Origin of the sequence: Bacillus nakamurai, assembly GCF_001584325.1 — a bacterium.
Taxonomy (GTDB): Bacteria; Bacillota; Bacilli; order Bacillales; family Bacillaceae; genus Bacillus; species Bacillus nakamurai.
Genome location: NZ_LSAZ01000027.1, coordinates 1 through 57671 on the forward strand (window position 1 = coordinate 1; position 57671 = coordinate 57671).

Annotated in this window: 59 protein-coding genes and 2 pseudogenes (1 of these 61 running past the window's edge); 45 read left to right on the forward strand and 16 right to left on the reverse strand. The window is 45.1% G+C overall.

Annotated elements, in window-relative coordinates:
• Positions 1 to 46 precede the first annotated feature (46 nt).
• Both AXI59_RS12900 and AXI59_RS12905 read right to left on the reverse strand, forming a co-directional pair.
• On the reverse strand, positions 47 to 1273 hold the full coding sequence (locus AXI59_RS12900) for an LCP family protein (protein WP_061528442.1): 1227 nt from the start codon (positions 1271 to 1273) through the stop codon (positions 47 to 49).
• 4 nt (positions 1274 to 1277) lie between these two features.
• A complete protein-coding gene (locus AXI59_RS12905; protein ID WP_061522651.1) occupies positions 1278 to 1925 on the reverse strand; it encodes a YigZ family protein in 648 nt (215 codons plus the stop codon).
• A gap of 220 nt (positions 1926 to 2145) precedes the next feature.
• Here AXI59_RS12905 and degS point away from each other — a divergent pair, with 220 nt between their 5' ends.
• The 26 genes from degS (at position 2146) to ftsX (ending at position 24577) form a co-directional block, all read left to right on the forward strand.
• Entirely contained in the window at positions 2146 to 3309 is a 1164-nt protein-coding gene (degS, locus tag AXI59_RS12910) for a two-component sensor histidine kinase DegS (RefSeq protein WP_061522652.1), read from the forward strand.
• 76 nt (positions 3310 to 3385) lie between these two features.
• The gene (degU, locus tag AXI59_RS12915; RefSeq protein ID WP_003219701.1) at positions 3386 to 4075 is read left to right on the forward strand and encodes a two-component system response regulator DegU; all 690 of its coding nucleotides are present in this window, start codon (positions 3386 to 3388) and stop codon (positions 4073 to 4075) included.
• A gap of 95 nt (positions 4076 to 4170) precedes the next feature.
• On the forward strand, positions 4171 to 5019 hold the full coding sequence (locus AXI59_RS12920) for a DegV family protein (RefSeq protein ID WP_061528443.1): 849 nt from the start codon (positions 4171 to 4173) through the stop codon (positions 5017 to 5019).
• A 107-nt stretch (positions 5020 to 5126) separates the two neighbouring features.
• A complete protein-coding gene (locus AXI59_RS12925; protein WP_061522654.1) occupies positions 5127 to 6506 on the forward strand; it encodes an ATP-dependent helicase ComFA in 1380 nt (459 codons plus the stop codon).
• Positions 6507 to 6564: 58 nt separating this feature from the next.
• Positions 6565 to 6849 (forward strand): late competence protein ComFB, encoded by a 285-nt coding sequence (gene comFB / locus AXI59_RS12930; RefSeq protein ID WP_061522655.1) that lies wholly within the window; start codon positions 6565 to 6567, stop codon positions 6847 to 6849.
• A gap of 4 nt (positions 6850 to 6853) precedes the next feature.
• Positions 6854 to 7543: an amidophosphoribosyltransferase gene (locus tag AXI59_RS12935; RefSeq protein ID WP_061522720.1), complete on the forward strand. Its 690-nt coding sequence runs from the start codon at positions 6854 to 6856 to the stop codon at positions 7541 to 7543.
• Between the two features lie 73 nt (positions 7544 to 7616).
• A complete protein-coding gene (locus tag AXI59_RS12940; RefSeq protein ID WP_061528444.1) occupies positions 7617 to 8036 on the forward strand; it encodes a TIGR03826 family flagellar region protein in 420 nt (139 codons plus the stop codon).
• A gap of 69 nt (positions 8037 to 8105) precedes the next feature.
• Positions 8106 to 8372: a flagellar biosynthesis anti-sigma factor FlgM gene (flgM, locus tag AXI59_RS12945; protein ID WP_061522657.1), complete on the forward strand. Its 267-nt coding sequence runs from the start codon at positions 8106 to 8108 to the stop codon at positions 8370 to 8372.
• Between the two features lie 14 nt (positions 8373 to 8386).
• Entirely contained in the window at positions 8387 to 8869 is a 483-nt protein-coding gene (locus tag AXI59_RS12950) for a flagellar protein FlgN (protein ID WP_061528445.1), read from the forward strand.
• 15 nt (positions 8870 to 8884) lie between these two features.
• A complete protein-coding gene (gene flgK / locus AXI59_RS12955; protein ID WP_061528446.1) occupies positions 8885 to 10402 on the forward strand; it encodes a flagellar hook-associated protein FlgK in 1518 nt (505 codons plus the stop codon).
• A gap of 11 nt (positions 10403 to 10413) precedes the next feature.
• Entirely contained in the window at positions 10414 to 11331 is a 918-nt protein-coding gene (gene flgL / locus AXI59_RS12960) for a flagellar hook-associated protein FlgL (RefSeq protein ID WP_061522660.1), read from the forward strand.
• A gap of 100 nt (positions 11332 to 11431) precedes the next feature.
• Positions 11432 to 12001 carry a DUF6470 family protein gene (locus tag AXI59_RS12965; RefSeq protein ID WP_061528447.1) on the forward strand — a complete coding sequence of 190 codons (570 nt, stop codon included), beginning with the start codon at positions 11432 to 11434 and terminating at the stop codon, positions 11999 to 12001.
• A gap of 33 nt (positions 12002 to 12034) precedes the next feature.
• Positions 12035 to 12466: a flagellar assembly protein FliW gene (gene fliW / locus AXI59_RS12970; protein WP_061528448.1), complete on the forward strand. Its 432-nt coding sequence runs from the start codon at positions 12035 to 12037 to the stop codon at positions 12464 to 12466.
• Positions 12460 to 12684 carry a carbon storage regulator CsrA gene (gene csrA / locus AXI59_RS12975; protein WP_061522663.1) on the forward strand — a complete coding sequence of 75 codons (225 nt, stop codon included), beginning with the start codon at positions 12460 to 12462 and terminating at the stop codon, positions 12682 to 12684. The genes fliW and csrA overlap by 7 nt, the downstream gene beginning before the upstream one ends.
• A gap of 142 nt (positions 12685 to 12826) precedes the next feature.
• On the forward strand, positions 12827 to 13828 hold the full coding sequence (locus AXI59_RS12980) for a flagellin N-terminal helical domain-containing protein (RefSeq protein ID WP_061528449.1): 1002 nt from the start codon (positions 12827 to 12829) through the stop codon (positions 13826 to 13828).
• A 256-nt stretch (positions 13829 to 14084) separates the two neighbouring features.
• A complete protein-coding gene (locus tag AXI59_RS12985; protein WP_061528450.1) occupies positions 14085 to 15605 on the forward strand; it encodes a flagellar hook-associated protein 2 in 1521 nt (506 codons plus the stop codon).
• A 19-nt stretch (positions 15606 to 15624) separates the two neighbouring features.
• Positions 15625 to 16026 carry a flagellar export chaperone FliS gene (fliS, locus tag AXI59_RS12990; protein ID WP_061528451.1) on the forward strand — a complete coding sequence of 134 codons (402 nt, stop codon included), beginning with the start codon at positions 15625 to 15627 and terminating at the stop codon, positions 16024 to 16026.
• Positions 16026 to 16370, forward strand: coding sequence for a flagellar protein FliT (gene fliT / locus AXI59_RS12995; protein ID WP_061522667.1), 345 nt, complete (start codon positions 16026 to 16028; stop codon positions 16368 to 16370). Before fliS ends, fliT begins: the two co-directional genes overlap by 1 nt.
• A gap of 9 nt (positions 16371 to 16379) precedes the next feature.
• Positions 16380 to 16757 carry a DUF8042 domain-containing protein gene (locus AXI59_RS13000; protein WP_061522668.1) on the forward strand — a complete coding sequence of 126 codons (378 nt, stop codon included), beginning with the start codon at positions 16380 to 16382 and terminating at the stop codon, positions 16755 to 16757.
• A 195-nt stretch (positions 16758 to 16952) separates the two neighbouring features.
• A complete protein-coding gene (gene hpf / locus AXI59_RS13005) occupies positions 16953 to 17519 on the forward strand; it encodes a ribosome hibernation-promoting factor, HPF/YfiA family (RefSeq protein ID WP_061522669.1) in 567 nt (188 codons plus the stop codon).
• A 166-nt stretch (positions 17520 to 17685) separates the two neighbouring features.
• Entirely contained in the window at positions 17686 to 20211 is a 2526-nt protein-coding gene (secA, locus tag AXI59_RS13010; RefSeq protein WP_061528452.1) for a preprotein translocase subunit SecA, read from the forward strand.
• A 77-nt stretch (positions 20212 to 20288) separates the two neighbouring features.
• Positions 20289 to 21390, forward strand: a protein-coding gene (gene prfB / locus AXI59_RS13015; RefSeq protein WP_156476285.1) for a peptide chain release factor 2 whose coding sequence is annotated in 2 segments (ribosomal slippage) — positions 20289 to 20360 and positions 20362 to 21390 — 1101 coding nt in all. Because the reading frame shifts where the segments join, the coding sequence is not laid out codon by codon here.
• A gap of 171 nt (positions 21391 to 21561) precedes the next feature.
• Entirely contained in the window at positions 21562 to 22410 is an 849-nt protein-coding gene (locus AXI59_RS13020; protein WP_061522672.1) for a YitT family protein, read from the forward strand.
• Positions 22411 to 22448: 38 nt separating this feature from the next.
• Positions 22449 to 22787 (forward strand): cytochrome c551, encoded by a 339-nt coding sequence (cccB, locus tag AXI59_RS13025; RefSeq protein ID WP_061522673.1) that lies wholly within the window; start codon positions 22449 to 22451, stop codon positions 22785 to 22787.
• A gap of 220 nt (positions 22788 to 23007) precedes the next feature.
• Positions 23008 to 23694, forward strand: coding sequence for a cell division ATP-binding protein FtsE (gene ftsE / locus AXI59_RS13030; protein ID WP_061522674.1), 687 nt, complete (start codon positions 23008 to 23010; stop codon positions 23692 to 23694).
• Complete coding sequence (gene ftsX / locus AXI59_RS13035) at positions 23687 to 24577, forward strand: permease-like cell division protein FtsX (protein ID WP_061528489.1); 891 nt, start codon at positions 23687 to 23689, stop codon at positions 24575 to 24577. Before ftsE ends, ftsX begins: the two co-directional genes overlap by 8 nt.
• A 46-nt stretch (positions 24578 to 24623) precedes the next feature.
• Here ftsX and AXI59_RS13040 read toward each other — a convergent pair whose 3' ends face one another.
• Positions 24624 to 26027, reverse strand: coding sequence for a right-handed parallel beta-helix repeat-containing protein (locus tag AXI59_RS13040; protein ID WP_167348378.1), 1404 nt, complete (start codon positions 26025 to 26027; stop codon positions 24624 to 24626).
• A 175-nt stretch (positions 26028 to 26202) separates the two neighbouring features.
• On the opposite strand from AXI59_RS13040, the gene ctpB reads away from it, so the two are divergent.
• The 3 genes from ctpB to minJ all read left to right on the forward strand — a co-directional run bounded on the left by ctpB (position 26203) and on the right by minJ (position 29597).
• Positions 26203 to 27600, forward strand: a complete 1398-nt coding sequence (ctpB, locus tag AXI59_RS13045; protein WP_061528455.1) for a carboxy-terminal processing protease CtpB — start codon at positions 26203 to 26205, stop codon at positions 27598 to 27600.
• Between the two features lie 377 nt (positions 27601 to 27977).
• The gene (gene swrA, locus AXI59_RS13050) at positions 27978 to 28331 is read left to right on the forward strand and encodes a swarming motility protein SwrAA (RefSeq protein ID WP_156476286.1); all 354 of its coding nucleotides are present in this window, start codon (positions 27978 to 27980) and stop codon (positions 28329 to 28331) included.
• A 75-nt stretch (positions 28332 to 28406) separates the two neighbouring features.
• On the forward strand, positions 28407 to 29597 hold the full coding sequence (gene minJ, locus AXI59_RS13055) for a cell division topological determinant MinJ (RefSeq protein WP_061528456.1): 1191 nt from the start codon (positions 28407 to 28409) through the stop codon (positions 29595 to 29597).
• 49 nt (positions 29598 to 29646) lie between these two features.
• Here the strand turns inward: minJ and AXI59_RS13060 are convergent, their stop codons facing one another.
• The 5 genes from AXI59_RS13060 to AXI59_RS13080 all read right to left on the reverse strand — a co-directional run bounded on the left by AXI59_RS13060 (position 29647) and on the right by AXI59_RS13080 (position 35048).
• On the reverse strand, positions 29647 to 30210 hold the full coding sequence (locus AXI59_RS13060; RefSeq protein ID WP_240491522.1) for a YncE family protein: 564 nt from the start codon (positions 30208 to 30210) through the stop codon (positions 29647 to 29649).
• Positions 30204 to 30524, reverse strand: a complete 321-nt coding sequence (locus tag AXI59_RS19820; protein ID WP_420806855.1) for a BslA/BslB family hydrophobin — start codon at positions 30522 to 30524, stop codon at positions 30204 to 30206. The genes AXI59_RS13060 and AXI59_RS19820 overlap by 7 nt, the downstream gene beginning before the upstream one ends.
• A gap of 21 nt (positions 30525 to 30545) precedes the next feature.
• Complete coding sequence (locus AXI59_RS13070) at positions 30546 to 31880, reverse strand: MFS transporter (protein WP_061528458.1); 1335 nt, start codon at positions 31878 to 31880, stop codon at positions 30546 to 30548.
• Between the two features lie 24 nt (positions 31881 to 31904).
• Positions 31905 to 32474, reverse strand: a complete 570-nt coding sequence (locus tag AXI59_RS13075) for a TetR/AcrR family transcriptional regulator (protein WP_061528459.1) — start codon at positions 32472 to 32474, stop codon at positions 31905 to 31907.
• Between the two features lie 72 nt (positions 32475 to 32546).
• On the reverse strand, positions 32547 to 35048 hold the full coding sequence (locus AXI59_RS13080) for a PEP/pyruvate-binding domain-containing protein (protein WP_061528460.1): 2502 nt from the start codon (positions 35046 to 35048) through the stop codon (positions 32547 to 32549).
• A 298-nt stretch (positions 35049 to 35346) separates the two neighbouring features.
• Here AXI59_RS13080 and AXI59_RS13085 point away from each other — a divergent pair, with 298 nt between their 5' ends.
• The 3 genes from AXI59_RS13085 to uvrA all read left to right on the forward strand — a co-directional run bounded on the left by AXI59_RS13085 (position 35347) and on the right by uvrA (position 40625).
• Complete coding sequence (locus AXI59_RS13085; RefSeq protein ID WP_003151438.1) at positions 35347 to 35583, forward strand: CsbA family protein; 237 nt, start codon at positions 35347 to 35349, stop codon at positions 35581 to 35583.
• A 175-nt stretch (positions 35584 to 35758) separates the two neighbouring features.
• A complete protein-coding gene (gene uvrB, locus AXI59_RS13090) occupies positions 35759 to 37744 on the forward strand; it encodes an excinuclease ABC subunit UvrB (protein WP_061522684.1) in 1986 nt (661 codons plus the stop codon).
• A 7-nt stretch (positions 37745 to 37751) separates the two neighbouring features.
• Positions 37752 to 40625 carry an excinuclease ABC subunit UvrA gene (gene uvrA, locus AXI59_RS13095; RefSeq protein WP_061528461.1) on the forward strand — a complete coding sequence of 958 codons (2874 nt, stop codon included), beginning with the start codon at positions 37752 to 37754 and terminating at the stop codon, positions 40623 to 40625.
• Between the two features lie 46 nt (positions 40626 to 40671).
• Here uvrA and AXI59_RS13100 read toward each other — a convergent pair whose 3' ends face one another.
• Complete coding sequence (locus AXI59_RS13100; RefSeq protein WP_061522686.1) at positions 40672 to 40911, reverse strand: hypothetical protein; 240 nt, start codon at positions 40909 to 40911, stop codon at positions 40672 to 40674.
• A gap of 199 nt (positions 40912 to 41110) precedes the next feature.
• Between AXI59_RS13100 and AXI59_RS13105 the strand changes: the two genes are divergently transcribed.
• From AXI59_RS13105 to AXI59_RS13125, 5 genes are all read left to right on the forward strand, one after another.
• Entirely contained in the window at positions 41111 to 41437 is a 327-nt protein-coding gene (locus AXI59_RS13105; RefSeq protein ID WP_061522687.1) for a magnetosome magnetite crystal formation protein family, read from the forward strand.
• A gap of 24 nt (positions 41438 to 41461) precedes the next feature.
• Positions 41462 to 42559 carry a DUF4097 family beta strand repeat-containing protein gene (locus AXI59_RS13110; RefSeq protein WP_061522688.1) on the forward strand — a complete coding sequence of 366 codons (1098 nt, stop codon included), beginning with the start codon at positions 41462 to 41464 and terminating at the stop codon, positions 42557 to 42559.
• Between the two features lie 4 nt (positions 42560 to 42563).
• Positions 42564 to 42758, forward strand: coding sequence for a PspC domain-containing protein (locus AXI59_RS13115; protein ID WP_061522689.1), 195 nt, complete (start codon positions 42564 to 42566; stop codon positions 42756 to 42758).
• Entirely contained in the window at positions 42759 to 43118 is a 360-nt protein-coding gene (locus AXI59_RS13120; protein WP_061522690.1) for a phage holin family protein, read from the forward strand.
• A gap of 90 nt (positions 43119 to 43208) precedes the next feature.
• Positions 43209 to 47078, forward strand: coding sequence for a lamin tail domain-containing metallophosphoesterase family protein (locus AXI59_RS13125; RefSeq protein WP_061528462.1), 3870 nt, complete (start codon positions 43209 to 43211; stop codon positions 47076 to 47078).
• A 360-nt stretch (positions 47079 to 47438) separates the two neighbouring features.
• Here the strand turns inward: AXI59_RS13125 and AXI59_RS13130 are convergent, their stop codons facing one another.
• The 3 genes from AXI59_RS13130 to sufU all read right to left on the reverse strand — a co-directional run bounded on the left by AXI59_RS13130 (position 47439) and on the right by sufU (position 49113).
• A complete protein-coding gene (locus tag AXI59_RS13130; protein WP_338022812.1) occupies positions 47439 to 47798 on the reverse strand; it encodes a Fur family transcriptional regulator in 360 nt (119 codons plus the stop codon).
• 101 nt (positions 47799 to 47899) lie between these two features.
• Entirely contained in the window at positions 47900 to 48658 is a 759-nt protein-coding gene (locus tag AXI59_RS13135; RefSeq protein WP_061528463.1) for a GTP cyclohydrolase II, read from the reverse strand.
• Between the two features lie 17 nt (positions 48659 to 48675).
• Positions 48676 to 49113, reverse strand: a complete 438-nt coding sequence (sufU, locus tag AXI59_RS13140; protein ID WP_082791775.1) for a Fe-S cluster assembly sulfur transfer protein SufU — start codon at positions 49111 to 49113, stop codon at positions 48676 to 48678.
• A gap of 242 nt (positions 49114 to 49355) precedes the next feature.
• On the opposite strand from sufU, the pseudogene AXI59_RS20495 reads away from it, so the two are divergent.
• From AXI59_RS20495 to AXI59_RS13155, 3 genes and pseudogenes are all read left to right on the forward strand, one after another.
• Positions 49356 to 49496: pseudogene (locus AXI59_RS20495) on the forward strand (hypothetical protein); the annotation flags it as partial.
• Positions 49496 to 49732, forward strand: a pseudogene (gene yidD, locus AXI59_RS13150) (membrane protein insertion efficiency factor YidD); the annotation flags it as partial. The pseudogenes AXI59_RS20495 and yidD, both read left to right, overlap by 1 nt.
• 45 nt (positions 49733 to 49777) lie before the next feature.
• Positions 49778 to 50539 (forward strand): MBL fold metallo-hydrolase, encoded by a 762-nt coding sequence (locus AXI59_RS13155; RefSeq protein ID WP_231878457.1) that lies wholly within the window; start codon positions 49778 to 49780, stop codon positions 50537 to 50539.
• 186 nt (positions 50540 to 50725) lie between these two features.
• Here AXI59_RS13155 and AXI59_RS13160 read toward each other — a convergent pair whose 3' ends face one another.
• Genes AXI59_RS13160 through nagA form a run of 3 tightly spaced genes read right to left on the reverse strand, consistent with a single transcriptional unit; the run spans position 50726 to position 53385 of the window.
• A complete protein-coding gene (locus AXI59_RS13160; protein ID WP_061528465.1) occupies positions 50726 to 51457 on the reverse strand; it encodes a GntR family transcriptional regulator in 732 nt (243 codons plus the stop codon).
• A gap of 21 nt (positions 51458 to 51478) precedes the next feature.
• A complete protein-coding gene (gene nagB / locus AXI59_RS13165) occupies positions 51479 to 52198 on the reverse strand; it encodes a glucosamine-6-phosphate deaminase (RefSeq protein WP_061522696.1) in 720 nt (239 codons plus the stop codon).
• On the reverse strand, positions 52195 to 53385 hold the full coding sequence (gene nagA, locus AXI59_RS13170) for an N-acetylglucosamine-6-phosphate deacetylase (protein WP_061528491.1): 1191 nt from the start codon (positions 53383 to 53385) through the stop codon (positions 52195 to 52197). The genes nagB and nagA overlap by 4 nt, the downstream gene beginning before the upstream one ends.
• A 169-nt stretch (positions 53386 to 53554) precedes the next feature.
• Between nagA and hprK the strand changes: the two genes are divergently transcribed.
• From hprK to AXI59_RS13190, 4 genes are read left to right on the forward strand one after another with little or no spacing between them, the layout of a single operon-like run.
• Positions 53555 to 54487 carry an HPr(Ser) kinase/phosphatase gene (hprK, locus tag AXI59_RS13175; RefSeq protein WP_061522697.1) on the forward strand — a complete coding sequence of 311 codons (933 nt, stop codon included), beginning with the start codon at positions 53555 to 53557 and terminating at the stop codon, positions 54485 to 54487.
• Between the two features lie 14 nt (positions 54488 to 54501).
• Complete coding sequence (gene lgt, locus AXI59_RS13180; protein WP_061522698.1) at positions 54502 to 55317, forward strand: prolipoprotein diacylglyceryl transferase; 816 nt, start codon at positions 54502 to 54504, stop codon at positions 55315 to 55317.
• Positions 55318 to 55343: 26 nt separating this feature from the next.
• The gene (ppaX, locus tag AXI59_RS13185) at positions 55344 to 55994 is read left to right on the forward strand and encodes a pyrophosphatase PpaX (protein ID WP_061528492.1); all 651 of its coding nucleotides are present in this window, start codon (positions 55344 to 55346) and stop codon (positions 55992 to 55994) included.
• Positions 55995 to 55997: 3 nt separating this feature from the next.
• Positions 55998 to 56516: an acyltransferase gene (locus AXI59_RS13190; RefSeq protein WP_061528466.1), complete on the forward strand. Its 519-nt coding sequence runs from the start codon at positions 55998 to 56000 to the stop codon at positions 56514 to 56516.
• 19 nt (positions 56517 to 56535) lie between these two features.
• Here the strand turns inward: AXI59_RS13190 and AXI59_RS13195 are convergent, their stop codons facing one another.
• Positions 56536 to 57267: a C39 family peptidase gene (locus AXI59_RS13195; RefSeq protein ID WP_061528467.1), complete on the reverse strand. Its 732-nt coding sequence runs from the start codon at positions 57265 to 57267 to the stop codon at positions 56536 to 56538.
• 235 nt (positions 57268 to 57502) lie between these two features.
• Here AXI59_RS13195 and AXI59_RS13200 point away from each other — a divergent pair, with 235 nt between their 5' ends.
• A protein-coding gene (locus AXI59_RS13200) for an ATP phosphoribosyltransferase regulatory subunit (protein ID WP_061528468.1) crosses the window boundary here: on the forward strand, positions 57503 to 57671 show its 5' portion. 1004 nt of this gene lie beyond the right edge of the window; only the first 169 of its 1173 coding nucleotides appear in the window; its start codon is at positions 57503 to 57505; its stop codon lies off the right edge, out of view.

Consider the following 57671-nt stretch of genomic DNA (forward strand, 5'->3'; position numbering starts at 1 on the left):
CAAAAACGGGGGTCAGTCCAATACAAAGGATCGGGCTTCATATTTATCAGTAGGAAGAACCAGAAGTGCTGTTTGGATTTGTATCGCCAGCGCCGTCAGTTGTCTGTGAACTGCCGGTGCTGGCAGTGCCTGTACTGCCTGAAGTCGAACCAGTGGTGCCGTCAGTGCCTGTACTGCCTGAAGTCGAACCAGTGGTGCCGTCAGTGCCCGTACTGCCTGAAGTCGAATCAGTCGTATTGTCTGTGCTCGGGCTTCCTGTCGGATAATCTAAATGTTTCTGCAATGTCTCACGTACTTTTGCGAGGTTGGCTGCATCCGGTTCAAAATAGTAAGTTCCGCCCGTTGATGCGGTTCCGCCGCCGCCTAGATATAAATCTGACCCTGTAATGGTCAGCGTATCAATCTTTTTGCTGGTAAAGCCGCTGTAAATTTGCTGCAGGGCCAAACCTTCAGTGATACGAATATTCGTTTGTACGTTGTTGCTTGCTTTTTCAGCGATCTTATCAATCTTAGCAATATTGCTTGCTTTAGACATTTGATCGATCAGTGCGTTTAAGATTTGCTTCTGACGGTCATTACGGCCGAAGTCCCCTCGTTTATCCTGCTTTCTCATCCGCGCGTAAGCAAGGGCCTGCTCGCCATTCAAATGCATGTTGCCTTTCTTAAAGTAGATCCGTTTCTTTTTACTGACGTCACTCATCTCATCAAAATCAAACGGAACTTTTACATCGATTCCGCCGACCTCGTCGATGACATCCTTAAATCCGTTAAAATCGACCGTGACATACTTGTCAATCGGGATGCCTAGAAAGTCTTCGACGGTTGATACGGTCTCATCCGCACCGCCTTTAGAAAAAGCGGCATTGATTTTGGTCTTCTTACCAGTTGTATCCCCGGCAAGCGTCACACGCGTATCCCGCGGAATACTCAGCATTTTCATTGTTTTATTTCTCGGATCAAGGGTAACGACAATAAGAGAATCTGACCGGCCGCCTTTACCGCTTGTCGCATAATTTTCAATACCCATAAACAAAATGGAGAACGGTTTTTTCTTCATGTCGATGACTTCGTCCCTGAGCTTTGACTTATCTCCGCGGGAGAGGGCATCGTAGGAATGATCGGCCGCATTAATCGTTTTGTATACTTTATATCCGCCTACCCCGGCAGCGACTAACAAAACTAGGGTGAGCAGCAGCATAATTCTTTTAAATATAATCTTTCGTTTGCTTTTCTTCTTTTTCTTTCGAACACGTACTCTTACACGTTCAGCCATGACATTAGTCTCCTTTAGGATTGACGTCTGTTTCTAAATACGTCAGGTCTCCCTCTTTATTATCACTCTTGCCGTTCGTTAACTCTGTTATCCACTCGATAAATGCTTCTTTGTCTTTTTCTTCAACGTACGTTTCGAATTCGACATTTTCAGCATAATGGATGTCCTTCAGTAAAAAAACTGATTCTCTCAGTTCGTTCTCTATCTTTCCAAGCCATGTATAATCAGCCGATGTATGCATGACCCGCATCAGCTTCCGCTCCACGACTCCTATATGATTTAATCCTTCAGACACTGACTTTCCGTAAGCGCGAATCAATCCGCCGGCACCAAGCTTAATTCCGCCGAAATAACGGGTAACCACTGCGCAGGTATCTTTCAGCCCCCGTTTTTTCAGCACTTCCAGCATGGGAACGCCGGCTGTGCCGCTTGGTTCTCCGTCGTCATTCGCCTTTTGTATATGATCTGTTTCTCCGATCAAATAAGCTGAGCAGTTATGAGTCGCATTCCAGTGCTGTTTTTTTATCCTTTGAATAAACTCCTGCGCTTCCGTTTCAGAAGCAACACGGCTTAAATGGCAGATAAATCGTGATTTTTCAATCACAATCTCATGTTCACCCGCCTCTTTAACAGTTAAATAGCTGTGCAGCATGATTGCAGACCCTCCTGACAAGCATAAAAGACTTGTTTCTACAAATTCGAACAGACTTTAGAATTTTTGCGCATATTTTGGTATCATGAAAGAGTAAGAAAGTATATAAAAATGTTTTTTTCTAGAATATACGCATTCTTTCATTATAATTCGACATAAATTGCAGTTCAATTACATTTATAATAAAAATACATAACAACACCGTTACGGAGGGAGACTGATGAACAAATCGAAGATGGACTCCAAGGTTTTGGACTCTATACTCATGAAAATGCTGAAAACCGTGGACGGGAGCAAGGACGAGGTTTTTCAAATCGGAGAACAGTCGCGTCAGCAATACGAGCAATTGGTCGAGGAACTGAAACAGATCAAACAGCAAGTATACGAAGTCATTGAGCTTGGCGATAAACTTGAAGTTCATACCCGGCATGCGAGAAACCGCTTGTCAGAGGTCAGCAGAAACTTCCATAAATTCAGCGAAGAAGAAATTCGCAATGCCTATGAAAAAGCGCATAAGCTGCAAGTGGAACTGACGATGATCCAGCAGCGTGAAAAACAGCTGCGGGAGCGGAGGGATGATTTAGAACGCCGGCTTTTGGGCCTTCAGGAAATCATTGAACGGTCGGAATCATTGGTCAGCCAAATAACCGTCGTTCTCAATTACTTAAATCAAGATCTCCGCCAAGTGGGGCTGCTGCTTGCCGATGCGCAGGCTAAACAAGATTTCGGTTTAAGAATTATAGAAGCCCAAGAGGAAGAAAGAAAAAGAGTATCGAGAGAAATTCATGACGGACCGGCGCAAATGCTGGCAAATGTCATGATGAGATCTGAATTAATAGAACGGATTTTCCGCGACCGCGGTACAGAGGACGGCTTTCAGGAAATCAGAAATCTGCGTCAGAATGTGCGGAATGCCCTTTACGAAGTCAGAAGGATTATATATGATTTAAGACCGATGGCTCTTGATGATCTGGGGCTGATTCCGACACTGAGAAAATATCTTTATACAACTGAAGAATACAACGGAAAGGTGAAAATACATTTTCAATGTATTGGAGATACGGAAAGCAAGCGGCTTGCCCCTCAGTTTGAGGTGGCTCTTTTCAGGCTCGCCCAGGAAGCTGTCACAAATGCGTTAAAGCATTCGGAATCGGAAGAGATTACAGTTAAAGTAGAAGTGACCGCGGATTTTGTTATCCTCATTATAAAGGATAACGGAAAAGGTTTTGATGTTAAGGAAGCAAAACAGAAAAAGAACAAGTCCTTCGGTTTGCTGGGAATGAAAGAAAGAGTAGATTTGCTTGAAGGGACAATAACGATAGACTCTAAAATAGGTCTTGGGACATTTATCATGATTAAGGTTCCTTTATCTCTTGGCCTATAAACTGTTAAATAGAGCCAAAAGACATATTGACCGAACAGCGGCGTATATAGAACAATAGGATGAGGAGGCGTAGCGTGTGACTAAAGTAAACATTGTTATTATCGACGACCATCAATTATTTCGTGAGGGTGTAAAGCGAATACTGGATTTTGAACCTACCTTTGAAGTGGTAGCAGAAGGTGACGATGGAGATGAGGCGGCTCGTATTGTTGAGCACTATCATCCCGATGTAGTCATAATGGATATTAATATGCCGAATGTAAATGGAGTAGAGGCCACTAAACAGCTGGTTGAGCTGTATCCTGAGTCTAAGGTAATCATCCTCTCCATTCATGATGATGAAAATTATGTAACACATGCTTTAAAAACGGGTGCAAGAGGTTATCTGCTGAAAGAAATGGATGCGGATACGTTAATTGAAGCAGTCAAAGTGGTAGCCGAGGGCGGTTCTTACCTTCACCCGAAAGTAACCCACAATCTTGTCAATGAATTCCGCCGTCTTGCAACAAGCGGAGTTTCTGCTCATCCTCAGCATGAGGTTTATCCGGAAATTCGGAGACCATTACATATATTAACAAGACGGGAATGTGAAGTGCTGCAAATGCTTGCAGACGGAAAAAGCAACCGCGGAATCGGTGAGTCGCTGTTTATCAGTGAAAAAACAGTGAAAAACCACGTAAGTAATATTTTGCAAAAAATGAATGTAAATGACCGGACACAAGCCGTAGTCGTAGCCATTAAAAATGGCTGGGTAGAAATGCGTTAGACATGTATGAGGACTTGCCTATTATGGCAAGTCTTTTTTTATTGCTTAATATCAATTAAAATACTGATTAAGTACTTTATAAGGCAGGTATAGTGATGAATATTGCAGTTGTAACAGACAGTACAGCATATATTCCGAAAGAGATGAGGGAGGAGAATCATATTCACATGATCCCTCTTCAAGTGGTTTTCGGAGAGAAAACGTACCGTGAAGAAACGGAACTGGACTGGAGAAGCTTTTATAAAGAAGTAAAAAATCATGATGAACTTCCGACTACGTCCCAGCCTTCTTTTGGCGAATTAATCGCATTGTACGAAGAACTCGGCAAATCATACGATGCAGTCATCAGCATTCATCTCTCGAGCGGAATCAGCGGAACCTATAACAGTGCAGCCTCGGCTAATGCGATGGTTGACCATATCGAAGTTTATCCTTTTGACTCGGAAATCAGCTGTTTGGCACAGGGCTTCTATGCACTAAAAGCGGCACAGCTTATTAAGGACGGCGCTGATTCACCGGAAGCGATCATAAAAGAATTGGAAGAGATGAAAAAAACTGTACGGGCCTATTTTATGGTCGATGACTTAGCACATCTTCAGCGGGGCGGGCGTTTAAGCAGCGCGCAGGCTTTTATCGGCGGTCTGTTAAAGGTAAAGCCTATTCTTCATTTTGACAATAAGGTAATTGTGCCTTTTGAGAAGATTCGGACACGCAAAAAAGCGATTTCTAGAATTTTTGAGCTTTTAGACGAAGATGCCAGTAAAGGAATCCCGATGCAGGCTGCTGTCATCCATGCAAACCGAGAGGAAGAAGCCGGTGATATCATTGAAGAGCTGAGCCGGAAATATCCTCATGTCGAATTTTATAACAGCTATTTCGGAGCCGTTATCGGAACCCATCTGGGCGAAGGAGCAATCGGAATTGCCTGGTGTTTTAAAAATTAAGTGGAAATCTCCGTTTTCGAGGACGGAGATTTTTTATTTTCTTATTTTCGCAATTCGACATAAAACCCCCCGTCAGGCATACTTTGCGTAGAAAGGAGGCCGGGAAAATGACCGATGCCGAATCATCTGTTCTGCATGATTTCCTTTATGGGCGCCATTTGCTGAGAACGGAGCTTCCGTTTTCTGATGAATGCATCAGCCGTTATATAGAGAAAGGATATATAAAAGCTGAGCCGTCGGTTATTCAACATATAAATCGCTTTGTTTGCTGCCGCTGCGGCCAAAATGATCAAGAATACTTTGCATCCTTTTGCTCCGCATCTGCTGACAGGCACATTATCTATTGCCGTTCTTGTGTCATGATGGGGAGGGCTGACGAAATAACCCCTTTATATAGTTGGAACAAAAAAGATGAAAACTGCTGGGAGCCTGTAAAGCTTTCGTGGCAAGGGACGCTGACAGAAGGACAGCAGGAAGCGGCCGGCGCAATTATAGAAGCGATGAAAAAGAAAGAAGAGCTGCTGATATGGGCGGTTTGCGGATCGGGGAAAACGGAGATGCTGTTTCCCGGCATAGAGTTTGCGCTTAATCACGGCTTGCGTGTCTGTATCGCTACACCACGGACTGATGTCGTATTAGAGCTGCTGCCGAGACTGAAAAAAGCCTTTGAGAACGTCGCTATTTCTGCCCTGTACGGTGCCAGTGAAGATAAAGGCAGCCTGACTCCGCTCATGATATCAACCGCCCACCAGCTCATACGCTGCAAAGATGTTTTTGATGTGATGATTATTGACGAAGTAGATGCATTTCCTTTTTCTGCCGATCAAACACTCCAATTTGCCGTCGATAAAGCCAGAAAGAAAGACAGCACCCTCGTTTATGTGACTGCCACTCCCAGCGAAACCTTAAAAAAGAAAGCCGGATCAGGTCTCTTGAAAGCCGTTCGTATACCGGCCAGATATCATAGAAAGCCTTTGCCTGAGCCGCGGTTTTTATGGTGCGGTAATTGGCAGAAGAAGCTTGCGAATGGAAAGCTGCCGTCCTCCGTCATGGCGTGGGTCTATCAAAAGCTGGAAGCCGGGCTGCCTGTTTTTTTATTCGTTCCGTCGGTCCTCGTGCTTAACAAAGCAGCCGATTATTTTAAAAAATTAAACATTCGGGCAGAAGGCGTTCACGCGGAAGATACATCCAGAAAGGAAAAAGTAAAGCGGTTCAGAGACGGCCGGCTCGATCTGTTAATCACCACCACCATTTTAGAAAGAGGAGTAACCGTTCCGAAGGTTCAGACGTGTGTCCTCGGCGCTGAATCACCTATTTTCACAGAGAGCGCTCTTGTGCAAATCGCAGGCCGGACAGGCAGACATTACAAATATTTTAATGGGGAAGTCGTCTTGTTTCATTTTGGAATAACAAATGGAATGAAAAAAGCAAAAAAACATATAAAATATATGAACAAATTGGCACAAAAAAATAATTTGATAGACTAGTTAATTTCTGAAAACATGATACAGTATACTCATACTTTTCCAATGAGGAGCTGTCAACATGCTTGTCAATTCAAAAGAAATCGTATTGAAGGAACTTCTCGATCGCTATATGCCCCAGCTTAATATGAAATGCACGTGCCGAGTTTGTAAAAATGATGTTCTGGCACTTTCACTAAATCGGGCTGAGCCGGCTTATGTTACAGATAAAAAGAAAGTGGCCTATGCAAAAGCGGAACTGGTTGATAAACAAAAAAATACGGCTTTGCTCGTCATTCTGGCTGAATCAGCGGCGATTGTTTCTGTCAATCCGAGCGAGTTCTGTGAAGCGAGGGAAGGAGCGTAAATCTCTGAACTGTTTATTATGCGATTCGCCAATTTCCGGTTCACTGACATGGAGGTCGTTATTTTCTCTGGCACCGGACCATGATGTATGCAGCACATGCAGCAATCAATTTGAAAAGATTGCAGGGCCCGTATGCAATATGTGCGGAAGGCCTCAGCAAACAAGCCGGAAATGCGCTGATTGTCTGGCGCGGGAAGCAAAAACAGAACCGCGCCTTTTATTGCGGCAAAACCGCTCGGTTTATTTGTATAATGAGGCGATGAAGGACTCATTAGCCCGGTTTAAATTCAGGGGTGATGCGAAAATCATCAAAGCATACCAACGTGATTTTGCTGCCGGATTTAAAGCGGTGTACCCAACAAACACACATATCCTCGTCCCTATTCCGCTGAGCGCTGAACGGCAAGCGGAACGCGGATTCAATCAATCCGAGCTGCTGGCTTCCCTGCTCGGCAGGCCGGTCACTTCTCCCCTCATCCGGCTGAACAATGAAAAACAATCCAAAAAGAGCAAAGCGGAACGGCTTTCCGCAGAAAAAAAGTTTTCATGCAGAGTAAACTCCGCTGAGGGTATGAACGTCATATTAATAGACGATATTTATACGACGGGTGCCACATTACACCAAGCTGCCGAAGTCTTGTTGACGAAAGGCAAAGCATTATCGGTTTCCTCTTTTACTTTAATCAGGAGCTAAATCATTCGCTTTTTTTGCCGATATAATTGATAGAAATATCAGGCAGATTAAAGAATGAATAGGAGTTAAAACGATGGGTGAATTGGCGAATTGTCCAAAGTGCAATGCATTATTTTTTAAAACGAACCTGCAAACCGTATGCCAAGCGTGTATTAAAGAAGAAGAAAAAGATTTTGAAACCGTCTATAAATTTTTAAGAAAGCAAACAAACAGGCAGTCGACGATGCAGCAGATTACTGAAGAAACAGGTGTGGAAGAAGAGCTGATCCTCAAGTTTGTCAAACAAAAAAGGATTCAGATCAGCCAGCTTCCTAATTTGGCATATCCTTGTGAACGATGCGGAAATTCAATCAGAACAGGCAAGTTCTGCACATCCTGCCAGTCTGATATTGAGTCGCAATTAGACCATATGAACCAAGAGAAAGCCGCTGAATCTAAAGGTGGAAGTAGTTCTAAAGACACTTACTATGCCTATAATACCAAAAACACCTGATTCCCTAAACTAACTGATAACGCAGTCGATAAAAGAATTAGACTGCAAACAGAAAGCGAGAGGAATCCTATGAAAATCAATCAGTACGGAACACAATCCGTTAATCCATATCAAAAAAATTACGAAAAGCAAGCCGTACAAAAAGAGGCTGCAAAGCCGAAAGACAAAGTGGAAATTTCTTCTCATGCAAAAGAACTTCAAAATGCGTCAGATGCGGTCACTAACTCACGCCAGGAAAAAATCGCTCAGCTGAAAGCTGATATTGAGAGCGGAACATATAAAATAGATTCAAACAGCATCGCTGAAAAGATAGTTAATTTCTATAAAAAGCAATAAAAAGGAGAAAGCGAATGTCAGCAAAGCCAATTATTGATCAACTGAAGCGACTTTGCGTACTGCATGAACATCTGCTCACGCTGTCTGAGGAGAAAACGGAAGCGCTGAAAGCAGGTAAAACAAAAGAGCTTTCTAACATATTGACAAAAGAGCAAAAATACATTCAGGCAATCGGACAGACAGAAGAAGAACGGATCAAGTTAACTTCACAATTTCTCAGCCATGGTGAAGATAACACGATCGCTGCGTGTATCACTAAAACTTCAGGCAGTGAAAAACAGGAGCTTGAAGGATTATTTCAATCTCTTTCTGCGCTTCTTGACCGTCTTAAAGAAGTAAATGAGATGAATAAGCAGCTGACGATTCAGGCTTTACAATTCATTTCCACTGCATTTGACATGATAATGCCGGGTGAAAAAGGAAATATGAATTATAAAGAGCCGCAAGCGGCCCGCCAGCCTGTCAGCCGCTTGACATTGTTCGATTCAAAAGCTTAGAACGGAGGATTTTCAATGCCATCGACTTTTATGGGCCTCGAAACAGCCAGGCGTGCGCTGAGTGCGCAGCAGACTGCTTTGAGCACAGTTTCAAATAACGTTGCAAACGCAAATACAGAAGGATATACGAGGCAGCGCGTATCTCTGCAATCAACGAGCCCTTACCCTGCTGTATCGAAAAATAGCGAGCTGATAGCGGGACAAATCGGAACCGGTGTAAAAGCGGGTTCAGTGGAACGAGTCAGAGACAGCTTTTTAGATTATCAATACAGAACTGAAAACACAAAATTAGGTTACTATACCGCCCGTTCAAATTCATTATCACAAATGGAAGGCGTCATGAAAGAACTTGATGATAACGGATTAAACGGATCGCTCAATTCTTTTTGGAATGCACTTCAGGATCTGGCGACGAATCCGGAAAATACGGGGGCGCGCTCGGTATTACAGGAGCAAGGAAAATCTCTTGCGGAGAGCTTTAACTATATATCAAACTCACTGACGAATATTCAAGGCGATATTAAAAAGAATTTGGATAATACCGCGGATCAGGTCAATTCTATTCTTAATCAGCTGAACGACCTGAATACTCAAATAGCCGCCGTTGAACCGAGCGGCATGCTGCCTAATGATTTATATGACAAAAGAGATAGTTTGCTTGATCAATTATCTTCTATGACAAATATAAAGATTTCATATAATAAGTCAGGCGGCAACGCTTTGGCAATCGCTGAAGGCACGGTTAATGTGGAATTGCTTAACGGCAATAACAATTCAATCGGAACGCTGCTGGACGGTAAAACCAAAACCGTTTCTGAAATGAAAATAAACTATGACAAAGACAGCGGACTTGTTGCGAGTGTTTCCTTAGGGGACAGCACCGTTAATGCAGATGCTTTTTCCGGCAAAGGATCACTTTTAGGTTTGATTGAGTCATACGGCTATATGTCAAATGGAGAGGAAAAAGGACTTTATCCGGAAATGCTTTCGGCTCTTGATGACATGGCTCTTTCCTTTGTGAATGCGTTTAACACAGTCCATGAAAACGGAAAGACGTATACGGGCGAACAGGGCGGAGCCTTCTTTGATTTCAGCGGGGACGAAGCCGTGCCGACAAAAGGGGCGGCGGCCAAAATTAAAGTCAGTGACAAAATTCTTGCATCCACTGACAATATCGCAGCTTCATTAAATGGACAAAAAAGCGACGGCGCAAATGCGACTAACTTAGCCGCAGTGCAAAACAGCAAGCTGACAATTAACGGTGAGACCACAACGATTAACGACTTTTATGAGTCCCTTATCGGGAAACTCGGCGTCAATTCGCAGAAGGCCGCCAATCTTATGAAGAACTCTGAAAGCAATACCCTTTCAGCTGATGAACGGAGACAATCGGTCAGTGCGGTCTCATTAGATGAAGAAATGACAAATATGATTCAGTTTCAGCATGCTTATAATGCAGCTGCGCGAATCATTACAATGCAGGATGAAATATACGATAAAATTATTAACGGTATGGGCACCGGAGGAAGATAGGAGATAAGTAAATGAGAGTAACTCAAGGGATGATCGCTAAAAATTCTCTTCGATTTATCGGCTCAAGTTATGACAAACTCGATCGGCTTCAGCAGCAAGTGTCTACAGGGAAAAAAATCACGAAAGCTTCTGATGATCCGGTTGTAGCGATGAAGGGAATGCAGTACCGCACTCAGCTTGCGCAAGTCAAGCAGTACCAAAGAAACGTTTCACAAGGTTTTACATGGCTGGAAAACTCGGAATCAAGCGTAAATTCGGCAACGGATGTTATGGGTAAAATACGTGATTTGATGGTTCAGGCCAAAAGTGATTCAAACGGTGAAACGGAATTAAAGGCAATCGGAACGGAAGTCGGCCAGCTGAAAAAACAGCTCGTTTCTATCGCAAACACTCAAGTAAACGGCCGTTACCTGTTTAACGGAACGAATTCAGATGTTCCGCCGATCACTGAAAACGCCGACGGTACATACACGTACAATTATGAGAACTATACCAGCTCTTCAGATGTTAATATTAATATCTCGAACGGAGCGGTGCTGAAGGTGAATTCAGATCCGAATTCCGCCTTTGGGGGAGTCGCTCAAAATGGTGATAATGTATTTCAATTTCTTAATTCATTAGAAGACTCATTAAGTAAAGGCACTCTTTCAGATGCTGATTCAGATAAGATTCTGTCAGACATCGACGGCTTTACGGATAAAATGAATGCTGAGAAATCAAACATCGGCGCACGGACAAACCGCTTGGAACTCGTTCAGACAAGGCTTGAATCTCAAGCTGCAACAGCAGAAAAAGTGTTATCGGATAATGAAGATGTAGAAATGGAAGATGTGATTGTTGATTATTTGTCTCAGCAAACTGTTCATAAAGCAGCACTGTCTGTAAATGCAAATATCATTCAGCCGTCACTGATTGACTTTCTGAAATAACAATACATTTCATCTGCCATTTCAGACTCTATAAAAAAAGCGACTCACAACAGGGAGATCGCTTTTTTTACTAGAACATGCAAACTGAGGAGGGATTTCTGTGCAGATGCCGAGATTGATTATTGACAGTGTGCCTGCTAAAATCGGTATTACCATTCAGAAGGAAGAAATCGAGATGGAACAGCCGCCGGCCGACTTGGAAATTGAGCAGCCGCCGGCCGATTTGAAAATTGAAAGCACCCCGGCAAAATTGACCATTGATCAGACGAGGGCTTGGGAGAATCTTAATCTGAAGTCTTTTGAAAAGCTTAACGCTGAAGCTGCCCAAAAAGGGGCGGAAGCCTGCAGTGAATTTATTGCAAAAACGGTCAGGGAAGGGAAAGAAATGGCTGCTATTGAAAAGAAAACGGGTAATGTCATGGCCAGACAGGCAGCCGATGTCAGCCCGCCCGATCCATTCGGCGAATTCAGTGACTTTCTGCCTGCGCAGTTTCTTGTCGACATTGACTGTATTCCTTCAGAGCTTACGGTTGATATTGAAGCTCACAAGCCGTCAATTGAAGCCGTCGCCCATAAACCGATATGGAATTACACACCGGGTGAAGTTCAGATTGATATGGTGCAAGATCCTAAAGTAACGATTTCGGTTGATGACGGCAAAACAGAATAAAAGATGAAAGTTGTAAAGGATTGATTGTGAAGCATGATTATTCAAACAAAATACCACGGGGAAATCAGAATAGACGAAGGGCAGATTATCTCATTTGAAAGCGGCTTGCCCGGGTTTAATGACGAGACCCAATTTGTTGTTCTTCCTTTGTCAAAGGATTCGCCGTTTTTAGCGCTGCAATCTGTCAAACAGGAGCACATCGCCTTCATTGTCGCCAGTCCGTTTATTTTCTTTAAAGGGTACGAATTCGATATTGATAACGCGACGATTGAGCTTTTGAATATCGAAAACATAGAAGACGTTGAGGTTATGGCGATTTTAACGATTGAAGAGCCGTTTGAAAACACAACAGCTAATTTAAAAGCGCCGATTGTCGTCAATAAAAAGGAAATGAAGGCAAAACAAATCATTTTACATGATGCTTCCTTTGAAACTAAACATTTGATAGGAGGAGGATCATGTTAGTCTTATCGAGAAAAGTGAATGAATCCATTCAGATTGGTCCCGATATTGAAATAAAAGTGATTGCGATTGAAGGAGAGCAGGTGAAGCTGGGAATCGAAGCCCCTCAGCACGTTGATATCCACCGTAAAGAAATATACCTGTCCATCCTGGAAGAAAACAACAGAGCGGTTTCTTTTAATACTGATTTATTGTTTAATTTATCCTCACAAAAAAAGTGAGGATTTTTTTATTTTTATATAAACAATAGAAGCGGCCATCCGATATATATAGTGTAGCCATTGGGAGGAAATATCTTCTTTTGAATGAAGCTGCACATATGCACAAGGACGTGCGAAAAACAATTCAGGGAGGAAATACAAAATGAGAATCAACCACAATATCGCGGCTCTTAACACAAGCCGTCAGCTGAATGCAGGTTCAAACGCTGCTTCAAAAAACATGGAAAAATTATCTTCAGGTCTTCGCATCAACCGCGCTGGTGATGACGCTGCGGGTCTTGCGATCTCTGAAAAAATGCGTTCTCAAATCCGCGGTTTAGACATGGCGTCTAAAAACGCTCAAGACGGAATCTCTCTTATCCAAACATCTGAAGGTGCATTAAATGAAACTCACAGCATTCTTCAGCGTATGAGCGAGCTTGCTACACAAGCGGCGAACGATACAAACACAGATTCAGACCGTTCTGAGCTTCAAAAAGAGATGGACCAATTAGCGTCTGAAGTAACAAGAATCTCTACTGACACTGAGTTCAACACGAAAAAACTTCTTGACGGGTCTGCAAAAGATCTTACGTTCCAAATCGGAGCTAACGAAGGCCAAACAATGACTTTGTCTATCAATAAGATGGATTCTGAAAGCTTAAAAGTCGGTACGACTTATACAGTTCAAGCAGATGGATCACTTAAATCAGGTGATGGAAACAGCACTGCTGCTTGGTCAGATGAAGTAAAAGACCCAACTTCTGGTGAAGTCACAAAAGCAGCTGGATATTATGATACTAAAGGAAATATTGTAGGAACTGAAAAATTACAAGAAGGCGATAAATTATCTAAAGGTATCGACATCTCATCTTCTGCTAAAGCTGCGTCTTCAGCTCTTACAACAATCAAAACAGCTATCGACACAGTATCTAGCGAGCGTGCTAAACTTGGTGCGGTTCAAAACCGTTTAGAGCACACAATCAACAATCTTGGTACTTCTTCTGAGAACCTGACATCTGCTGAATCACGTATCCGTGATGTAGACATGGCTTCTGAGATGATGGAGTACACGAAAAACAACATTCTTACTCAAGCTTCTCAAGCAATGCTTGCGCAAGCTAACCAACAGCCTCAGCAAGTTCTTCAATTGCTTAAAGGTTAATGGCGGAAAGACCTTGGTTTATCCAGGGTCTTTTTTTATTTCTTCAGCATTTCCCCTCAGGCAAAACCTCACACGGAGTATCAAAGCAAGCACGAAATTGACAAAATGAATCGTCATAATTTGCAGTTAAAATATTGAAAACATTTTAATCTGACCGATATAAGAATAAGATCATGCAATCACGGTGCTGTGATATGATAAACAGTCGGAAATTCATAGAGCCGTCTACGACTAAAGTCGAAAAGGAGAGGTACATATGGTCACAAGAATTACAGGTCTTAATTCCGGTCTTGATGTAGATTCATTGGTTAAAAAGCTGATGGAAGCTGAAAAACAGCCGCTGAATAAATTAAACCAGCAAAAGCAGACGCTAGAATGGAAGCGTGACGCTTATCGGGACATGAATACCCAAATTACCGACATGTATTCAACTACTTTTAATAATATGCTGCTATCCACAAACTGGAATAAAAAAACAGTGACGAGTTCGGATTCCAGTGTCAGCGCTGTTGCAGTCGGTGCTGAGCAAAATATATCAACAAGCATGTCAGTTCAGCAGCTGGCTACGCAGACAACGTATAAATCCGCGGGCGCCATCAATTTCACTTCAGGTCAAGCCAGCACCCTGAAATTCAATGTCACAAATCCGGGAGAAACAAAGCCGTCTGAAGTAAGTGTCACTATTTCTGCAACCGACACGATTGATGATGTAGTTTCTAAACTGAACAAATCCGGACTTGGTGTCACGGCTTTAAAAGAAAAGATTTCTAACGGTACGGATTATGTGGATACGATCGCGCTGACTTCTAATAAAACAGGGGAAGGATTTACTCTTTCTGCAGGAGATGATACGACAAAAAGCTTTTTGAAGGATCAGCTCGGTTTTGCCGTGGATGATACGACAAATGAACTGACGGCAAACGCGGAAGGTAAAAACGCGAAGTTTACGTTTAACGGTCTTGAGATGACGAAAACGTCAAATGACTTCACGATCAACGGAATCAAATATACGTTAAACAGCGTAACAGAAAACAATAAAACGGTTACGATTAACAGCACGACTGATACGGACGGTATTTTTAATAATATTAAAGATTTTGTTGATAAATACAACACGTTAATTAAAAATGTAAACGCGAAGGTGACTGAATCAAAGTACCGTGACTATGCCCCCTTAACCGATGAACAGAGAGAGGCAATGACTGATAAGCAGGTTGAGCAGTGGGAGGAAAAAGCAAAAAGCGGTTTATTACGGAGCGACAGCACGCTTCAAAGCGGTTTGTCAGAGATGCGGGTTGATCTGTATTCACCCGTGACGATTGACGGGAAAAAATATCAGCTTGCCGATTTTGGTATCGAAACGTCTGAGAACTATGCCGATCAAGGAAAGCTCGTCATTAAAGACGAAGCGAAATTGAAAGCGAAAATTACTGAAAATCCTTCTCTGGTGGCTAAGCTGTTTAATGCAGACAGTCCCGACACCACGAAGACCAAAAATCCGGAAGAGCAGGGCATTGCCAGAAGATTAAAAGATACGTTAAGCGCGATGCAAACAAAAATTACAAAACAAGCGGGAACTGAAAGCTCTGTATCGACCAGCTTTTCAATCGGGAAAAACTTGAATGAGGTAGAAAAGAATATTTCTGATATGAAAACGAAGCTGGATGACATCGAAACGAGATATTATAAAAAATTCAGCGCGATGGAGTCGGCTTTAGAAAAATTGAACAGCCAATCTTCATATCTCATGTCGATGTTAGGATCTTCAACATCATAATTTTGGAGGTTTAATAAAAATGGCAATAAATAATCCCTTTGCTGCTTATCAGCAAACATCCGTCTATACAGCTGCCCCCGAAGAGCTTACACTCATGCTTTATAACGGATGTCTGCGTTTTATCAAATTGGCCAAGCAGGCCATGAAGCAGAAAAACCCTGAAGCCAAAAATGAAAATATCGTGAAGGCGCAAAACATCATTCAAGAGCTCAGTCTTACGTTAAACCGGGAGATTGAAATTTCTGAGCAGATGTCATCTATTTATGATTACATCCGGCGCCGTTTGATCGAAGCGAACGTGCAGAATAACGAGGGTTTTTTAGATGAGGCAGAAAAACTTGTTACTGATTTTCGCGATACGTGGAAGCAGGCCATGCAGACTGAGCGGAAAAATAACCATGGCACAGGCGGTCTTGCCTGATGAACAACAGTATCTTCTCTCTATATAACGAAACGAAGGACATGTACTCCGCGTTAAAAGGCGCTCCGGAAAGCGACAGCCTCGTAGAAAGCATCACGGCGTTTACGGAGAAAAGGGAGGGGATGCTCGCGTCCATAAGGCCGCCTTTCTCCGCAGAAGAAAAAGCGATGCTGCAGCAGGTGGCGGCTTGGGACCGCCTGATTACAGACGAAGTGAAAAGAGTTCAAGAGATTGTCAGAAATGAAATCAAGATGCTTAAGAAAAAACGTGTCTACCACAACACGTATTTTAATCCGTATCATCAAACAACGAGTGACGGCCGTTATTACGACAAACGTAAATAGGTGAGTGCTTTGAGAAGTTTGAACGATTACCATTTGGTGTCAGCTTACTACCAGCTTCTTTTTACGATTGATGAGGGGCTTTGCTACTTATTGGATACGCATGATGATTTTTTTAAGACGGAAGGCGAACGGATTTACAACGATCTGATTCAGGCTTTTTTCCATCTTGATTCTTCCCATACGCTCCTTCTGTCAATTGTTGAGAATCAATGCGTGGAAATCGCCATCAGGTCATTTGACGACATCTTTCAGGATTTCAGCATGTTAAATGATTATGATTTTCCGTCTGAATCATTTCAGGAGTTTTTAAAAAACAGCTTTTTGCCCCATTATAAGCTGTGGATGGAGCAGACCCACCACTGTATCAAACCGTATGTCATCCACTAGACCTGCTGCAATCCGGCAGGTCTTTTGCCTGCATGTTTTGCATATACTTGTAACTCTGCTGAGGGCAGTCAGGCAAAACCGACACCATTCGTCATCGTTCACTGATTTTACACAATATTTTTTCGTTTCGGCAGGGATCATAAAGGGTAATAGAGAAATAGATACATATCCTTAGATAAAGGGAGGCGTTCTTTGATGAACTACAATATCAGAGGAGAAAACATTGAGGTTACACCCGCGTTAAAGGATCATGTGGAGAAAAAACTCGGCAAGCTGGAGAGATATTTCGAGCAAAGCGTCAACGCCGACGTGAACGTCAACTTAAAATTCTACAACGATAAGGAATCAAAAGTTGAAGTTACCATTCCGATGACTGATCTGGCGCTTCGTTCTGAGGTGCATAACGAGGATATGTACAATGCCGTTGATCTCGCAACAAACAAGCTGGAACGTCAGATCCGTAAGCATAAAACGAAAGTAAACCGCAAATTCCGCGAACAGGGATCACCGAAACATTTATTCGAAAACGGCAGCGCCGCTGATGCGGGCGTAGCGGTTCAGGATGAAATAGAGGATGACAGCCCTGATATTGTCCGTCAAAAACGCTTCAATTTAAAGCCGATGGATAATGAAGAAGCGATTTTACAAATGAATATGCTCGGCCATAATTTCTTCGTATTTACAAATGCGGAGACGAATCTCACAAATGTCGTCTACCGCAGGAATGACGGGAAATACGGATTAATTGAACCGACTGAATAAACACATCCAGCCTTCCGTGAACGCGCGGAAGGTTTTTCTCTTTCTTTAATTGCAAATTCTTTGGAAATAACAAAAGGTATGGTATGATAATGAGAGGTATACATGGACAGTAAATTATTATTTATCCATGCGTAAAAACGCATGTGAACATAGAGGAGCGTTATAGATGCTTGGGATTTTAAATAAAATGTTTGATCCGACCAAACGTGCGCTGAACAAATACGAAAAAATAGCTAACGATATTGATGCTGTCAAAGGAGATTATGAAAATCTCTCAGACGATGCGCTTAAACATAAAACGATTGAATTTAAGGAGCGGCTTGAAAAAGGAGAAACGACGGATGATCTTCTTGTTGAGGCGTTTGCGGTCGTTCGGGAAGCTTCACGCCGCGTAACCGGGATGTTCCCGTTTAAAGTGCAGCTGATGGGGGGCATCGCCCTTCACGAGGGAAATATTTCTGAAATGAAAACCGGGGAAGGGAAAACGCTGACTTCAACTCTCCCTGTTTATTTAAATGCATTGACCGGAAAAGGCGTTCACGTCGTAACGGTCAACGAATATCTGGCAAGCCGTGATGCCCAGCAAATGGGAGAAATCTTTACATTTTTGGGTCTGACGGTCGGCCTGAACCTGAATTCGATGTCAAAAGACGAAAAACGCGAAGCGTATGCAGCCGACATCACGTACTCAACGAATAATGAACTCGGCTTTGATTATTTGCGTGACAACATGGTGCTTTATAAAGAACAAATGGTGCAGCGTCCGCTTCACTTTGCCGTGATTGATGAGGTCGATTCAATTTTAATCGATGAAGCGAGAACGCCATTGATCATTTCCGGACAAGCTGCAAAATCGACCAAGCTTTATGTGCAGGCAAATGCATTTGTCCGCACGCTGAAGAAGGATCAGGATTACACGTATGACGTCAAAACGAAGGGCGTGCAGCTTACGGAAGAAGGAATGACGAAGGCGGAAAACGCCTTTGGCATCGACAACCTGTTTGATGTCAAAAACGTCGCGCTCAACCACCATATCAATCAGGCTTTAAAAGCTCATGCGGCAATGCAGAAGGACGTAGATTACGTTGTTGAGGACGGGCAGGTCGTTATCGTCGATTCCTTCACGGGCCGTCTGATGAAAGGACGCCGCTACAGCGAAGGCCTTCACCAGGCGATTGAAGCGAAGGAAGGCCTGGAAATTCAAAACGAAAGCATGACATTGGCGACGATTACGTTCCAAAACTATTTCCGGATGTACGAAAAGCTTGCCGGGATGACTGGGACCGCCAAAACGGAAGAGGAAGAATTCCGCAATATTTATAATATGCAGGTAGTCTCCATTCCGACTAACCAGCCCGTTATCCGTGATGACCGTCCGGACTTGATCTATCGTTCAATGGAAGGGAAATTCAAGGCGGTGGCTGAGGATGTGGCCCAGCGCTACATGACGGGACAGCCTGTGCTGGTCGGTACCGTTGCCGTTGAAACGTCTGAATTGATTTCTAAGCTTTTGAAGAATAAAGGAATTCCGCATCAGGTGCTGAATGCGAAAAACCATGAGCGTGAGGCGCAGATCATTGAAGAAGCCGGACAAAAAGGCGCTGTTACGATCGCGACGAACATGGCCGGACGCGGAACCGACATTAAACTCGGTGAAGGCGTAAAAGAGCTGGGCGGCCTGGCGGTCGTCGGTACGGAACGCCACGAATCGCGCCGGATTGACAATCAGCTTCGCGGACGTTCAGGACGTCAGGGAGACCCCGGCATCACGCAATTTTATCTTTCTATGGAAGATGAACTTATGCGCAGATTCGGTGCTGAGCGGACGATGGCGATGCTTGACCGTTTCGGCATGGATGACTCGACGCCGATTCAGAGCAAGATGGTGTCACGCGCCGTGGAATCATCTCAAAAACGTGTGGAAGGAAACAACTTCGATGCACGTAAACAGCTTCTGCAATATGACGATGTGCTGCGCCAGCAGCGCGAGGTCATTTACAAGCAGCGTTTTGAAGTGATTGACTCTGAAAACCTGCGGGATATTGTTGAAGGCATGATCAAGTCATCTCTTGAACGGGCGATTGCAGCTTATACGCCGAGAGAGCAGCTTCCTGAAGAATGGAACCTTGACGGGCTCGTGGAGCTGGTAAATACGACGTACCTTGATGAAGGTGCGCTTGAGAAGAGCGACATTTTCGGAAAAGAACCGGAAGAAATGCATGAACTGATCATGGATCGGATCATGACAAAATATAATGAAAAAGAAGAAAACTTCGGTATAGAACAGATGCGTGAATTTGAAAAAGTCATCGTGCTGCGCGCCGTCGATTCAAAATGGATGGATCATATTGACGCGATGGACCAGCTTCGTCAAGGGATTCACCTTCGCGCCTACGCACAGACAAATCCGCTGCGCGAATACCAAATGGAAGGCTTCGCGATGTTTGAGAACATGATCGAGTCTATTGAGGACGAGGTGGCGAAGTTTGTGATGAAGGCCGAGATTGAAAGCAACCTGGAACGCGAAGAAGTTGTTCAGGGCCAAACGACGGCTCACCAGCCGCAGGACGGCGATGAGGCGAAACAGGCGAAAAAAGCGCCGGTTCGTAAAGTCGTAGATATCGGACGCAACGCGCCTTGCCATTGCGGAAGCGGAAAAAAATATAAAAATTGCTGCGGGCGGACAGAATAAAATCCGTCTGGATATAAGCGATAAATGACCGGGCCTGCGCCTTTTGGCGCCCCGGATCTTTTAATGAGGTGAATGGAATGGAATTATCAGAAATCAGGGCAGAGCTCGAAAATATGGCTTCTCGTTTAGCGGACTTTAGGGGGTCTCTTTGACCTCGAAGCAAAGGAAGCCCGCATTGCTGAATTAGACGAAAAAATGGCGGAGCCGGACTTTTGGAATGACCAGCAAAAGGCCCAAACCGTTATAAACGAAGCAAATGGTTTAAAAGAATACGTGAACTCATATCATCAGCTGAGCGAGTCTCATGAAGAGCTGCAAATGACGCATGATCTTTTAAAAGAAGAGCCTGATCAGGATCTTCAGCAGGAGCTTGAGAAAGAGCTGAAATCATTAACGAAGGAATTGAATGAATTTGAGCTTCAGCTTCTGCTCAGCGAACCTTATGACAAAAATAACGCGATTTTAGAGCTTCATCCGGGTGCCGGCGGGACGGAATCCCAAGACTGGGGCTCCATGCTGCTCAGAATGTATACCAGATGGGCGGAAAGACGCGGATGCAAAGTTGAAACGCTTGATTATCTGCCGGGAGATGAGGCCGGAATTAAATCGGTCACACTGCTGATCAAAGGCCATAACGCTTACGGTTATTTAAAAGCTGAAAAAGGCGTGCACCGTCTTGTGCGGATTTCTCCGTTTGATTCATCAGGCCGCCGCCACACGTCATTCGTTTCATGTGAGGTTATGCCTGAATTTAATGAAGAAATCGATATTGACATCCGGACAGAGGATATTAAAGTCGATACGTACCGGGCCAGCGGTGCGGGCGGACAGCACGTCAATACGACCGATTCGGCTGTTCGGATTACCCACTTGCCGACAAATGTGGTCGTCACCTGCCAGACGGAACGTTCACAAATTAAAAACCGCGACAGAGCGATGAAAATGCTCAAAGCAAAGCTGTATCAGCGCAGAATTGAAGAACAGCAGGCTGAGCTTGACGAAATTCGCGGCGAACAGAAAGAAATCGGCTGGGGCAGCCAAATTCGTTCTTACGTTTTCCATCCTTATTCTATGGTGAAAGATCACCGGACAAATACAGAAATGGGGAACGTACAGGCGGTAATGGACGGCGATATTGACATCTTCATCGATGCTTATTTGCGCTCTAAGCTTTCATAACAAGGGAAAACACACCTGCCTCCGGCAAGGTGTGTTTTTTTATCCATTCTCTTTATCCGTTTTTCGCAATAGCGCTTTAGTCAATTAATACGGTATTTGGCTGTTATTTACTTCTAAGCCGGGAAGACTTAAAATGCTATCGAGAGAAAATCAGAGAACGGAGGATTTATCATGAATGTGAATCACAATAAGCCGCTCCGCCTGATAAAGGATTATTTGTATATCATTATCGGTGCGGCGATTACGGGCGTGGTATTTAATGTGTTTTTACTGCCGAACCGGATCGCAGCGGGCGGAGTAAGCGGGATCAGCACCATTTTGCAGACGTTTGGTTTTGAACCGGCTTACGTGCAATGGATTATTAACATCCCATTGTTTATTGCCGGAGTCATTATTCTAGGCGGTAAGTTTGGAATGAAGACACTTGTCGGTTCTGTTGTCTTGCCGCTCGTCGTCTTTTTGACAAGGGATCTGCCTCCCGCCACGACCCATGAACTGCTTGCGGCTATTTTCGGAGGCGTCGGAATCGGAACGGGGATCGGCATCGTGTATCTCGGCAAGGGCTCAACGGGGGGGACCGCTTTGGCGGCCCAAATCATTCATAAATACACGGGGCTTTCTTTAGGGACCTGTCTTGCCGTTATTGACGGTTTAATTGTCGTTAGCGCCATGCTTGTCTTTAGCATTGAACAAGGCCTTTATGCGATGCTTGGCGTGTTTATTTCAAGTAAAACGATCGATGTCGTACAGGTCGGCTTCAACCGTTCTAAAATGGCTTTAATCATTACAGAACATGAAGAAGCGGTCAGATCGGCTGTATTTACGCAAATTGACAGAGGTGTGACAAAAATCTCCGCTGTCGGGGGATATACCGACCATGACCGGCCGATTTTAATGTGTGTCGTCGGGCAAACCGAATTCACAAAACTGAAACAAGTGGTCAAACAAATTGATGAGTCGGCTTTTGTCATTGTGGCAGACGCAAGCGAGGTGCTCGGTGAGGGTTTCAAACGCGCCTGAACGGGGTTATAATATGCGTAAAGGGGTGCATCTTACATATGAAATCAAAATGGGCGTTGCTTATTCTGGTTCTTACCATGTCTGTCCTGCTGGCGGCATGCGGTTCCAATAATTCGAAAAAAGACAGCTCGGACAGTTCCGGCAGCTCAAAAGCGTCTGCTTCCGCAGGGGAAGAGCTTTATCAGCAAAGCTGCATCGGCTGCCACGGCAAAGATTTAGAAGGCGGAGGAGGCCCGAATTTACAAGAAGTCGGCGGAAAGTATGATGAAGCCAAAATTGAAAGCATTATTAAAAACGGCCGCGGCAACATGCCGAGCCACCTTGTAAGTGATGAGGACGCCGCGAAGATCGCGAAATGGCTGTCACAGAAAAAATAACAGCAAAAAAACCTTGCCTATCATGACGGCAAGGTTTTTTCACGGACTGGGAATGAAAAGAAACTGTAATAGTATTATGTCTAAATTTGACGTATAATGAAGTGTACTGAGGAAAAGGAACTTTCAGATTTTTTATCTGTTTCCTGACATTCGGCCATAAACCGCCGATAATGAGCGAACTCTATGGCTGCAAGACATAAATAAAAGATTAGGTGATTTCATGATAGAGATGAAAGAAGTATATAAATCCTATCCAAACGGTGTAAAGGCGATTAACGGGCTGTCTATTAAGATTCATCCCGGAGAATTTGTTTATGTCGTAGGACCGAGCGGAGCCGGAAAATCTACTTTTATCAAAATGATTTACAGAGAAGAAAAGCCCACAAAGGGGCAAATATTGATTAATAATAAAGATCTCGCAACGATTAAGGAGAAAGAGATTCCTTTCGTGCGGCGCAAAATAGGTGTTGTTTTCCAAGATTTTAAACTTCTTCCGAAACTGACGGTTTTTGAAAACGTCGCGTTTGCGCTTGAGGTGATCGGCGAGCAGCAGTCAGTCATTAAAAAACGCGTGCTTGAAGTGCTCGATCTTGTGCAGCTGAAGCATAAAGCGAGACAATTTCCCGACCAGCTTTCCGGAGGGGAACAGCAGCGTGTATCTATCGCAAGATCAATCGTCAACAACCCTGACGTTGTCATAGCTGACGAACCGACGGGAAACCTCGATCCGGATACTTCGTGGGAAGTCATGAAGACGCTGGAAGAGATTAATAATCGCGGAACGACTGTCGTTATGGCGACACATAATAAAGAAATAGTAAACACCATGAAGAAACGGGTCATTGCAATCGAAGACGGGATCATTGTGCGTGATGAGTCAAGAGGGGAGTATGGTTCTTATGATTAAAATTCTCGGGCGCCATTTGCGTGAGAGTTTTAAATCTCTCGGGAGAAACACATGGATGACATTTGCATCTATCAGTGCGGTAACCGTTACACTGATTTTGGTCGGCGTATTTTTAGTCATTATGCTGAATTTAAACAATATGGCGTCAAACGCTGAAAAAGAAGTGGAAATTAAGGTTTTAATTGATTTGACAGCTGATAAAAAAGCGCAGGATACGCTGCAGAGTCAGATTAAAGATCTCTCAGGCATTCAAAGCGTCGATTTTTCATCTAAAGATAAAGAGCTTGATCAATTGGTCAAAAGCTTTGGCGACAGCGGAAAATCCATGAAAATGAAAGATCAGGAAAACCCGCTGAACAACGCGTTTGTCGTCAAAACGACAGATCCGCATGACACGCCGAAAGTGGCGAAAAAAATAGAAAAGCTTGATCATGTTTATAAAGTGACATACGGAAAAGAAGAAGTCAACCGTTTGTTTAAAGTCGTCGGCGTATCACGCAATATCGGGATTGCGTTAATTATCGGCCTTCTGTTCACGGCAATGTTTCTCATTTCCAACACGATTAAGATTACCATTTTCGCAAGAAGAAAAGAGATTGAAATCATGAAGCTTGTCGGCGCGACAAACTGGTTTATCCGCTGGCCGTTTTTCCTTGAAGGGCTGCTGCTTGGGGTATTCGGTTCTGTCATACCGATCGCTCTCGTGCTGAGCACGTATCAATCAATGGTCGGCTGGGTGGCTCCGAAAGTTCAGGGGTCATTTGTTTCCCTCTTGCCGTACAGTCCTTTTGTATTCCAAATATCACTTGTGCTCATTCTGATCGGCGCAGTGATCGGAGTATGGGGAAGCCTGACATCTATCCGCAAATTCTTGCGTGTATAATTGTAAAAGCCAGTCTGATAACAGACTGGCTTTTTTTGTGCCTCCGCTACTTGATAACGGGCCATGCCGGTGATTCCGGTTTTAATGTGAAGTCATAAGACGCTTCATCACGATACATCGGATCAGCATAAATCGAATCCGAATCATTTTTCGTTCCTTTTTGATAGGCTGCAAATGAGTTGTATTTTTTGTTTTTCCAATTCCAAATGCCGTTTTTACCGGCTTCTTTGTGATAGACGTTATGATTGACCGTATTGCCTTCGTTTTTCGTAAAATCATTTGCGATAAATATCCGTGAACCGCTTGCCGTCATAATGTTTTTCTCGATGGTGTTCCTTTTTGTATCGTACTGTAACAGCAGCTGGCCGCCGTCAAGGTTATTCTTCGTATCATTGCGGTAAAGAATGTTGTGAGCGATCACAGAATTCATTGTGCCGCCGCGCTTTTCGTCATAGCCCCCGATTGAAATACCCGTGTAAGCATTATTGTACACTTTGTTTTCCGTGATCCGAATATCTGTGGCGTATTTCCCTTTATGTTCTGAAGTGGCTTCAATTCCGAGATCATTGTTGTAAACGGTGTTTTTCTTAATCTCAACATGTTCTGCTCCGTCAACGTAAATGCCGCCCGCTGAGTATTCGTCCCCATATGCGGGATTTCCGTAAGAGGAATTATCGCTGACGGTATTGTTCTCAATGACGCCGTTTCGCACATAATCGTTTTGTTTCGCCGTTCCTTCGTATCCGATCACATCAATTCCGATATTATTATTGTTGCGGATTGTATTGTCAGCGATCGTGAAGCCGTCAATGTTTCCGTTCAGCACAACCGCTTCGCTTGCGCCGATCGTCAGCTTTTCAACTGTATTATTCGTGACTTTGATGTCTTTCATCCCGTCAGTGCCGTAGAACGCGATTCCGTGCGCATTGCCTTCATCGGCCGTTGTTTTAATGTTCTGAACATGGTTGCTGTCAATGGTAATATGACTGCTTGATCCAGTCACATAAATCCCCATGGCTGTTGCATCTTCTGATGAGACAGAAAGGTTCTCAAGCGTTACACCGTGGATGGTAATGTAATTTTTATTGCGTATCTGAATTAACGGTGTCTCAGAATCGGTGTGCGCAGCAGATTTTCCGCTGATGACCACTTTTTCATTTTCATAGTTCTTAAACGTAATGGGCTTTTCGGCCGTGCCGCTGTGCTTCACTTCAAAGGTTTCATCATACGTCCCTTCCCGAATCAATACCGTTGTTCCGGCTGCGGCTTCTTCAGACGCATGCTTCAGCGTGCGAAACGGCTTTTCTTTCGTTCCTTCATTTTGATCATTTCCGCCAGGGGACACATACAGGCAGTCCGCCTGTTTTTGTTCATTGGCCTCCGTTTTAGTAAAGGCAAAGGCGGTAATGCCGGCAGCTAAGACGACTGCAGATAAAATAGAAATTTTCATTTCATATCGCATTCTCTTTTCTGTATATTTGATGTATTTCATACAAAATATTACACGTTATCCATTTATGTGAAACAATCTGATGTTTTCATTATTTAACTGTCATTACATGAATTCTTCCTGCTCTACATATACTATCTCCAGGTTTTCGTAAAAGGACAGGAGGAGGTAAAAGATGAAGAAAAAAATGATCGCAGTCATAGCGGCAGTAAGCATATTGTGCGGCGGTGCGGATATCGCGGCGGCACAGCCTGATTCATCCGGCGCTGTAAGAAGCGAAGCGATGGAGAAAATTGAAAAAGCATATGACTTAATCTCGAATGAGTATGTTGAGAAAGTAGATAGGGAAAAGCTGCTTGAAGGAGCGATTCAGGGGATGCTGTCTGCATTAAACGATCCTTATTCCGTTTATATGGACAAGCAGACAGCCAAGCAGTTTTCTGATTCGCTTGATTCCTCTTTTGAAGGAATCGGCGCTGAAGTCGGAATGGAAGACAATAAAATTATTATCGTATCTCCGTTTAAGCAATCACCGGCAGAAAAAGCCGGCCTCAAGCCGAATGATGAGATCATCAGCATTAACGGCGAATCAATGGACGGGAAGGATTTAAATGATGCCGTGCTGAAAATAAGAGGAAAAAAAGGCTCGAAGGTCTCCATCAAGGTTCAGCGTCCCGGCACGGAAAAACAGCTGTCCTTCCGTATAAAAAGAGCGGAGATTCCGCTGGAAACCGTTTTTTCTTCCCGAAAAGAAATAGGGGGGCATCCGGTCGGCTATATCGGGATCTCGACATTTTCCGAACATACAGCAGAAGACTTCTCGCTAGCGCTGAGAAAGCTTGAAAAACAAGGTATTGAAGGATTGGTTCTTGATGTGCGGGGGAACCCGGGCGGCTATCTCCAAAGCGTGGAGCAGATTCTGAAGCATTTCATTACAAAAGACATGCCGTATATTCAAATCGCTGAACGCGACGGGGATAAAAAACAATATTTCTCAACGTTAACACATAAAAAACCGTACCCGGTAAATGTCATTACGGATAAAGGAAGTGCTTCCGCTTCTGAAATTCTCGCGGGCGCTTTGAAGGAAGCCGGGCATTATGACGTGGTCGGTGATACCTCCTTCGGAAAAGGGACGGTCCAGCAGGCCGTGCCTATGGGCGACGGAAGCAACATTAAATTGACGCTTTATAAATGGCTCACACCGAAAGGCAACTGGATTCATAAAAAAGGAATTACGCCGACAATCGCCATGAGCCAGCCGGAGTATTTCTCAGCGGGTCCGCTTCAGCTTAAACAGCCCCTTCAGCCTGATATGAACAATGCGGATGTGAAACACGCCCAAATTCTGCTGAAAGGCTTAAGCTTTGACCCGGGCCGGGCGGACGGATATTTCAGCAAAACGATGAAAAAAGCAGTTCTTGCTTTTCAAGATCGATACAAGCTGGATAAAACAGCAGTCATTGACAAAAACACAGCGGAGAAAATGAATCAGCTGATCAATGAGAAAAAATCTGATGAAAAGAATGATTTACAGCTGCAAACGGCGTTAAAATCATTATTTGTGAAATAAAGGAAGGGAGGCGGTTTTTTGCCTCCTATTTCTTTTGTCATGTTGAATAAATGAACTGAAAGACACATATTTATGACGATTTTGACAAGATATTAAAAAAATTTTCACATTTAAACATTTATAAAGGACAAATAATACCCGATATTTAGAGAGAAGAGAGACTTTGTGCTGATTTAATATGTATTTAAAATGAAACTTTAGCAAGTTGCCTCAGTCTGTTTTAGTTCTTACAATGAAAGAAGGTTCTAATAGAGAACAGATTTCGTTTTTTGGCAGCTGCACTTCGAATTGAAAGGTGCCGGCAGTGACTGTCAGCATTTTAGCACGGCAGCTGTAATCACCCGTGCTTATCTGGATAAAAAAATGGGGGTTCACAATTGAAGAGGGCAAGTATTGTGCGTGAAAAAAAATATTACGAATTAGTGGAACAACTAAAAGACAGAACAAAAGACGTCACATTTTCAGCAACAAAAGCACTCAGTCTTCTTATGCTGTTCAGCAGATATTTGGTCAATTACACAAATGTTGAATGCGTTAATGACATTAACGAAGAATGTGCAGAACAATATTTCACTTACTTAATGAAAAACCATAAACGATTAGGAATCAATTTGACGGACATTAAAAGGTCGATGCTCTTGATCAGCGGAGTGATCGATGCTGATGTCGACCATTATCTGAAAGATTTCTCTCTCTCGAATGTTACGCTGTGGATGACGCAGGAGAGGTAGGCGTTTTATCATATCCAAGCCAATTATTATTTGGTAGAATAGAATTAAAATGTTTGGCTTGAGGCGGTGAAAGTAGTGTCTGTTCAATGGGGGATTGAACTGTTAAAAAGTGTTGGTCTGTTTTTTTTGCACCCGCTATTTTGGTTTTTTATTATCATAAGTCTCGCGTGCGGATATTTGCGGATTAAGCGTGAACGGCATACGTTTCACACGAAAATCGCAGATATGTATGATGAGCTTACTTTTACATACATTAAAGGACTTATACCGGGTATTCTTCTCTCCATACTGTTATTTGGGCTGGGGATTTCGATTCCGCTCGGGCTTCTCGGCATTATTGCCGCTGTAACGGCTCTTGCGGCTCTGACTTTCCGCATGAATTGGCTGTCATCGGCTTATATTGTCAGCGCCGGCATGCTGATTGCCTTTATCCTTCATTATACTCAGGCGGAGCCTTTTTCAGAGCGGTTTCCGCAAGCATTCGGAGTGAATTGGGCTTCAGCGGCCGTGTTTTTGGGTCTTTTGATTATCACGGAAGGAGCGGCTGCATTCCGTTCGGCGCATCTGAAAACGTCTCCTGCACTTGTTGTCAGCAGCAGGGGCCTGCCCATTGGGCGTCAATTGGCGAATCGCGCCTGGCTGCTTCCGCTTTTCATATTGGTGCCGGGAAACGGGCTTGAGTCACACCTTTCTTGGTGGCCTGTGTTTACCGTGCCGGGCGGCTCTTTCCATTTTATCTGGATTCCTTACATCGTCGGTTTCGGACAGCGTGTGCAAGGGTCGCTTCCGAAAATAAGCTTGAGGATAACGGCGAGACGGATTATGATTCTCGGGCTTATCGTCACGGCTGTCGGGGCGGCGGGCCTTTTGTGGACTCCGCTTGCCGGGGCTGCTGCTTGTACAGCGGTGGTCGGACGTCTCTTTTTGTCATTAAGGCAGCGCATGAACGATAACGCGGCTCCGTTTTATTTCTCTAAACGTGATCAAGGTTTAATGGTTCTCGGCATCATTCCGAATACGCCGGCGGAGGATCTTGAACTGAAGATCGGTGAGATCATTACGAAAGTAAACGGCATCCCTGTGAAGCATGTATCGGAGTTTTATGAAGCGCTTCAAAAAAACCGCGCATTTGTAAAGATGGAGATCATCGGTTTGAACGGCCAAATCCGTTTTGATCAGCGCGCGTCCTATGAAGGCGAACATCACGAATTAGGTATTTTATTTGTGCAGGATGAACATGAGCAGGAAGAGACAGCCGCATTATAAAAAACAGCCCGGTGCCGCCGAAAAAACACGGCCGCCGGGCTGTTTTTATTTATGGGCGAAACACGATGTCAGCAGGATACATTTCCGATGAGATGGTGACTGTGACAGTATCTGTCGCCGTGTCGATAACGGAAATGAAATTGCTGAAAAGATTCGTGACAAAAATACGTGTTCCGTCAGGCGTCGGCTTGGCGCTGTACGGATATAACCCTACCGGAATAACGGCACTGACAGTATTTGCTGCTGTATTCAGGACTGAAACGCTGCCGCCGCTTGAATTTAAAATATAGATTTTCGTTCCGTCAGGCGTCACTGTCACACCGAGCGGATTTTGGCCGGTATTGACCGTATCAATGATGCTGTTTGTGCTTGTGTTTATAATAGAAAGGTTGTTGCTGTTGAGGTTCGTGACATATGCTTTGCTGCCGTCAGGTGAAAAAACAACATCCGAAGGCGAGCTGTACGGCAGGATGATTGTCGCCGTCACTGTATTGTCTTGTGTACGAATGACAGACACGGTGTTGATATTAGTATTCAGCACATATAAAAGCCGTTCGGCGATACGGCAATTCCTGTCGGCAGAAGCGGGTAAAAGCGAACCGATGATCAGCACCGTATTTTCCGCCGAAAAGGTGTCGTGCCCGCCGGAGGCAGTGTTTTGTTTTTCAGCACAAGGGTAAACTGGGCAAGTCCGAGAAGATCAAGAGTCAGCGGCAATGTGACTTTTCTGCCGCCTCCTGATATTTGGGAAGAGGCCAGATTGGTATTGTTCACTGTATCATTTGTTGTCGCGGTGAAACCTTCTGGCAGCCGGAATACGACACCGCCTAAAGAAAGCACCGAATTCGGCGAATAGGTAAGAACGAGATCAGCCGTCGTTCCTTCCACATTATTTTGAACGGCATTGACGGTAAGTGCCGGCGCCAGCGGGCGAACTTGGTCTAAACTCTAAGCTGAATGATTTTGCGTTTGGACCGTTTCGCCGGACTTAATGCCTGATGACACGAACAAGCCGATAATGGAAACACCGATCAGAATCATAAACAGAATATGAAACCCGGAAATCAAACCGATCAGCGCGGAAGATATAATGCTTCCGAAATATCGGAAAGTTGAAAAGATGCCGGACGCGATTCCGGACATGCCCGGCTCGACCGTCGCAAGAGATGACACCTGCATGCTCGTCAGTCCTGCGCCTGAAGCAAGGCCGCCTAAAATAAGCGATGCCATGAGAAACGGAACGGAATGGGAATGAACCAAGAGTAAAAATAAGATATTCGCTCCGGCCATTAATCCGAAGGACAGAAAAATCATTCTTCTTGCGCCCCATTTATGATGAAGCTGAGCGCCGCCCCAGTTGCTGGCTGACATGAATACAGAAAAGACCGACAGCGCCATGCCGCTTTGAGACGTATTCAAACTGAAATGGTTTGTCATAAACAGCGGCATGATCAATAAGACGGCGTACATCATTAAATTGCTTAATAAGACTGACAGATTGGCGCTCGTAAAGGTTGAGTTTTTAAAAAGATCAAAATCAATAATCGGATGTTTCGTCCGCATCTCCCGTCTGAAAAAAAACGGAACGAACAAAAGAATGAGCAGGCCGTACAGCCAGTAGCCCCAAGAGCTTTCATTTTTCGTCAGCAAAATAATAGATACGATGCTTCCGGCCAGCAGAATCGAACCGATCAAATCAAGCGGTGCGTCAGAGGTTTCTTCTTTATATTTAGGAAACATCATCAGTGCTGTCACAAGTGCGATAGCGAGAAATGGGATGTTGACCCAAAAGATAGAATGCCAGCTGAAGTTTTCAATTAAAAGTGAACCGATGAACGGGCCGAGAGCCGCGCCCAGACCGGCGCCGAGGCCGAAAAAACCGAATACTTTCGGAAGGCGTTTTTCAGACACGACATGCCGGATGATGGCAATGCTGTTTGGTGTAAGCAAAGCGCCGCCGGCTGCCTGGAGCGCGCGGAAAACGATTAATAAGAAAAGACTCGGCGAGAGGGCGCATCCTAGCGATGCTATGAGAAAGAGGCCGACGCCCCATAAATACATTTTTTTGTTCCCGTACATATCACCGAGCTTGCCGGCAATGGGCTGTGTAACGGCCATCACGATTAAATAGACGGTCACAACCCAAGTGATGCTTGCGAGAGATTCGCTGTATGTCCGGGAAATGGATGAGAGGGCTACTGCAATCATCGTAGAATTGATGGGGACGAGAATTGCCCCCAGCAAAAGTGAGACGATCAGCGCCCATTCTTTCTTTGAACCCATTCATATCCTCCTTTGGAGCCGGAATTACCGGCCGATGATTCCTTTGACAAAAATCTCAGTGCTGTGTCTCAGCATTGTTTCTTCAGGAAGAGAAATGACTCTTTTCCCAAGCTGCAGGCGGTGTATGAAATAACCGAAAATCATCGTCATAAAAACGTCTGCATTTGCTTCTTCACAGCCGGGGCGGATCATGTTTTTCTCTGTCAGCCCTTTAAAGTAAGAGATCAAATGCTTTTTCATAGATTTCGGATACAGGACAATATCCTGAAGCACGTCTTCAAACATTTCCGGTTCACGGAAGCAAATCCGAAACACCTCTTTTTTTTGTTCTAATTGTTTTAAGAGGCAGGTGCCGATATGAAGCAAATCTTTATACGGGTCACCTTCTGTCTTTTCGATGATGCTTTCCGGGGGTTGCGTATGCTGCTCAATGATGGCTTTCATTAATCCTTGTTTGTTTTTGAAATTACGGAAAATCGTTGCTTCGCTTACATTCGCCTGTTCAGCTATTTCCTTTGTTGTTGCCGCCCGGTACCCTTTTTTAATAATAAGGTCCATTGCAGCGTCAAGAATTCTCCTGTTTGTCGTTCTCAACATGTTTCACCTCGCGTAATTACTGGCAGGACAAGTATACACCCGCCCCGCCGGTATGATAAAGAGGGAAACCTAATATGAAGCGCGTTTGACAATGGTGATCTTGCCGCTTGTGCCGTCAACCGTGACGATGTCGCCGTCTTTCAGCCTGTCAGTCGCAGCACGTGTGCCGAGAACCGCAGGAAGTCCGTACTCTCTTGCGATGATGGCCGCGTGTGATAAGATGCCGCCGGTGTCTGTAATGACTGCCTTCGCATCCTGAAACAGACTGGTCCAAAGAGGTGTCGTCATTTTACAGACAAGCACATCTCCCGATGAAAAGCGGGAAAATTCACCCGCGTCCCGAATGATCTTCACCGGGCCGCTTGCGATGCCGCTTGAAGCTGCGAGGCCGTAGATATGATGTTCGGTGTTTTTTTCATCTTCTGTAATTGATCCTGTAATCTGCTCAGCTACTTGAAGCTGTTCGGCAGTCGGCGTACCGAGATAAGCGGGCGCTTCAAGCAATTGATAGTCTCGAAGCAGCTGTTTCCGTTCGGCCGCTTTTTCTTGCATCGGCTCCGGAGACATTAAGGCTTCTTCGACTTCATCGCCGTATAAATACCATATATCCTCCCGATGATCGATAACGCCCTGCTCTTTTAACAGCTCGCCGATTTTCAAGAGACAAAGGCGGGCTTTTGCGTCAAGCATCGCGTCAATATAAAAATGGTGATCATCTTTAATCACGGATGAAGACAGGGTCCACTGATAATAACGGTCAAACGTTTTCCGGAAGCCGTCATCCTCGATTTTTTCCAAAAACGAAGCGTAGAGCTGTTTTCTTTTTTCAATCGTTTTACCGAACTCGCTGTCAAAATCGTAGCCGCTGCGGACATAGTTTTGGATATTGGACAATGCGAAATAAGGGTTTTCCGCCCATGTTTCTTCAATCAGGTCATGACTTTTCACGGATCTCCATCCATATTCCTCTAAAAAGTTGCCGACTTGTTGAAGAAAGCGCTTCCCTTCTTCGGATTGCAGGAGCGTTTGAGGCAGCTCATCGGCATGATAGGTGCTGAATACGTGCCGTAATGCCGGGCTGTTATTCACTTCCCTAGCGAGCAGCCAAAGATGCCTGTCTGTCTCCAATGATTTGTTCATAACTCCCGCCAGCATTTCGTACAGGAGGGTGCTGTTTTCTTCTTCGATCTGTCCGTACATGGCTTCCAGTTTCATGTTTAAAGCAACCTGAGGAAAGATGATATTGAAATGTTCTTCATATCCTTTTAAATAGAAGGCTTTCAGTTTTTGGAAAGCATCAAGGGCGCTCTCCGGCGTATGGGTGACATGCGCCAGTTCATCCAGTCCTTTGTAAAAAGGAAGAAATGTTTCGTTAATAATATCGTACATACGCTCCGCCAAAACGGGGAAAAGCGCTTCCGTCTGTTCTGAAGGCGGCTGCTCCGCTATTTTTTTTTGTTTTGAAAAAATACGGCCCTGATGAAGCTTTACCCGCTCAATTTCCACACCCATCACAGGAAATGTTTTCGTGCTCTGCTGCAGCCCGTATTCTAAAGCGGGAACGATGAGAGAGGCGAATAACGGACTGACCGGTCCTTCGATATTGGCTTCCATATTCAGCCAAAAATCTTTCTGATCCAGAGGCGTCATCATGAATTCACGCTTCTCGTCAGCCGCTTTTTGATCCTGCTCTATCGTGGTAATCGGGCGGGCCTGAAGCAGATACAGCTTGTTTTCGGCAATTCCGAATTCAAGATCAACGGGGTAGCCGTACAGCGCTTCCGTTTTTTTCGTCAGCTCGGCAAGCTCTTTGACCCTTTCGTCATCAAGACAAAAACGGCTTCTCATGTCAGTGCTCGTTTCTTTTTCCGCTACGCCTTCAGCTTGAGAAAACATAAACATTTCCTTTAACCCGATTTCTTTCTCAATCTGAAACGTCTCCTTATTGACGATATACGTGTCGGGCGTCACGCTGCCGGAGACGATCGCCTCCCCGAGCCCGTAGCTCGCTGAGATCATGAGTTCTCTGTCATCATGCGTGAGGGGATTTCGGCTGAAAATGACGCCTGACACCTCTGACTCGATCAACCCCTGTACAACGACGCCCATTAACGGCTCCGTAATGTCATTTTGCATTTTCTCTTTATAACGGCTCACCCGGGCTGAGAAAAAGGAAGCCCAGCATTCTTTCACTTTTCCGAGAAACTCTTCCTCCGTTTTTATATTTAAATAGGTTTCATACTGACCGGCGAATGAAGCGCCTTCCAGATCTTCGGACGCGGATGAGGAACGTACGGCCGCCGAAGCATATGATTCTCTCAATTCATAAAACGATGCGGTCAGCTCATCTTTCAGCTCTTTTGAAAACGTGCCGTTCATAATGGCGCGTCCCATCTGTTCATCGCCGCCCTGAAGCTGATTGTCTTCTATAAAACGTGTCAGGGCATTCGTCTGAATGACAAAACCATCGGGAACGGGCAAGCCGTTTTTCCTCAGTTTAATGAGATTCATCCCTTTTGCGCCGGCTAAGCGGCTGGATTCCTCAGCTTTGTTAAATAGTACTGAATACATGTGATATGGCCCCCTTTTTTTATCGCTAAGAAAATGATAGTGAACACTATCATTCCATTGTAAAGAGAGAGGAAGAAACTGTCAAAGATACAAAGGCCTAATCCACGTACAGCTTTTGGATGAACAGAAGGTAAATCGATTCACCTTATTAATGGTTCAATTAATATACTTTCGTATTTTTCAGATGAATGATTGAGGACTGCTGAAAAAGGGTATTGTAATAATAGGGGAACGATTGTCCGATTCTTCATTTTTTACTATAATCAGATGAGATGAAGAATTCCCGAGGAGGGTTTTTGTGATTACAAAAGCCGTTTTTGCATTATGTTTCCCTTTTATGCTGGTTGTCCTTTTTACGCGGGTTACATTTAACCACTATGTGGCTATCGCTCTCACCGCCGCACTGCTTTTCGCATCCTACTTAAAGGGGTACACGGAAACGTATTTTATTGTTGGATTAGATGTGGTGTCTTTGGTGGCCGGCGGTTTGTACATGGCCAAAAAAGAAGCAGACAAAAAGAAAGATAATGCCTGATATAGTGAATATGAATGTGAATGCCTGCTTTTACGCCATAAAAGCAGGTTTTTTATACAGAAATTAACTTGGTAAAAATAAGCCATCGAACTTTAGTTCGTATTTTTAGTGATTTTGCTCGTCATTGTGTTACTATATCAATAGGAAGATTTCGTAATGAAACGGAGGCTTTTTTGTGAAAGATCGTTTTGAGTTAGTCTCGAAATACCAGCCCCAGGGAGATCAGCCGCAAGCGATTGAGAAGCTTGTCAAAGGCATTCAGGAAGGCAGAAAACACCAGACTCTTCTGGGAGCGACGGGGACGGGCAAAACCTTTACGGTGTCCAATCTGATAAAAGAAGTAAACAAACCGACACTTGTCATTGCCCATAACAAAACCCTTGCAGGACAGCTTTACAGCGAGTTCAAAGAATTTTTCCCGAACAACGCTGTTGAGTATTTTGTCAGCTATTACGATTACTATCAGCCGGAGGCGTACGTGCCTCAAACGGATACATTTATAGAAAAAGACGCAAGCATTAACGATGAAATTGATAAACTCAGGCACTCCGCGACATCCGCTCTATTTGAACGGAGAGATGTCATTATTATCGCGAGCGTGTCTTGTATATACGGCCTCGGTTCGCCGGAAGAATACCGTGAAATGGTCGTTTCGCTCAGGACGGAAATGGAGATTGAACGGAACGAGCTGCTGAGAAAGCTTGTAGACATCCAATATGCCCGCAACGACATCGACTTTCAGCGCGGAACGTTCCGCGTGCGCGGAGACGTTGTGGAAATCTTCCCGGCCTCCCGTGACGAACACTGCATCAGAGTCGAATTTTTCGGCGATGAAATTGAGAGGATCAGAGAGGTTGACGCGCTGACCGGAGAAATTCTCGGCGACCGCGACCATGTCGCGATCTTCCCGGCTTCCCACTTCGTCACCCGGGCCGAAAAGATGGAAAAAGCGATTATAAACATTGAACAAGAGCTTGAGGAACGCCTGAAAGTCATGCATGAAAACGGCAAGCTCCTTGAAGCGCAGCGTCTGGAGCAGCGGACGAGATATGATCTTGAAATGATGCGGGAAATGGGCTTCTGCTCCGGCATTGAGAACTATTCAAGACATTTGACGCTCCGTCCGGCAGGCTCTACGCCGTATACGCTGCTTGATTATTTCCCTGACGACTTTATGATTGTCGTTGACGAATCACATGTGACAATTCCGCAGGTGCGCGGCATGTTTAACGGTGACCAGGCAAGAAAGCAGGTGCTTGTGGATCACGGCTTCCGCCTGCCGTCCGCGCTTGATAACCGCCCGCTTCGATTCGAGGAATTTGAAAAGCATATGCACAATATCGTTTATGTATCGGCTACGCCGGGACCGTACGAAATCGAACATACACCGGAAATGGTCGAGCAGATCATCAGGCCGACGGGGCTTCTTGACCCTATCATTGAGGTTCGTCCGATTGAGGGGCAGATTGATGATTTGATCGGAGAGATTCAGGCGAGAATTGAACGGAATGAACGAGTGCTCGTCACGACGCTGACGAAAAAAATGTCAGAGGACTTGACTGATTATCTGAAAGAAATCGGCATTAAAGTCAATTATCTTCATTCCGAAATTAAGACGCTGGAACGGATTGAAATCATTCGGGATCTCCGTCTCGGCAAACACGATGTGTTAATCGGAATCAACCTGCTGAGAGAAGGGCTCGATATACCGGAAGTGTCGCTTGTCGCCATTTTGGATGCGGATAAGGAAGGCTTCCTTCGTTCCGAGCGTTCGCTGATTCAGACGATCGGCCGGGCTGCCCGAAACTCAGAAGGCCGTGTCATCATGTATGCCGACAAAATGACGCATTCCATGGAAGTCGCGATTAATGAGACGAAACGGCGCCGCGAACAGCAAGAGCGCTTTAACGAAATCCACGGCATTACGCCGCAAACGATCAATAAGGAAATACGCGATGTGATCCGTGCGACGCAAGCTGCTGAGGATAAAGAAGAATATAAAACAAAAGCCGCGCCGAAGCTGGCGAAAATGACGAAAAAAGAACGCCAGAAAGTCGTTGAGCAAATGGAGCATGAGATGAAAGAAGCAGCCAAAGCGCTTGATTTTGAGCGGGCGGCTGAGCTGCGTGATTTACTGTTAGAGTTAAAAGCGGAAGGATGATGAAAACATGGCTATAGACCGGATCGAGGTGAAAGGGGCAAGGGCGCACAACTTGAAAAACATTGATGTGACGATTCCGCGGGATCAGCTCGTCGTCATGACGGGTTTGTCCGGTTCGGGAAAATCGTCCCTTGCCTTTGATACGATATACGCAGAAGGACAGAGACGATATGTCGAATCGCTTTCTGCCTATGCGCGCCAATTTTTAGGCCAAATGGATAAACCTGATGTTGATGCGATTGAAGGGCTTTCCCCCGCGATCAGCATCGACCAGAAGACGACAAGCCGCAACCCGAGGTCAACAGTCGGAACGGTAACGGAGATTTATGATTATCTCCGTCTTTTATATGCGAGAGTCGGTAAGCCGCACTGTCCGGAGCATGGCATTGAAATTACGTCCCAAACAATCGAGCAAATGGTGGACCGGATTCTTGAATATCCTGAGCGGACAAAGCTTCAAGTGCTCGCGCCGATTATCTCCGGCAGGAAAGGCGCGCACGTCAAAGCGCTTGAACAAATCAGAAAACAAGGCTACGTGCGAGTTCGGATTGACGGAGAAATGGCCGAGCTTTCTGATGATATCGAGCTTGAGAAAAATAAAAAGCATTCGATTGAAGTGGTCATTGACCGGATTGTCGTGAAGGAAGGCGTGGCCGCGCGGCTTTCCGACTCGCTGGAAACCGCGCTCCGCTTAGGCGAAGGCCGTGTCATGATTGATGTGATCGGCCAGGAAGAGCTGATGTTCAGTGAGCATCACGCCTGTCCGCTTTGCGGTTTTTCGATCGGTGAGCTTGAGCCGCGTCTGTTTTCGTTTAACAGCCCGTTCGGCGCCTGTCCGACATGTGACGGACTCGGCCTGAAGCTTGAGGTGGACCCCGATCTGGTCATTCCCAATCAGGAGCTGTCATTGAAGGAACATGCGATTGCGCCGTGGACGCCGATCAGTTCACAGTATTACCCGCAGCTGCTTCAGGCAGTATGCAGCCATTACGGCATAGATATGGAGATTCCGGTTAAAGACCTTCCGAAGCATCAGCTTGATAAGGTGCTGTACGGCAGCGGCAATGAAAGGATCTACTTTAAATACGAAAATGATTTCGGCCAAGTGCGCGAAAACGAGATTGAATTTGAAGGTGTGCTGCGCAACATCGAGAGACGGTATAAAGAGACAAGTTCTGATTATATCCGTGAACAGATGGAGCAATATATGTCCCAGAAGCCATGTCCGACGTGCAAAGGCTACCGCCTGAAAAAAGAGGCGCTTGCCGTCTTAGTTAACGGCCGGCATATCGGCACCATCACCGAGCTGTCCGTAGGTGACGCGCTGGAATTTTTCAAGAATCTGACGCTGTCGGAGAAAGATATGCAGATCGCCGATTTAATTTTCTGGGAAATTGTGGAACGCCTCAGTTTCTTAGATAAAGTCGGACTCGATTATCTGACATTGAGCCGCGCGGCGGGAACCCTGTCAGGCGGGGAAGCGCAGCGTATCAGGCTTGCGACACAAATCGGTTCCCGTTTATCGGGGGTGCTCTATATTCTAGATGAACCGTCCATCGGCCTTCATCAGCGCGACAATGACCGTTTGATCAGCGCGCTGAAAAACATGAGGGACCTCGGCAATACGCTGATTGTCGTCGAACATGATGAAGATACGATGATGGCTGCCGATTATTTGATCGATATCGGCCCCGGCGCCGGCATTCACGGCGGCCAGGTCATATCTGCGGGTACGCCTGAAGAGGTCATGAATGATGAGAAATCTTTAACCGGAAGATATTTATCAGGGGCTCAATTTATTCCGATGCCGCCGGAAAGAAGAAAACCGGACGGCCGATTCATTGAAATTAAAGGCGCTTCAGAAAACAATCTGAAAAAAGCAAATGCCAAATTCCCGCTCGGGACATTCACGGCGGTAACTGGTGTGTCCGGTTCAGGAAAAAGCACGCTCGTTAACGAAATTTTGCATAAGGCGCTGGCGCAAAAACTTCATAAAGCAAAAGCGAAACCGGGCAGCCATAAAGAGATCAAGGGGCTGGATCATCTCGATAAGGTGATTGATATCGATCAGGCGCCGATCGGCCGGACGCCGAGATCAAATCCGGCAACCTATACAGGTGTGTTTGATGATATCCGCGATGTGTTCGCGCAGACGAATGAAGCGAAGGTGCGCGGCTATAAGAAAGGCCGGTTCAGCTTTAATGTGAAAGGCGGACGCTGTGAAGCCTGCCGCGGCGACGGAATCATTAAAATTGAGATGCACTTTTTGCCTGATGTGTACGTCCCGTGTGAAGTGTGCCACGGCAAACGCTACAACCGGGAGACGCTTGAGGTCACATACAAAGGAAAAAGCATTTCCGACGTGCTCGATATGACTGTGGAAGATGCTCTGGCTTTCTTTGAAAATATCCCGAAAATCAAACGCAAGCTTCAAACTCTTGCTGACGTAGGCTTAGGATATGTGACACTCGGCCAGCCGGCGACGACGCTGTCAGGCGGAGAAGCGCAGCGCGTCAAGCTTGCTTCCGAGCTGCATAAACGCTCAACAGGCCGTACGCTGTATATTCTTGACGAACCGACGACAGGTCTTCACGTTGATGATATCGCAAGACTTTTAGTTGTGCTTCAAAGACTCGTGGACAACGGGGATACCGTTTTGGTCATCGAACATAACCTCGATATTATTAAAACGGCGGATTATATCGTAGACTTGGGGCCGGAAGGCGGATCAGGCGGCGGCATGATCGTAGCGTCAGGCACGCCTGAAGAGGTCGTCGAAGTGAAAGAATCATATACCGGCCGATATTTGAAACCGGTAATGGAACGCGATAAAAAACGAATGAAAACACTTCTGGCCGAAAAAGAAACCGCGGCCACGTAATATATGAATGAAAAAGCCCAAAACGGAACGGTTTTGGGCTTCTGTTTTACAGGCTTTTTTTCTGATGGGGAAGCTGCCTGCTTAAACTCATTAAATCTTGAAGAATATGGGTGCTGCTGCTGTCCAGCAGCACTTTTATATATTGAATATCATGAGAAATGGGAGAAGGGGCTGCTTTGATTTGTTCCAGCTCAGCCAGCATTTCGTTGTTCATCCTCTTTTGTTCACGAATCAATTTCAGCAGATTTTCTTCTGTTACTTGCTCATTTCCGGGGTCTTTCTCCATTTGTATGTCCTCCTTGCATACGGTCAGGCTTTGTTACATATTGTAATCGGTTCGGGGGAAAGATTCTATAGCGAATTCTCTTAAATCAAAAATTACGTATATCGAAGCATGTCCATAGAATGAAAATGAAACCCAGAGGTTCGTCATACGTATGTATAAGGAATGGTATTTCAATTTTTATCACAGGAGAGTGTTTTCATTGAATCGCAATCAAGCGCTTATTTCATCCATCTGTTATTTCAGCGTATTTATCGCACCGCTTATCGTGCCGATCGTCGCTTATTTTGTCGTCGATGAAAAAGAAACGAAGCGGCATGCCGTACGCGCACTTGTTTCTCACATCATCCCGTTTGCGGGAGGGCTGATTGTCATCGCCGGAGTTGTCGGCGGAGCGATCACGGCTCAGGAGGAGAGTCTGCTTCCGATTTTTGTTATGATAACAGGAGCGATTATTTATTTTCTCATCGTCATTGGAATGGTCATTTGGAATGTTGTTCAGGGAATTAAGGTTTTACGCCAGGAATAAGAAGAGATGGGGGAGGAGTTTTATATGAAGCAGGAGAAAGAACGGATTTTAAAGCTTGTGGAGGAAGGGAAGCTGACTGCGCAGGAAGCCCTTACGCTCATTGAGAAGCTGGACAATGAATATAAAGAAAAAGAAGAGCAGATCACCGCGTTATCAACGAATATAATTGACTCTGCCGGAGAAGCGGAGAGCGGAGCCAAAGATACCCAAAAGCCGTCACTAGGGGCTAAGCTCTTTGACTGGATTGATTCGGCCGTGAAAAAAGTGAAGGAAGCCGATCTTGATTTGAATTTCGGCCATGCATATGATGTGCAGCATATTTTCCAATTTAAAGACAGTGAGTTCTCCGGCATTGATATGCAAATCGCAAACGGCAGCGTCAATATCGTGCCGTGGGCAGACGAAGATATCAGGGCGGAGTGCCAGGCGAAGGTGTACCGGGCGGACAGCCAGGAGGCCGCGCGCACCGCGTTTCTTCAGCATATCGAATGTGAAGTGAAGGGCAATAAGTTTTTTGTCCGTACGGAAAAGAAAACAATGAAGACTAACGTGACGCTGTATGTTCCCCAGAAGGAGTACGATAAGATACGGGTGAAGCTGTTTAACGGGCCGATAAGAGGGGAACATTTACATGTAAAAGAATTCTCAGCGAAAACGACAAACGGCGTTCTGTCATTTTCTCATTTAACGGCTGAAAAAGCTTCGGCCGAAACGGCTAACGGACAAATCAAGCTGGCCGGACACAAATGCGGAACGATCGAAGCGGAAACGATCAACGGCCTGATTGATTTACGCGGCGAGAGTGAATCCATTGACGTTCAAAGCTTTAACGGCAATATTACGCTTACCGTGACAGCGCCCCATTGCCGCTCCATTTACACAAAAACCACGACCGGAAACGTGGAGCTTGCTCTGCCTGATGATATAGCCGTAAAGGCGGAGCTGAAAAGCAATCTCGGCTCTCTCACTCACGAGCTGATTGATGCGGAGATTTTAAAGGAAAAAAACGATACCATACAAAAAGAACTGATGCTGGCGTCAAATCAAGGCCATGACCAGCACATCTCCATTTTCTCAGAATCTTTAACAGGCGGAATTAAGCTAAAGCATACTCAGAGGTGATCGTATGAAAAGACTTTATCGTTCAGAAAAAAATCGTAAAATTGCGGGTGTCATCGGCGGATTGGCGGAGTATCTCAATATGGATGCATCGCTTTTGCGTATCATAGCCGTTGTCTTAACGCTTTTAACGAGCGGAATCGTACCGCTAGTTTATATTATTTGGTGTTTTGTTGTACCTTTAGAAGGAGATTTGAAATAAATGATCAAATGGGCAGTCAGCATTTTAGTAAATGCTTTATTATTAATCGTCATTGCGGGATATTTTGATTCCGTCCATATCAGCAGTATCGGAGCGGCTGTCATTGCAAGTCTGATTCTTTCTGTGTTAAATGTGCTGATCAAACCGATCATCATCATTTTGACATTGCCCGTCACTGTTGTGACGCTTGGCCTCTTTTTGTTTGTCGTCAATGCCATTACCTTAATGATGACCGCGGCATTGATGGGAAGCAGCTTTCAAATCGACGGCTTCGGCACCGCCATTTGGGCATCCGTCGTCCTTTCTGTTTTTCATTTGCTGATTCAAAAAGGTATATTGGAGCCGCTGCAAAAGAGATAAAAAAGAGCTGTCTGCCGGCAGCTTTTTTTATTTGCCGTTTACATAAGCGGCCCCCTCCTGACGCAACATAATGCATAGGGAGGTAATGAGATGAAATGTGTGATGACGCTCTTTTTTCTGATTGGTTTGCTTTGTGTGAGTCCTTCTGCAGACGCGGCGCACAAAGAATCGGTGATTCCCGTTATTCAGCAGGAATTCGGACAGCCGCCTCATTACATACCGCTTTTGGAGAGTCCTCCCCAAATAGAAGTGAAGGCGGAAATGAAAAGAAACCTGTTCATTCAAGCTCATGTACGTGATGCCGAATATAAAGCATTTTCGGCTTTTCTGTTTTATAAACAAAGCAATGAGCTGGGGTTTAAAATGGTGCCGATGGAGCCTGCACCCGGTGCAATTCAGACATTCATGGTCCAGATTTCAAAACGGGAGATCTGGAATGGGGAATTAGAATATTACATTGTCTTCTCAAACGGCAAACAGCGTGCGGAATCGGAAACGAAGCGGCTGAAGCTTGATGGCTATCAAGCTGATTTGGCGCACATTCCCGAGCTGATGATTACGGAGCTGGCTGTTGATACGAAAAATGACGGCGGCGGTGACGCCTATGAATTTATTGAGGTCTATAACACAACGGACAGACCGATTCATTTTAAAGATTATCAAATCCGCTACCGCTATCCGAAGGAAGGACCGGAGTCCGATTTGATGTGGAGGCCGGCGAAAGACGCGGTAATTCCATCGGGCGGCGCCTACGTGTTTTGGCTGAGGCGCGCTTCATCAGAGCTTACAGCAGAAGATTTCAACGGCTATTACGGAACCCATTTGAAAGAAGGGGAAAATCTCGCTGTCATTGAAGAGACGGAAGGAATGGCGAATTCCCGGCCGCGTGCCGTGGTGCTGTCGACGAATACAGGAAAAGACATAGCAATTGCGCATTACCGGAAGCACGCATTCCGGCGCCTGTCTTCTCTGCTCTATAAATATCCGCTCAACGGAACGGAAGATTTGCTGGCGATTTCCACAAGCGAGCAGAAGCCGTCGCCGGGCTTCGTTTTTCAGGCGCAGGTCCCTCAGCAAAAACGGCCGACAAAGCCTGATAAGGAAAAGCCGGTCATTGAAGACCTTACGAATAGGAAACCCGTCCGCCCGACGGAAAGCATTGAATTGAAGGCTGACATAAGGGACAAAAGCCTTGTCAAAACGGCTGCTTTTTATTACCGGACCAATGAGAAGAAACCATTTAAAAGAATACTGGCCGAAAAAGACCGCAACGACAATTTATATCACCACATCATTTATTCTCCCGAACTGATCGGCCAGGATCAGCTTGAGTATTATATCGCTGCCGGTGACGGAGAAAATGAAGCGAAAACGCCTGTCAAAATGATTGACATTGAGCAGACGAGTAAGTCGCACGGTTTGCGTATGAACATTGACCCTAATGATACGATATCGGGCACACAACTGCTCAAAGCCACATCAGACATCAGCGCGGATAAGATTAAGCTGTGGATTGACGGGAAGCTTCAGCAGACGCGGCCGGCATTGGAGAAAGAGGTTTATTTTGCCTTTGATACCCGGAAAACGAATCTTTATTTTCAAAATGCGGTCATGATGGAAAACAAGGTGATAAAAATTTTTGACGATCCGACTCACCGCTACCGGACGTACTCGGTCCTGCTGCCGGAGCGGCTGCTGCAAAAAGGCGGAAAGACACCGAGAGTCACAATCCGTTCAGGGTCAAAGGTTTCCCCTTATGACACAGGGGAAAATCGCGATGATTTCCTGGTGAAAAATGCCCGCCTTGTGCTTTCTGACGGAACCGTCATCAGAGACGGGGAGCAAGCTCCGGGAAAGCAGCTGTTTATCGGAGATAATCAGCGCGCGAATCAGAGCATTTCTTTCCGGTTCAGCCTCCCGGATCATTTGTTCACATCCCGTCTTTTAGAGTGGAATACGGCGAAGCTTTCTGAAGGCTATCACCATATTTTTGTCAGCGACGGTGAGGAACAGGTCAGTATGTCCGTGCGCGTCGATAACACGGGGCCTGAGATTGATCCCGGAATCACCGATGGCCAAAAGGTGAAAGGAAATCTGGTGCTGCAAGCGAAAATCCGTGATACATGGAGTAAGGTTGAAGAGGTAAAAGCGTTTTTGGACGGAGAAAGCATTACACTCCCGTACCATACGTCATCTGCAGAGCTTGAGCCTGGAAAGCACACTCTTAAAATCAGCGCTGCTGATCTGGCGGGAAACGAGACGACGGCAGTACGCACTTTCAGCACCGAACGGGAGCAGCCGAATCAGCCTGAGCTGATCGGTCAGAAAGTGAGCGGCCATAAAGCAAAACTGTCCGTTCGGGTAAAAGACCCGACGAAGGACGCGATGGATTTATCTTTTTATCGGGGTTTCCGTTATACGGCGCGGAACCCGGGCAGCGTAAAAGTGTATAAACACGCCTCGGTGACTGAGCCGCCGAAAGGGATGAAGGAAAATGAGACGCCTTTTACATTGCCGGAAATGAATCAGATCACGGCAAATGACGGAAAGACAGTAACAACGGAAAGTATGGAGCGCTTCCCTTATCACCGGTTTGAAGTAACGGTTGATCCGTCTGTCGATGAAACAGATCAGGCTGAAGCGGTTTGGAAAGGAAGTTCATTGCCCGGCAGAAAGGTAACCATGTATATATGGAATTACCGGACAAGCTGCTGGCAGGAGGCTGACAGTTTCCTCGCCAAAAATAAAAAACCATTTACCTTAAAGGCTTCCGTTTCCGCAGCAGATGTTGTGAAGCATTCTAAAATGAATGTCATCGTGCAAGACGAGATCCCGGCAAAGGGCGATTATACGTTTGTCTGGATGTCCGACACGCAGTATTATGCGAAAAGCCATCCGCATATTTTTGATAAGATGACCGAGTGGTTGAAGGAAAATAAGGAAAAGCACAATATTAAATATGTATTTCACACAGGTGATATTGTCGATGATTCCACGGATATGAAACAGTGGAAAAACGCCGATCGCTCGATGCGCACTCTGGATAAAGCGGGAATCCCATACGGGGTGCTTGCCGGTAACCATGATGTCGGCCATAAGGACGGCACATACCGGACATTCGGGGATTATTTCGGCAGCCGCCGTTTTGACCAGAAACTGCATTACGGCGAATCGTATAAAAATAACCGCGGCCATTATGATTTAGTGTCAAGCAGCGGGAATGACTTTATTATGATTTATATGGGCTGGGGCATTACAGACCAAGATATTGACTGGATCAACAAGGTGCTCAAGCAGTACCCTGACCGCACGGCGATTTTATGCTTTCATGAATATTTGCTTGTGAGCGGGAACAGAAGCCCGATCGGAGAGACGATTTACAAAAAAGTCGTTAAGCCGAACCGCAATGTAATGATGGTATTAAGCGGCCACTACCATAACGCAATGAGAAAAACAGACGCGCTTGATGATGACGGGGACGGAAAACCGGACCGCCTCGTGCATCAAATCCTGACTGATTATCAGGACGGACCAGAAGGCGGACAAGGCTACATGCGGCTGATGCAATTTGACCAGGCTGCCAATCAGGTGCATATGTTCTCCTACTCGCCGTATACAGATGACATCAATTACTATGACACAGACCTGTTCGGCGATAAAGACGATTTCTCAGCCGGCATGGATTTAGAACCAAAAATGAAAAAGGTAGCGACCGATTACTTTGAATGCAACATCTATACGAATGAACTGCTCGGGCATAAAAAGCACGTAAAAAGCGGAAAAACGGCACATTGGGTCTGGAACAATCTTCAGGCAGATTCCGTTTATTATTGGTATACTGTCGTGAAGGACCCGTTCAATGGCAAAACAAAATCGCCGATCTGGATGTTAAAAACGGGGAACCCGCCTTATCACCCGGCTCCGGATCAGCTTGATTTCAGACATGTCTCCAATCCATGATGGGCGAATGCCTGCTGATTGTTCAAAACAGAAGATCTGAACGGTCAGCAGGATTTTTATCCTTTAAAGCCTGTTATTTCGGACTCATTCCTGAGGTATGTTCAATCAGGATAATTGAATTCGGAATTTTAATCTGATCGGACATGGATGCAAGATCATTTAAGCGGAAAACGAATCGTATATCTTAATCGAATTGTGAGAGAATTCAATTCATGTGATAGTCAGAAGCAGAGTTTTTGTCAGGAGAACAAGCAATATATATAGAAACAATTACACCTTTTTTTACATGGGTTCAGATACAGCTCTTTAGACATCTAAAAACAGCCTCAGACGTTAAGTTTAAGGCTGTTTCTTATTGTGTTAATCTTCGGCTGGATTTTTCTTTCGACAGCTATCACAAATTCCGTAAAACTCTAATTGGTGATGTGTCATCTTATAGTTCGTAATCTTCTCAGCAAACTCTTCAACTTCATGTAAATAAGGATAATGAAAATCCGCAACTTTACCGCACTTCTTGCAGATGACATGATAATGATCATCTGAAGCTGAATCATAACGTGTATTTTCACCGAAGTTCAATTCTCTTACTAAGCCTTCTTTTTTGTAATACCGGAGTGTGTTATAAACTGTTGCTTGGCTGACAGTTGGGAAGTTGATCTTAAGCGCTTGATAAAGTTCTTCAGCAGTAGGATGCTGTATTTTCGACAGGTAACAATAAATAGCAAGTCTTTGGGGGGGGGATTCGAACTCCCTTTGCTTTTAACCTTGCTAAGGCCGTTTCCTTCAGTTTTGCCATCCTTTTACACCTTCTTTAGAAAATTTCAGCAATTGTTACTGCACGCTCTTTTCTGTTTTTTAAGGTGGCCTGATCGAACTATTTTTGTTTGGATATATCGTTCATTGTCAGCCGTTATCGGGCACCATACCGGTATCCTTCGTCTTATGCGGATTCCTGCCTGCCGTAACTTTTCCAGCTTATGAGGATTATTCGTAATTAAATCGATGGGTTGGTTCCTCAAAAACTTTAAAATGGTTGCGGATTCATCATACGTTCGCAGGTCATCCTCAAAGCCAAGTGCTTCATTTGCCTCTACGGTGTCCATGCCCTGCTGCTGCAGCAGATAGGCCATTGCCTTATGGAATAATCCGATTCCTCTTCCTTCCTGATTTGCGATATAAAAGATGGCTCCGCAGCCATTATCGGTAATCAACTGCTTCGCTTCCTGAAACTGTTCCCCGCAATCACATTTTCGGCTTCCGAATATATCACCTGTGTGACAAATACTATGAAAGCGAACAAAAGCTTGGTTAGCATGTTTAAACTCTCCGTAAACGAGTACTGAAGAGAGCTGCTGATCTGCCATAGGATTTCCCTGAAGCTGTTTTAAAATCTGTTCTATTGATAAATCTTCCGCTATGTTTTCCTGATTCACCCATGTATACCATTTGAAAATGAACGTTTTAACGTTAACATTGAGAGGTAATGTAACAGGCCCTAACAATAAAAGGGTGTGTGCACCATGTGATATTTTCTTAAGATATTGATTGCCGGTTCTGAGATATTGTTCGTTATAAGTCAAGTATGTTCTCTCCTTTTTTAATGCTCCCAATTCGTTACATTCTTTTTCATTTTTTCAAACGCCTGCCAAGGCATTAGGGCACAATTGTGGCGAGCTTTTAAAGGATGAACGCCTATTAAAGAAATCGCGTCTCCCAATGTTTCTTCTTTTGGTTCTGTCCCGTTGCGTATCATCTCTTCCATGACATGGTGCATTTCTTCAACTTCCGTAAATGTTTTGTTTTTCAGAAGATCAGTCATAATGGATGAGGACGCCATGCTGATGCTGCACCCTTCCCCTATAAAGGAAGCGTCCTTTATTTTGTTCCCCTGTATATCAATAAACAGAGTCATGACATCCCCGCAAGTAGGATTTTTATAATGAACAGATAAAGCATTAGGATGTTCGATTTTTCGGAAATTCCGTTTGTATCTTGAGTGATCCATGATTACCGATCGGTATAAACCTTCTAACAAAATGATTGCTCCTTCCCTTCTCTAAATATATACATTGAAATTGCTGATGGGTTTGTCTATACTTTAATATGTAAAACGTAATCATTGCGATTTAAGATTAACTCATTTAGAAAAGTGGTGCAATGACATTGACTCAATTTTTCACATTCTCACGGCATCGCAGACTGCGCTCGACGTTGTTTTTGCGTGATTTGGTAAGAGAAAACAGCCTTTCTTGTAACGATTTAATATATCCTCTATTTGCAGCAGCCCAAAACGGCTGGATTAATGAAAAAAATACAGTGCTGGAAAGTATGATTTCTATGAAACGGGCCGGTGCGGATCTTATTGTTACATATTTTGCAAAAGATATAGCAAGATATCTTCTGGAAGATAATCGATGATGAGACAGGCGGCGATCGTATGTATTCGTTTATATCAAAAGGCAATATCGCCTCTGTTTCCGCCAACTTGCAGATTTTATCCAACATGCTCTGCCTATGGGATTGAAGCTTTTCAAAAGTTTGGGTTTATCAAAAGCAGCTGGCTGCTCGTCAAACGATTGCTGAAATGTCACCCTTTTCATCCGGGAGGTTTTGACCCTGTTCCAAGAAAAACAGACAAAAAAAAGGGAGGGGAGCTCTCTATGAATCGGCCGTATGAAATTCAATTTGGCTCTAATCGAATGATTGTTCTTTCTGATGGAACGTTTCCTGTAACGAAGGAATTTTTCCTTGCAGGGGCGCATAATGACCAGGAAGTTGATCGATTTCCTGATGAATTTGAAGTAGCGCTGAATTTTGTATGCCTGCAAATAGGCGGTAAGCATATTTTAATTGATACAGGATTTGGAGAAACAGGCGGACAGGAGTCTGGGCAATTATTAACTCACTTACACCAATCGGGAATTCATCGTAATCTAATTGATTATGTTGTATTGTCTCATAGTCATTTAGATCATACCGGCGGGCTTGTGAAAAATGGAAAACCTGCTTTTCCAAACGCCATTCATATCATGAGTAAGAAAGAATGGTTATATGCGGAACAAACTCCTGAGTCCAAACAATTTAAGGTATTAAATAAAGTCCTTCCGCTGCTCAAGGTTATTGAAGAGGATACTGAAATATTACCGGGAGTATTGCTGAAACATACACCCGGTCACACACCGGGACATCTAACTGCGGAAGTTCTTACAAATAATGGTGTATACTTGTTCGCAAATGATGTATTCAATATTCCATATAGTATTTCTAATACAAATTTGCGTGTGGTACTTGAAGAAGATTCTGTACAGGGGGTAAAGACCAGGAATCAATTGATCCAATCGGCTCGAAAAGAAAGAGCCTTCCTTCATTCCTGTCATTTTCCGTACCCGGGGCTGGGGACCATTGAAAAAATAAATTCACTATATAAATGGAAACCCATTGAGAGGAAACACTACTCCTAATGCGCTAGATTCATAATTGCTTCGGTTAGAGGGGCAGTGTAAAAATAAGTCCCTTTCCTTTTTTCTTTCTCGGAATAAGGAAAGGGACTTTTTCTGTGTTCAGCGGAGTGCAAAGGATTATGAGATATGTTGATTGAATCTCTTTAAAATCTTAATAATAAAGAGTTGTTTCCAATCCATACGAATTTATTTCACTCTGTCCATATAATGCACAAATGTGTAGCGGTCGCCTCTGTAAGCTGATTTGACATGCTCAAAGGCCGTGCCGTTCTGCAGGTAGGTGGTCCGCTTAATATAAAGGACGGGCGCGCCGGGCTGAATGCCGAGAAGCTCTGCTTCCTCCTGTGAGGCTGTTCCCGGTTCAAGCTCCTGCTTTGCCCGTGAAATCGGCATTTGATTGTATTCCTCGATGTGCTCATACATGGATGACCGAAAATGGGAGGCATCCAGCTTACCCGCCATGTCAAACGGGATATACGAAGCCTCGAGCGCCATCGGAATATCGTTGGCCAGCCGGACGCGGATGATTTTATGAAGCATTGACGGATACCCGCATCCTAAAATTGAAGCCAATTCTTCAGTAGCCGGAATCAGCTGATATTCGGCCAATCTGCTTCCCGGCTTCATACCGCGGCTTCTCATGTCCTCCGTAAAGCTTGTCAGCCCTTGCAGCGGCTGCTCCATTTTTAATTTGCTGACGAAGGTTCCCCGGCCTTTTTGTCTGTATAAAAACCCTTCGTTCACCAAGTTGGAAAGCGCCTGCCGCACCGTCATTCTGCTGATGCCGAATTGCTCGGCGTATTCGCGCTCCGAGGGAAGCGGCGCGTCCGCTTTTAGCTCGCCGTTTTTGATTTGTGTCTTTAATTGCTCCATAATCTGAAAATAAATCGGAATCGGGGATTGTTTATCAATATGCATAGGTTAAAATCCTTTCAAGCGTCAGCCCGCAGCCTCTTCATCGATCAAGACCGTCACATCCGGGTGTAAATGCAGAGCCGAGGCAGGGAATGATTCGCTGATGCGCCCGTCCAGCAGCTGTTTTACCGCTTGGGCCTTGCTTTTTCCGGAAGCCATGATCAATATCCGCTTGCCGGACAAAATCGTTTCAATGCCCATTGTAACGGCTTTTTTCGGGACTTGATCGATTGACGAAAAGTATCGCGCATTTGCCTGCCTTGTTTCTTCGTCCAGCTCAACGACGTGCGTCCGGGATTGAAATGGCGTGCCCGGTTCATTGAAGCCGATATGGCCGTTATGCCCGATACCCAGCAGCTGAATATCTGTGCCGCCGAGCGATGCCGCCAATCGGTCATAGCGCTCGCATTCAGCGTCAAGATCGTCTGCCTGTCCGTCAGGAAGAAAATGGCGGTCCTTACGGCTGTCGATATGCGCAAATAAATGTGTATTCATATAATAATGATAGCTGTTTTTATCCTCAGGAGAAAGCCCGGCGTATTCATCAAGATTGATGGTGCTGACATTTTGAAACGACAGGCCTTCCGTGCGGTGCATCCGCACCAGCTCTTTGTATACGCCTTCCGGTGTGCCGCCCGTCGCAAGGCCGAGGACGGCATCGGGCTTTTGCTTCACTGTTTCAGCGATGATAGCTGCGGCTTTTTGGCTTAGTTCCTCATAATTTCTGCATTTGATCACATTCATGACCAGTCAACCTCCTTTGAGATGTATGCGGCGTTTCCGCGGCAAATGGCCGCCAATACGCTGCACTGTCCGTCTGTCAAAATAATGTCGGCGTCTTTTCCTTCCGCAATGCTTCCTTTGCGGTCATAGATGCCAAGCTGGCGGGCGGCGTTTGCTGACGTCATATTAGCTATATCCAGCCAAGAACAATCTGTAAACCTGCGCATGAGCGCTGCGCCTTCATTCATTTTCAGAATGGAGCCTGCCAGAGTTCCGTCAGAAAGCAGGGCTGTGTTTCCGCGGACTGTAACCTTCTGCCCTCCGAATTCATACACACCGTCCTGAAGCCCTTTTGCCCGCATAGAGTCCGTTATCATGATCAGCTTTTGGCTGCCTTTCGCCAAATATGCGAGCTTTACGGCTAAGGGATGTGAATGAATGCCGTCAGTAATCAGCTCTGCCGTGATGTTCTCACAGGCAAGGGCCGTACCGATGCCCCCCGGCTCACGGTGATGAAAGGAGCTCATGGCATTATAAAGATGGGTCATATGCAGCGCGCCGGCCTCTGCCGCTTCTGCTAAAAGCTCGGAACTTGCGTTTGTATGCCCCATTGACGGGATAATCGATTGCTCTTTTAAATAACGGATCAAGCTGAAATCGTCATCCTCTTCCGGTGCAAGCGTCACGATTTTGATCAGCCCTCCCGCCAGCCGCTCCCATTTTTGAAAAAGGTCCGGATCTGTGGGGGTGATCCACTGCTTTGGCTGTGCCCCGGCCTTTTTTGGCGAGACAAACGGGCCTTCTAAGTGAATGCCGAGCAGCTCTGCGCCTTTATCCGCTTGTGGGGAGGATGACGTCCATTCCTTTACGTTAACAAGCGCTTTTTCAATGTTTTCGTGCTGCTGTGTGATCGTTGTAGCTAAAAAAGATGTTGTTCCTTCTTCAGGCAGACGGGAAGACAAAGTATCAAGAGCCGAAAAATCGGCATCCATCGTATCTGCGCCATAGCCGCCGTGGATATGAATATCAATCATACCGGGAAGCACATAAGAGTTTTTGGGCGCCTGCCACTCTTTATCGAACGTTTCTTGCGGTTTTTTGTCACCCGCATACGAAATGAGGCCGTCTTTCATTCCGAGGAATCCGTTTTGAATGATTCCATTTTCTGTTACAATGCGGGCACCGCAGATTAAAATGCTTTCAGCCAATAAAAACACGCCTTTCTGGATGATTTGTTATGTTTATTTTACTCCTTTTCAGACTAGTTATCTAGACCAGTTATGCCGTAATTGTATAAATCTGTTTTGGTTCAGTCTCTAAAGTGATAAAATATAACTGTTCAAAGCTCGGAACATCCCAGAACAGGAGGAACTTATCTTGGCAAAGGTTCGGACCAAAGACGTAATGGAGCAGTTCAATTTAGAATTGATCAGCGGAGAAGAAGGGGTTAACCGCCCGATTACGATGAGTGATTTATCACGGCCCGGTATTGAAATCGCCGGTTATTTTACATATTACCCGAGGGAACGGGTGCAGCTTCTAGGGAAAACAGAGCTGTCATTTTTTGAACAGCTTCCTGACGAAGATAAGAAACAAAGAATGAAATCACTTTGCACCGATGTCACACCTGCTATCATTCTTTCCAGAGATATGCCGATCCCGCCGGAGCTTATAGAAGCGTCCGAACAAAACGGTGTGCCGGTGCTCAGATCACCTTTAAAAACAACAAGATTGTCAAGCAGACTGACAAACTTTCTTGAAAGCCGTCTCGCGCCGACGACAGCCATTCACGGCGTGCTCGTAGATATATACGGCGTGGGCGTGCTGATTACGGGGAAAAGCGGCGTCGGAAAAAGTGAGACCGCGCTGGAGCTCGTCAAACGCGGCCATCGTCTAGTCGCCGATGACTGCGTCGAAATCCGGCAGGAGGATCAGGATACGCTTGTCGGCAATGCGCCTGAGCTGATTGAGCATCTGCTCGAAATCAGGGGGCTCGGCATTATCAATGTGATGACGCTGTTTGGCGCCGGAGCCGTCAGAAGCAATAAAAGAATTACCATCGTCATGGACCTGGAGCTTTGGGAGCAAGGGAAACAATACGATCGTCTTGGACTTGAAGAAGAAAAAATGAAAATCATTGATACAGAAATCACAAAACTGACAATCCCCGTCCGTCCGGGACGAAATCTCGCTGTCATTATCGAAGTTGCGGCGATGAACTTCAGATTAAAACGGATGGGCTTAAATGCTGCCGAGCAATTTACGCATAAGCTGGCGGATGTCATTGAAGATGGTGAACAAGACGAATAGGAGTTGGCAATTTAATGAATGAAGCAATAACACCAATCAATCCGATTGCCTTACAGCTGGGGCCCCTTTCCGTCCATTGGTACGGGGTCATTATCGGCGCGGGCGCTCTGTTAGGGCTGTGGCTGGCGATGAGAGAGAGTGAAAAGCGCGGGCTGAAAAAAGACATTTTTATTGACCTTGTTCTTTTTGCCATTCCCATCGCAATCATTTGTGCACGGGTGTATTATGTTCTTTTTGAGTGGGGCTATTATTCAGAACACCCGGGAGAAATCATCAAAATCTGGAAGGGCGGCATCGCGATTCACGGCGGTTTAATCGGTGCGATTGCGACGGGAATCGTCTTTTCGAAAGTGAGAGGCATCTCTTTCTGGAAGCTTGCGGATATTGCCGCACCGAGTATTTTACTCGGGCAGGCCATCGGGCGCTGGGGGAACTTTATCAACCAGGAAGCTCACGGCGAGGCTGTCAGCCGGTCATTTTTGGAAAGCCTTCATCTGCCTGAATTCATCATTAACCAGATGTATATAAACGGGCAATATTATCATCCGACTTTCTTGTATGAGTCATTGTGGAGTTTTATCGGCGTCATTATGCTGCTTCTGCTCCGGCGCGCGAATCTGCGCAGGGGCAATCTGTTTTTGACCTATATCATCTGGTATTCGATCGGCAGATTCTTTATTGAGCATATGCGGACGGACAGCCTGATGCTGACGAGCAACCTTCGCATTGCTCAAGTGATTTCAATTGTGTTAATTGTTCTTGCTATCTTTTTGATGATTTTCAGACGTGTCAAAGGGTATGCCGATAAGCGGTATGCGGACACAGACTGACGTCTGAAAACCGGAAAGGACGTATGATGACTGATAAACGTGTAAACACCATTTTGTTTGATCTTGACGGCACGCTGATTAATACGAATGAGCTGATTATCGCTTCATATCTTCATACGCTTGACCATTATTGCCCGGGACGGTATCAGCGGGAGGACGTGCTCCCGTTTATCGGCCCGCCCCTGTACGAAACATTTTCAGGTATAAACGCCGCAAAATGCGATGAAATGATCAGCATGTACAGGGCATTTAACCATGACATGCATGATGAGCTCGTGACAGAATATGAAACGGTTTATGAAACGCTTGATGAATTGAAAAAGGCGGGATATAAGCTTGGCATCGTCACGACGAAGCTAAGGGATACCGTGAATATGGGCCTTGCGCTGACGGGGATCGGGCCGTTTTTTGAGACGGTCGTCACACTCGATGATGTCAAAAACCCGAAGCCAGATCCGGAGCCAGTGCGTCTCGCCCTCCGGCAGCTTGCAAGTGAACCTTCTGAAGCCATAATGGTCGGTGACAACTATCACGACGTATTGGCAGGAAAAAACGCCGGCACGAAAACCGCGGGTGTCGCATGGACGATCAAAGGCGCAAAAGAGCTTGCCAAGCACGAACCGGACTACATGCTCGAAAAAATGAGCGATTTATTACAAATTACCGGAGTGAAGTGATCCGTGAGAAAAACAGACCGACATCCGGTTTCAGGTGCAAATTCACTATGGCATGTGTACAAAACGGTTCCATTTTTGAAGGTGATGAAAAATTTCATCGTGATTCAAATCGCGAGGTATACGCCTTTTTTAGGAATGAAAAATTGGCTGTACCGCACTTTTCTGAACATGAACATCGGGAAACAGACGTCCTTTGCGCTGATGGTGATGCCCGATATCATGTTTCCTGAAAAGATCACTGTCGGAAAAAACAGCATTATCGGCTACAACACGACGATTTTGTCCCATGAATATTTGATTCATGAGTACCGGATCGGCAATGTGAAGATCGGTGATGAGGTGATGATCGGGGCGAATACAACCATTCTGCCCGGCGTGACAATCGGTAATGGAGCCGTTGTTTCCGCAGGAACGCTTGTGCATAAAGATGTGCCGGCAGGGGCATTTGCCGGCGGCAACCCGATGAAGCTGATCTATACGGCCAAAGAAATGAAGGAACGAATGGGAAAACCCGCTGATTGAAAAGTCAGCGGGTTTTTTGTTATTTCTTTATCACGATGGCTTGGCTGCCCATTTGCTTCCAAGCTTTTTCAAAGCTGGTCCGGTCTGTTTTTCGGTTTTGATAGCCGTAAGGGTCATTTACATACACGTAATCTTGATCATATCCGGTAACGGCTACGCTGTGCATACTGTATGTAATGCTGACCTTTCCGTTTGGCGTATTCCATGTCTGCATATTATCAACCGGATTAAAAGCAGTGGTGATAATCACCCAGACCGGCCGCCCTTTTTCAAGCTGGCGGTACACGGAGGAAATATCTTTTCCCGTAAGATCATAAACCTGGTTTCCTGCGTATTCCTTGGCAAGCTTAAATATCGGCTCATGATAGACTCCCAGGCCGGGGCCGTTTGCCATGTCTCCGACAAATCCTTCATTCGGATTTCCCTTCAGCCCGCTGCTGTATGTCAGCGGCACTGTATCGAGTTTGTCCGCCAGCGTATTTTTTGATACATGATATCCGGCATAGTTCAGCACCATTGCAAGGCTTGTCACTTCACAGCCATTGTACAGTCTTGGCGAGTCCATTTGTCTGTATAACACAACATTCATCGGCTCCGCGCTCCCTTTCAATGGCGCTTTTTCATCAAGGTCCGGATCGGAATCCTGCTGATGAAAAAATGGCAGATTAATGTCGTTTGCGTATATGTTGAATCCCAGATAGGCAAGAACAGCTATCAGGATCAGCACACATAATGTTCCGAGCGTCTTCATTATACTCTCCCTTGTTCTTGATGCAGCTGTTTTTTGTATTATAGCATTTCTGTTCTTACAAATTAGAGAGATCCAATATGTTTACAGATTTGTTCATGATTTATTCATGGTTATGGAAAAGAATAGGCGGACAATCGACGTTGCATTTCATTCTTTTATCTGCTAACATATTATCATATTAGCGAACTAAAGGATTCGGAATTTTCCTTCAGATAAAGCGGAGGTGCAACAGGCAATGTTTATGTTCGAAAAACCGCACGGCATGAGAGATACACTGCCCGGTTTATATGAAGAAAAGAAGAACGTCCGTTTCGCGTTGACGGATTTGATTGATAAATGGGGCTATCAATTTATGGAGACTCCGACACTTGAATTCTATGAAACGGTGGGTGTCCAGTCTGCGA

Bases quoted from the DNA above. Each gene is read 5' to 3' on its own strand.
- AXI59_RS12900 (WP_061528442.1), bottom strand. From the start codon at position 1,273: ATGGCTGAACGTGTAAGAGTACGTGTTCGAAAGAAAAAGAAGAAAAGC.
- AXI59_RS12905 (WP_061522651.1), bottom strand. From the start codon at position 1,925: ATGCTGCACAGCTATTTAACTGTTAAAGAGGCGGGTGAACATGAGATT.
- degS (WP_061522652.1), top strand. From the start codon at position 2,146: ATGAACAAATCGAAGATGGACTCCAAGGTTTTGGACTCTATACTCATG.
- AXI59_RS12920 (WP_061528443.1), top strand. From the start codon at position 4,171: ATGAATATTGCAGTTGTAACAGACAGTACAGCATATATTCCGAAAGAG.
- AXI59_RS12925 (WP_061522654.1), top strand. From the start codon at position 5,127: ATGACCGATGCCGAATCATCTGTTCTGCATGATTTCCTTTATGGGCGC.
- comFB (WP_061522655.1), top strand. From the start codon at position 6,565: ATGCTTGTCAATTCAAAAGAAATCGTATTGAAGGAACTTCTCGATCGC.
- AXI59_RS12940 (WP_061528444.1), top strand. From the start codon at position 7,617: ATGGGTGAATTGGCGAATTGTCCAAAGTGCAATGCATTATTTTTTAAA.
- flgM (WP_061522657.1), top strand. From the start codon at position 8,106: ATGAAAATCAATCAGTACGGAACACAATCCGTTAATCCATATCAAAAA.
- AXI59_RS12950 (WP_061528445.1), top strand. From the start codon at position 8,387: ATGTCAGCAAAGCCAATTATTGATCAACTGAAGCGACTTTGCGTACTG.
- flgK (WP_061528446.1), top strand. From the start codon at position 8,885: ATGCCATCGACTTTTATGGGCCTCGAAACAGCCAGGCGTGCGCTGAGT.
- flgL (WP_061522660.1), top strand. From the start codon at position 10,414: ATGAGAGTAACTCAAGGGATGATCGCTAAAAATTCTCTTCGATTTATC.
- fliW (WP_061528448.1), top strand. From the start codon at position 12,035: ATGATTATTCAAACAAAATACCACGGGGAAATCAGAATAGACGAAGGG.
- csrA (WP_061522663.1), top strand. From the start codon at position 12,460: ATGTTAGTCTTATCGAGAAAAGTGAATGAATCCATTCAGATTGGTCCC.
- AXI59_RS12980 (WP_061528449.1), top strand. From the start codon at position 12,827: ATGAGAATCAACCACAATATCGCGGCTCTTAACACAAGCCGTCAGCTG.
- AXI59_RS12985 (WP_061528450.1), top strand. From the start codon at position 14,085: ATGGTCACAAGAATTACAGGTCTTAATTCCGGTCTTGATGTAGATTCA.
- fliS (WP_061528451.1), top strand. From the start codon at position 15,625: ATGGCAATAAATAATCCCTTTGCTGCTTATCAGCAAACATCCGTCTAT.
- fliT (WP_061522667.1), top strand. From the start codon at position 16,026: ATGAACAACAGTATCTTCTCTCTATATAACGAAACGAAGGACATGTAC.
- hpf (WP_061522669.1), top strand. From the start codon at position 16,953: ATGAACTACAATATCAGAGGAGAAAACATTGAGGTTACACCCGCGTTA.
- secA (WP_061528452.1), top strand. From the start codon at position 17,686: ATGCTTGGGATTTTAAATAAAATGTTTGATCCGACCAAACGTGCGCTG.
- AXI59_RS13020 (WP_061522672.1), top strand. From the start codon at position 21,562: ATGAATGTGAATCACAATAAGCCGCTCCGCCTGATAAAGGATTATTTG.
- cccB (WP_061522673.1), top strand. From the start codon at position 22,449: ATGAAATCAAAATGGGCGTTGCTTATTCTGGTTCTTACCATGTCTGTC.
- ftsE (WP_061522674.1), top strand. From the start codon at position 23,008: ATGATAGAGATGAAAGAAGTATATAAATCCTATCCAAACGGTGTAAAG.
- ftsX (WP_061528489.1), top strand. From the start codon at position 23,687: ATGATTAAAATTCTCGGGCGCCATTTGCGTGAGAGTTTTAAATCTCTC.
- AXI59_RS13040 (WP_167348378.1), bottom strand. From the start codon at position 26,027: ATGAAAATTTCTATTTTATCTGCAGTCGTCTTAGCTGCCGGCATTACC.
- ctpB (WP_061528455.1), top strand. From the start codon at position 26,203: ATGAAGAAAAAAATGATCGCAGTCATAGCGGCAGTAAGCATATTGTGC.
- AXI59_RS13070 (WP_061528458.1), bottom strand. From the start codon at position 31,880: ATGGGTTCAAAGAAAGAATGGGCGCTGATCGTCTCACTTTTGCTGGGG.
- AXI59_RS13080 (WP_061528460.1), bottom strand. From the start codon at position 35,048: ATGTATTCAGTACTATTTAACAAAGCTGAGGAATCCAGCCGCTTAGCC.
- uvrA (WP_061528461.1), top strand. From the start codon at position 37,752: ATGGCTATAGACCGGATCGAGGTGAAAGGGGCAAGGGCGCACAACTTG.
- AXI59_RS13100 (WP_061522686.1), bottom strand. From the start codon at position 40,911: ATGGAGAAAGACCCCGGAAATGAGCAAGTAACAGAAGAAAATCTGCTG.
- AXI59_RS13110 (WP_061522688.1), top strand. From the start codon at position 41,462: ATGAAGCAGGAGAAAGAACGGATTTTAAAGCTTGTGGAGGAAGGGAAG.
- AXI59_RS13115 (WP_061522689.1), top strand. From the start codon at position 42,564: ATGAAAAGACTTTATCGTTCAGAAAAAAATCGTAAAATTGCGGGTGTC.
- AXI59_RS13120 (WP_061522690.1), top strand. From the start codon at position 42,759: ATGATCAAATGGGCAGTCAGCATTTTAGTAAATGCTTTATTATTAATC.
- AXI59_RS13125 (WP_061528462.1), top strand. From the start codon at position 43,209: ATGAAATGTGTGATGACGCTCTTTTTTCTGATTGGTTTGCTTTGTGTG.
- AXI59_RS13155 (WP_231878457.1), top strand. From the start codon at position 49,778: ATGATTGTTCTTTCTGATGGAACGTTTCCTGTAACGAAGGAATTTTTC.
- AXI59_RS13160 (WP_061528465.1), bottom strand. From the start codon at position 51,457: ATGCATATTGATAAACAATCCCCGATTCCGATTTATTTTCAGATTATG.
- nagB (WP_061522696.1), bottom strand. From the start codon at position 52,198: ATGAATGTGATCAAATGCAGAAATTATGAGGAACTAAGCCAAAAAGCC.
- lgt (WP_061522698.1), top strand. From the start codon at position 54,502: ATGAATGAAGCAATAACACCAATCAATCCGATTGCCTTACAGCTGGGG.
- ppaX (WP_061528492.1), top strand. From the start codon at position 55,344: ATGACTGATAAACGTGTAAACACCATTTTGTTTGATCTTGACGGCACG.
- AXI59_RS13195 (WP_061528467.1), bottom strand. From the start codon at position 57,267: ATGAAGACGCTCGGAACATTATGTGTGCTGATCCTGATAGCTGTTCTT.